At 72.1% G+C, this 57,671-nt stretch carries 46 protein-coding genes and 1 pseudogene (2 of these 47 cut by a window edge); 27 read left to right on the top strand and 20 right to left on the bottom strand.

Translation table 11 applies throughout. The annotated features are described in order from the left end of the window. The 6 genes and pseudogenes from WMF19_RS02565 to WMF19_RS02540 form a co-directional block, all read left to right on the top strand. Positions 1 to 350: the 3' end of an RHS repeat-associated core domain-containing protein gene (locus WMF19_RS02565; RefSeq protein WP_437897637.1), read on the top strand. The gene continues 1,885 nt to the left of window position 1, outside the view; 350 of the gene's 2,235 nt are visible here — the last part of the coding sequence; its start codon lies beyond the left edge, outside the window; the stop codon is at positions 348 to 350. Between the two features lie 83 nt (positions 351 to 433). Beyond that, positions 434 to 2,023: an IS1182 family transposase gene (locus WMF19_RS02560; RefSeq protein ID WP_437894432.1), complete on the top strand. Its 1,590-nt coding sequence runs from the start codon at positions 434 to 436 to the stop codon at positions 2,021 to 2,023. A gap of 505 nt (positions 2,024 to 2,528) precedes the next feature. Further along, positions 2,529 to 2,738, top strand: a complete 210-nt coding sequence (locus WMF19_RS02555) for a hypothetical protein (RefSeq protein ID WP_437897636.1) — start codon at positions 2,529 to 2,531, stop codon at positions 2,736 to 2,738. Positions 2,739 to 3,576: 838 nt separating this feature from the next. Next, positions 3,577 to 3,762, top strand: a pseudogene (locus WMF19_RS02550) (hypothetical protein); the annotation flags it as partial. Between the two features lie 2 nt (positions 3,763 to 3,764). Beyond that, the gene (locus WMF19_RS02545) at positions 3,765 to 4,022 is read left to right on the top strand and encodes a restriction endonuclease fold toxin (protein ID WP_437901588.1); all 258 of its coding nucleotides are present in this window, start codon (positions 3,765 to 3,767) and stop codon (positions 4,020 to 4,022) included. Positions 4,023 to 4,078: 56 nt separating this feature from the next. Then, positions 4,079 to 4,444, top strand: coding sequence for a hypothetical protein (locus WMF19_RS02540; RefSeq protein WP_437897635.1), 366 nt, complete (start codon positions 4,079 to 4,081; stop codon positions 4,442 to 4,444). A gap of 136 nt (positions 4,445 to 4,580) precedes the next feature. On the opposite strand, the gene WMF19_RS02535 is transcribed toward WMF19_RS02540, so the two are convergent. Further along, the gene (locus WMF19_RS02535) at positions 4,581 to 5,975 is read right to left on the bottom strand and encodes a styrene monooxygenase/indole monooxygenase family protein (RefSeq protein WP_437897634.1); all 1,395 of its coding nucleotides are present in this window, start codon (positions 5,973 to 5,975) and stop codon (positions 4,581 to 4,583) included. 641 nt (positions 5,976 to 6,616) lie between these two features. On the opposite strand from WMF19_RS02535, the gene WMF19_RS02530 reads away from it, so the two are divergent. The 4 genes from WMF19_RS02530 to pyrE are packed head-to-tail and all read left to right on the top strand — an operon-like array spanning position 6,617 to position 8,697. Further along, positions 6,617 to 7,045: a bactofilin family protein gene (locus WMF19_RS02530; RefSeq protein ID WP_272097559.1), complete on the top strand. Its 429-nt coding sequence runs from the start codon at positions 6,617 to 6,619 to the stop codon at positions 7,043 to 7,045. 54 nt (positions 7,046 to 7,099) lie between these two features. Continuing rightward, positions 7,100 to 7,414 carry a bactofilin family protein gene (locus WMF19_RS02525; RefSeq protein ID WP_272097558.1) on the top strand — a complete coding sequence of 105 codons (315 nt, stop codon included), beginning with the start codon at positions 7,100 to 7,102 and terminating at the stop codon, positions 7,412 to 7,414. A gap of 3 nt (positions 7,415 to 7,417) precedes the next feature. Beyond that, positions 7,418 to 8,122: a bactofilin family protein gene (locus WMF19_RS02520; RefSeq protein ID WP_437897633.1), complete on the top strand. Its 705-nt coding sequence runs from the start codon at positions 7,418 to 7,420 to the stop codon at positions 8,120 to 8,122. Continuing rightward, positions 8,119 to 8,697 (top strand): orotate phosphoribosyltransferase, encoded by a 579-nt coding sequence (pyrE, locus tag WMF19_RS02515; protein ID WP_437327302.1) that lies wholly within the window; start codon positions 8,119 to 8,121, stop codon positions 8,695 to 8,697. Before WMF19_RS02520 ends, pyrE begins: the two co-directional genes overlap by 4 nt. A 65-nt stretch (positions 8,698 to 8,762) precedes the next feature. On the opposite strand, the gene glyQ is transcribed toward pyrE, so the two are convergent. Continuing rightward, positions 8,763 to 9,710, bottom strand: a complete 948-nt coding sequence (glyQ, locus tag WMF19_RS02510; protein WP_437327301.1) for a glycine--tRNA ligase subunit alpha — start codon at positions 9,708 to 9,710, stop codon at positions 8,763 to 8,765. A 253-nt stretch (positions 9,711 to 9,963) separates the two neighbouring features. On the opposite strand from glyQ, the gene WMF19_RS02505 reads away from it, so the two are divergent. Further along, the gene (locus WMF19_RS02505) at positions 9,964 to 10,536 is read left to right on the top strand and encodes a MarR family winged helix-turn-helix transcriptional regulator (RefSeq protein WP_437897632.1); all 573 of its coding nucleotides are present in this window, start codon (positions 9,964 to 9,966) and stop codon (positions 10,534 to 10,536) included. 61 nt (positions 10,537 to 10,597) lie between these two features. After that, positions 10,598 to 12,427, top strand: coding sequence for a chloride channel protein (locus tag WMF19_RS02500; protein ID WP_437901587.1), 1,830 nt, complete (start codon positions 10,598 to 10,600; stop codon positions 12,425 to 12,427). On the opposite strand, the gene WMF19_RS02495 is transcribed toward WMF19_RS02500, so the two are convergent. Then, positions 12,424 to 13,638: a pyridoxal-phosphate-dependent aminotransferase family protein gene (locus WMF19_RS02495; RefSeq protein ID WP_437897631.1), complete on the bottom strand. Its 1,215-nt coding sequence runs from the start codon at positions 13,636 to 13,638 to the stop codon at positions 12,424 to 12,426. The genes WMF19_RS02500 and WMF19_RS02495 overlap by 4 nt on opposite strands. A gap of 395 nt (positions 13,639 to 14,033) precedes the next feature. Continuing rightward, positions 14,034 to 14,291: a GlsB/YeaQ/YmgE family stress response membrane protein gene (locus WMF19_RS02490; protein WP_437327298.1), complete on the bottom strand. Its 258-nt coding sequence runs from the start codon at positions 14,289 to 14,291 to the stop codon at positions 14,034 to 14,036. 435 nt (positions 14,292 to 14,726) lie between these two features. Here WMF19_RS02490 and WMF19_RS02485 point away from each other — a divergent pair, with 435 nt between their 5' ends. Continuing rightward, a complete protein-coding gene (locus WMF19_RS02485) occupies positions 14,727 to 15,026 on the top strand; it encodes a CsbD family protein (RefSeq protein ID WP_437897630.1) in 300 nt (99 codons plus the stop codon). A 225-nt stretch (positions 15,027 to 15,251) separates the two neighbouring features. Here the strand turns inward: WMF19_RS02485 and WMF19_RS02480 are convergent, their stop codons facing one another. Next, a complete protein-coding gene (locus WMF19_RS02480; protein WP_437327296.1) occupies positions 15,252 to 16,619 on the bottom strand; it encodes a sigma 54-interacting transcriptional regulator in 1,368 nt (455 codons plus the stop codon). Between the two features lie 405 nt (positions 16,620 to 17,024). Between WMF19_RS02480 and WMF19_RS02475 the strand changes: the two genes are divergently transcribed. Genes WMF19_RS02475 through WMF19_RS02465 form a run of 3 tightly spaced genes read left to right on the top strand, consistent with a single transcriptional unit; the run spans position 17,025 to position 20,245 of the window. Beyond that, entirely contained in the window at positions 17,025 to 18,410 is a 1,386-nt protein-coding gene (locus WMF19_RS02475; protein WP_437897629.1) for a cystathionine beta-synthase, read from the top strand. A gap of 34 nt (positions 18,411 to 18,444) precedes the next feature. After that, a complete protein-coding gene (locus tag WMF19_RS02470) occupies positions 18,445 to 18,714 on the top strand; it encodes an acyl carrier protein (protein ID WP_272097548.1) in 270 nt (89 codons plus the stop codon). Positions 18,715 to 18,724: 10 nt separating this feature from the next. After that, positions 18,725 to 20,245 carry an AMP-binding protein gene (locus WMF19_RS02465; RefSeq protein WP_437897628.1) on the top strand — a complete coding sequence of 507 codons (1,521 nt, stop codon included), beginning with the start codon at positions 18,725 to 18,727 and terminating at the stop codon, positions 20,243 to 20,245. Positions 20,246 to 20,294: 49 nt separating this feature from the next. Here the strand turns inward: WMF19_RS02465 and WMF19_RS02460 are convergent, their stop codons facing one another. The 4 genes from WMF19_RS02460 to WMF19_RS02445 all read right to left on the bottom strand — a co-directional run bounded on the left by WMF19_RS02460 (position 20,295) and on the right by WMF19_RS02445 (position 24,703). After that, positions 20,295 to 20,762, bottom strand: coding sequence for a carboxymuconolactone decarboxylase family protein (locus WMF19_RS02460; RefSeq protein ID WP_437897627.1), 468 nt, complete (start codon positions 20,760 to 20,762; stop codon positions 20,295 to 20,297). A gap of 298 nt (positions 20,763 to 21,060) precedes the next feature. Then, complete coding sequence (locus WMF19_RS02455; protein ID WP_373372236.1) at positions 21,061 to 22,599, bottom strand: PLP-dependent aminotransferase family protein; 1,539 nt, start codon at positions 22,597 to 22,599, stop codon at positions 21,061 to 21,063. A gap of 79 nt (positions 22,600 to 22,678) precedes the next feature. Continuing rightward, positions 22,679 to 23,845: a hypothetical protein gene (locus WMF19_RS02450; RefSeq protein ID WP_437897626.1), complete on the bottom strand. Its 1,167-nt coding sequence runs from the start codon at positions 23,843 to 23,845 to the stop codon at positions 22,679 to 22,681. 327 nt (positions 23,846 to 24,172) lie between these two features. Continuing rightward, a complete protein-coding gene (locus WMF19_RS02445; protein WP_272097543.1) occupies positions 24,173 to 24,703 on the bottom strand; it encodes a hypothetical protein in 531 nt (176 codons plus the stop codon). 764 nt (positions 24,704 to 25,467) lie between these two features. Here WMF19_RS02445 and WMF19_RS02440 point away from each other — a divergent pair. Both WMF19_RS02440 and WMF19_RS02435 read left to right on the top strand, forming a co-directional pair. Continuing rightward, positions 25,468 to 29,367 (top strand): serine/threonine-protein kinase, encoded by a 3,900-nt coding sequence (locus tag WMF19_RS02440; RefSeq protein ID WP_437897625.1) that lies wholly within the window; start codon positions 25,468 to 25,470, stop codon positions 29,365 to 29,367. A gap of 1,082 nt (positions 29,368 to 30,449) precedes the next feature. Then, the gene (locus WMF19_RS02435) at positions 30,450 to 31,451 is read left to right on the top strand and encodes a squalene/phytoene synthase family protein (RefSeq protein WP_437897623.1); all 1,002 of its coding nucleotides are present in this window, start codon (positions 30,450 to 30,452) and stop codon (positions 31,449 to 31,451) included. On the opposite strand, the gene WMF19_RS02430 is transcribed toward WMF19_RS02435, so the two are convergent. The 5 genes from WMF19_RS02430 to WMF19_RS02410 form a co-directional block, all read right to left on the bottom strand. After that, positions 31,439 to 31,807, bottom strand: coding sequence for a response regulator (locus WMF19_RS02430; RefSeq protein WP_437327288.1), 369 nt, complete (start codon positions 31,805 to 31,807; stop codon positions 31,439 to 31,441). The two genes, WMF19_RS02435 and WMF19_RS02430, sit on opposite strands and share 13 nt — an antisense overlap. Beyond that, positions 31,804 to 33,948: a HAMP domain-containing sensor histidine kinase gene (locus tag WMF19_RS02425; RefSeq protein ID WP_437897620.1), complete on the bottom strand. Its 2,145-nt coding sequence runs from the start codon at positions 33,946 to 33,948 to the stop codon at positions 31,804 to 31,806. Before WMF19_RS02425 ends, WMF19_RS02430 begins: the two co-directional genes overlap by 4 nt. 286 nt (positions 33,949 to 34,234) lie before the next feature. After that, complete coding sequence (locus WMF19_RS02420; protein WP_437897618.1) at positions 34,235 to 34,945, bottom strand: glycosyltransferase family 2 protein; 711 nt, start codon at positions 34,943 to 34,945, stop codon at positions 34,235 to 34,237. Between the two features lie 95 nt (positions 34,946 to 35,040). Beyond that, entirely contained in the window at positions 35,041 to 35,478 is a 438-nt protein-coding gene (locus WMF19_RS02415; RefSeq protein ID WP_437897616.1) for a rhodanese-like domain-containing protein, read from the bottom strand. 33 nt (positions 35,479 to 35,511) lie between these two features. Then, on the bottom strand, positions 35,512 to 36,735 hold the full coding sequence (locus WMF19_RS02410) for a DUF1015 domain-containing protein (protein ID WP_437327284.1): 1,224 nt from the start codon (positions 36,733 to 36,735) through the stop codon (positions 35,512 to 35,514). Between the two features lie 187 nt (positions 36,736 to 36,922). Here WMF19_RS02410 and WMF19_RS02405 point away from each other — a divergent pair, with 187 nt between their 5' ends. The 4 genes from WMF19_RS02405 to WMF19_RS02390 all read left to right on the top strand — a co-directional run bounded on the left by WMF19_RS02405 (position 36,923) and on the right by WMF19_RS02390 (position 42,128). Further along, a complete protein-coding gene (locus tag WMF19_RS02405; protein WP_437897614.1) occupies positions 36,923 to 37,993 on the top strand; it encodes an AAA family ATPase in 1,071 nt (356 codons plus the stop codon). Continuing rightward, a complete protein-coding gene (locus tag WMF19_RS02400) occupies positions 37,990 to 38,772 on the top strand; it encodes a hypothetical protein (protein ID WP_437897612.1) in 783 nt (260 codons plus the stop codon). The genes WMF19_RS02405 and WMF19_RS02400 overlap by 4 nt, the downstream gene beginning before the upstream one ends. A gap of 202 nt (positions 38,773 to 38,974) precedes the next feature. Next, on the top strand, positions 38,975 to 40,633 hold the full coding sequence (locus tag WMF19_RS02395; RefSeq protein WP_437897610.1) for a helix-turn-helix domain-containing protein: 1,659 nt from the start codon (positions 38,975 to 38,977) through the stop codon (positions 40,631 to 40,633). A 67-nt stretch (positions 40,634 to 40,700) separates the two neighbouring features. Continuing rightward, complete coding sequence (locus WMF19_RS02390) at positions 40,701 to 42,128, top strand: glycosyltransferase family 39 protein (protein WP_437897608.1); 1,428 nt, start codon at positions 40,701 to 40,703, stop codon at positions 42,126 to 42,128. Positions 42,129 to 42,168: 40 nt separating this feature from the next. On the opposite strand, the gene WMF19_RS02385 is transcribed toward WMF19_RS02390, so the two are convergent. Continuing rightward, positions 42,169 to 43,191: an OmpA family protein gene (locus tag WMF19_RS02385; protein ID WP_437897606.1), complete on the bottom strand. Its 1,023-nt coding sequence runs from the start codon at positions 43,189 to 43,191 to the stop codon at positions 42,169 to 42,171. 163 nt (positions 43,192 to 43,354) lie between these two features. Here WMF19_RS02385 and WMF19_RS02380 point away from each other — a divergent pair, with 163 nt between their 5' ends. The 3 genes from WMF19_RS02380 to WMF19_RS02370 all read left to right on the top strand — a co-directional run bounded on the left by WMF19_RS02380 (position 43,355) and on the right by WMF19_RS02370 (position 47,088). After that, entirely contained in the window at positions 43,355 to 44,308 is a 954-nt protein-coding gene (locus tag WMF19_RS02380) for a LysM peptidoglycan-binding domain-containing protein (RefSeq protein ID WP_272097532.1), read from the top strand. Continuing rightward, entirely contained in the window at positions 44,305 to 45,549 is a 1,245-nt protein-coding gene (locus WMF19_RS02375) for a serine/threonine-protein kinase (RefSeq protein ID WP_437897604.1), read from the top strand. Before WMF19_RS02380 ends, WMF19_RS02375 begins: the two co-directional genes overlap by 4 nt. A gap of 93 nt (positions 45,550 to 45,642) precedes the next feature. Further along, entirely contained in the window at positions 45,643 to 47,088 is a 1,446-nt protein-coding gene (locus WMF19_RS02370; RefSeq protein WP_437897602.1) for an Ig-like domain-containing protein, read from the top strand. A gap of 3 nt (positions 47,089 to 47,091) precedes the next feature. Here the strand turns inward: WMF19_RS02370 and ftsH are convergent, their stop codons facing one another. Beyond that, positions 47,092 to 48,951 carry an ATP-dependent zinc metalloprotease FtsH gene (ftsH, locus tag WMF19_RS02365; protein WP_437897600.1) on the bottom strand — a complete coding sequence of 620 codons (1,860 nt, stop codon included), beginning with the start codon at positions 48,949 to 48,951 and terminating at the stop codon, positions 47,092 to 47,094. A 274-nt stretch (positions 48,952 to 49,225) separates the two neighbouring features. On the opposite strand from ftsH, the gene WMF19_RS02360 reads away from it, so the two are divergent. Both WMF19_RS02360 and WMF19_RS02355 read left to right on the top strand, forming a co-directional pair. Then, entirely contained in the window at positions 49,226 to 50,185 is a 960-nt protein-coding gene (locus WMF19_RS02360) for a DUF58 domain-containing protein (protein ID WP_437897598.1), read from the top strand. Beyond that, positions 50,182 to 52,305: a VWA domain-containing protein gene (locus tag WMF19_RS02355; protein ID WP_437897596.1), complete on the top strand. Its 2,124-nt coding sequence runs from the start codon at positions 50,182 to 50,184 to the stop codon at positions 52,303 to 52,305. Before WMF19_RS02360 ends, WMF19_RS02355 begins: the two co-directional genes overlap by 4 nt. Positions 52,306 to 52,417: 112 nt before the next feature. Here the strand turns inward: WMF19_RS02355 and panB are convergent, their stop codons facing one another. The 4 genes from panB to rpoC form a co-directional block, all read right to left on the bottom strand. Further along, complete coding sequence (gene panB, locus WMF19_RS02350) at positions 52,418 to 53,365, bottom strand: 3-methyl-2-oxobutanoate hydroxymethyltransferase (protein WP_272097526.1); 948 nt, start codon at positions 53,363 to 53,365, stop codon at positions 52,418 to 52,420. Between the two features lie 246 nt (positions 53,366 to 53,611). Next, positions 53,612 to 54,241, bottom strand: a complete 630-nt coding sequence (locus WMF19_RS02345; protein WP_437897593.1) for a GNAT family N-acetyltransferase — start codon at positions 54,239 to 54,241, stop codon at positions 53,612 to 53,614. Between the two features lie 21 nt (positions 54,242 to 54,262). Further along, positions 54,263 to 56,503: an HD domain-containing phosphohydrolase gene (locus WMF19_RS02340; protein ID WP_437897591.1), complete on the bottom strand. Its 2,241-nt coding sequence runs from the start codon at positions 56,501 to 56,503 to the stop codon at positions 54,263 to 54,265. Positions 56,504 to 56,899: 396 nt separating this feature from the next. After that, a protein-coding gene (gene rpoC, locus WMF19_RS02335) for a DNA-directed RNA polymerase subunit beta' (protein ID WP_437897589.1) crosses the window boundary here: on the bottom strand, positions 56,900 to 57,671 show its final stretch. 3,512 nt of this gene lie beyond the right edge of the window; 772 of the gene's 4,284 nt are visible here — the last part of the coding sequence; its start codon lies beyond the right edge, outside the window; the stop codon is at positions 56,900 to 56,902.

Genomic DNA, 57,671 nt, shown 5'->3' with positions numbered 1-57,671 from the left:
AGGTCACCGAGGTGTGGCGCGATCCGATCAGCGTGCTCAACCACAGGACCACCGTGGAGTCGCCGTTCAGGCTCCTGGGGCAGTACGCCGACGAGGAGACGGGGCTCTGCTATACGCGCTTCCGCTTCTTCGATCCGGAGATCGGGGGGTGGTGCAGCCCGGATCCGCTGGGCATACGTGGCGGCTCGGGACTATTCCGACTTGACGGTAGTCCAACCAGCAGCATCGATCCCCTCGGCTTAAGCAGCTATACGCCAAGCGATGTCAATGCACTTATTGCCGACAGCAATCCAGAGTTCCCGCTGACTCAGAAAAATGCCGAAAACATCCTAGAGGACCGATCAGTTTGATTTTGTGGTAATCCCGAGCGCTTCGATGGAAGGCTCGACGGTTTCGGCGGGCCATGATCTCGTCCGCGCCTGGAGGTGCACGGATGGAACGATGGTTGCCGCCGGTGGAGCTGTCGCGGCAGGAACAGGCGCTCATGAAACGGTTGACCCGGGTGCGAGCCCTGTTCGGCTTTCTCAGGCTGCACCGGCACGAGCTATTCGACGAGACGTTCCAGGAGCAGTTGGAGAGCATGTACCGGACCACGGGAGCAGGTGAGCCGCCGCATCCGCCGGCGCTGATGTGCATGGTCACGCTGCTCCAAGGCTACGTCGGCGCATCGGATGCCGAGGCGGTGGAGCTGTCGATCGTCGACCTTCGCTGGCAGATGGTGCTCGGCTGCCTGGGGGCGGCCACGCCCGCGTTCGCGCAGGGCGCGCTGCAGGCGTTCCGAGAGCGGATGGTCGAGCATGAGATGGACCGGGTGCTGCTGGAGCGGACCGTGGCGCTCGTTCGGTCGGGCGCGATGACGGCGAGCGAGAAGCGGGCGGTGTCCAAAGCGCTGCGCGTGGCCATCGATAGCCGCCCTTTAGCGGGAGCCGGGCGGGTTGAGGACACGATCAACCTGCTCGGCCATGCAGCACGCAGCATCGTCCGCGTCGTGTCGAAGATCACGGAGCGCCCGCCCGAGGAGATCTGTCGCAAGGCGGGCATCCCGCTGCTTCTGGCTCCCAGCATCAAGGCCGGGCTCGATCTCGATTGGAGCGACCCGAGACAGAAGGCGGCGGCGATTCAGATCCTGGAGCGGCAGGTCTCGTCCCTGCAGCAGTGGGTGGACCGCCATCTGGACGACGTTGTCGAGCAGCCGCTCCGCTTCTATCTGGATGCGGTCACACAGGTTCGGGACCAAGACCTGGAAACGGCTGAGGATGGGACCGTTCGCATCCGTCAAGGTGTTGCAGCTGACCGCCGTGTCTCCATTGAGGACGCCGAGATGCGCCACGGAAGAAAGAGCCGCTCGAAGAGGTTCGATGGCTACAAGGAACATATCGCACGCGACCTGGACCTTCCCGTCATCGTCGCCTGTGCGGTCACGCCAGCGAATCGCCCCGAAGAAGAGGGGGCCGCACCGATCGCCAAGGACATCCAACGTCAGCGGCTGCGCCTCGGCGAGCTCCATATCGATCGCGCCTATGTGAACAGTCCCGTCGTTGACGACGTGATCCGCGACGGTGGCCAGGTGTTCTCGAAGCCTTGGGGACAGCGTGCTCGCAGACCCAACCTGTTCAGCAAGCGCGACTTCAAGATCGACCTGCGCACCAAGACGATCACCTGTCCGGCGGGACAGGTCGAGGTATTCGAGCCGGGCGACACGGTCGAGTTTGATCCTGAGGAGTGCGGCGCGTGCCCCCTCCGAGCTAGGTGCACCCAAGCCGCCTCGGGACGGGGGCGGACCGTGTCCATCGCGGAGGACGAGGCTCTGCAGCGCAAATTCCGGAAGCTGCAGCAGACGGGGGCAGGTCGCGCCGTGCTCCGCCAGCGGGTGGCTGTGGAGCATGCGCTCGCCCACATCGCGGCACGGAAGGGCCACACTGCACGCTACATCGGCGCCAGGAGAAATCTGTTCGACCTCCGGCGCGCAGCAGCGATCCAGAATCTCGAGGCGGCCCAACGCCTGATGCAGCAGGCAGCGTAACCTGCCGTAATTTAATCGTTTTCAATGTGTTCGCCGCTCTAGGGACCGGCCCTACAGGCTCGACCGCAAGGGTTGCTGGCTCTGGCGGTGCAGGAGCTGACGTCACGTTCGAGGATCCGCACGGCAATATTGTTGGGCGCCGAGAGGTGAAGTGCATAGGCGGGAGCTCGCAAGGAGCTTTCAACAAGCAAGTGAGCCATGCTGCAAAAGCTCAAGCCGGCAGCGGCGGAGAAGTATTTGTTCAGGTCAAACATAGCACAAGCCCCGACGACGCAAGCAGAATGGTCGCCCGCTTTCGAGGCTCACGAACCGCAGACGATCTGGCCAAGTACTCCGGCACCAAGCTCGTTATTACAGACACAGACGGGAACACTTTGTACAGTGGACCATTAAGCTGCAACGGTGGACAATGAGCCGTTACGCGTATCTCACATGCGTCGAGTGCAGTGTCGCCCTGTGGCTCGGAAAGGCGATATATAAGGGCGACAGGGTCGATCGATTCCACATGGGCCAGGAGAGCGACCCAGCAAACTCGCTCAACAACAAGCTCAACCGGGTGATATGGAAATTCCTTGCCGACCATGCAGGCCACGCGATTCGCGTAATCGTCGAGGGCGACGCCGATTTTGATAGCATCGGAGACTATCAAGAGATTGGCGGTGACGAGATTGTGAGCATCTCAATTGATGACTATTTAAGCGACTGGACCGGGTGAGGAGAGCATGTACGCGGCCTGCGATTCGCCGACCAGCGACGGCTCCACACCCCCGCCATGCCAAAGAAGTCGCTACTCCTGCACCAGCTTATGAGGCGATCACCTGGTGATGCATGCCGGGAGCTTGGTGACGCATGCTGGGATGTGTTGAGGAGGCATCGGCGCGACGTCCACGCACGGCAGGACCGGACGACCCGTATCGCAGACCGACTCGCTCGGGCGGACACGACGCAGCAGGCTGCGCTACGGATACCGCAGCTCGGGCGCATCGAGATCGCGGCGGACAAGACGTGGCGCAACTTGTTCTATGGCCGCTCGGGCAACCTGATCGGCGACAAGACGCCCGATGGGGCGATCGGCTACGCGCGCGACCGGATGGGGCGGCTGGTCGGCGCCGTGCTGGAGGAGGAGAACGGGCAGCGCATCGAGACGTGGTTCGAGCGCGACGCGTTCGGGCGCGTCGTGTGCGAGCGGCAAGGCGACAGGACGGTGCAGTACGCCTACGATCCGGCCGGCTCGATCACGCGCATGCTCGCGGAGCTCGCGGAGCCCAGCAACTTAGGGCTGCTCGCGGAGGCATCGCGGTCATCAGAGGACTGGATGCAGCCGTCGTGGCAGATCGAGCGCGGCGGCGTTCTGCGCAGGACCGAGACGGCGGCGGCCTACGAGGTCGACGCGCGCGGGCGGCGGACCGCCAAGGTGGAGCTGGCGCGCTACCGCGCGAACCACCCGAACGGCGGGCCTGTGACCGAGCAGGAGCTGACCCGGTACACCTGGGACTGCCGCGACCGGCTGCGCGAGGTGCGCCTGCCGGATGGCACCCGGGTCGTCATGACCTATGACGCCCTCGGACGGCGCGCACGCAAGGAGGTGCTCGGCACCGCCGCGGTCGACCTGCCGCGCGTGGCGGAGTTCGTCTGGGATGGCGATGTGCTGGCGGCCGACGTCGACAGGGAGCGTGCTCACCTATGTCAACGACCACCTCGGCACGCCCAAGGAGCTGCTCGATCCGCGCGGGCTCGTGGCGTGGGCGGCCGCGCACTCGGCCTGGGGCGAGGTCTTGGAGGAGCAGCGCGATCCGCTCAGCGTCCTCAACCACAGGACCACGGTGGGGTCGCCGTTCAGGCTGCTCGAACGGTCCGCCTCGCCGACGACCACGGCAAAAAGCCCGTCTATTGGTTCAAAGAGGAACCGCACCCAGAAGTGCGGAGCTACATCGAAGGCAAGGGCGTCGAAGTACGCGTCGGCCTACCCCCACCGACGCAGGGGAAGTGCTCCTCTTGACACTCAAAGCTCGAACAGGACTGACACGAATCAACAACCGAGCCATCAGGCGCACCATGTCGTATTTTTACTCGGTCCGTGGCTGGCTGGAAGCATCACCCAGCGACTTCCCGAAGATTGTATCCACCATCACCGTCCTTCGCGAGCGGTGGCAGAGCCACGACAAAGAGCGGCTCTACATGAAGGGCTGGTGCTGGAGCGATGAGCCCATCAACTGGACACGGTATCTGTTCTATGGCGCAGATGTCACAGAGGAAGGCCTGACATTGCTCTGCGACACGATCCATGAGATTGCACTCCTGAAGGTCGAAATTTCAGGATATTTCCACGCGCGAGGGGAAGACGGGGAGAACATCATCATTTACAAGGTCGACAATGACGTGTTGACCGAGGAAAGAGTGTCAGCTCAGGGCTCAGCTTGAGAGAGGTGAGCGCTCCACGATTCAGACGAGATCCTTGTTGCAGAGCGCGGGGCGCAAGTCGGGGCCGATCCATTCGACGCGATCCCGCCTCGGCTGGAGCTGCATCGAGAGGGTGGGTGGAGGCGCTCCGCGAGCGCTACGCGAGCGCTCCGCCGGCGTGCACCGGCGCTGTCGGGTGCCCCGGGGGAAGCCCGATGCGCTGCCGCACCTGCGCGACGCCGACGCCCACGCCCCCTGCTGCGAGCGCGAGCGGCCACGGCTTCCCGGTCGTCTGCCGGATGAAGGCGCGCACCCGCCCGACGTCCTCGAGGACCGCCGTCAGCCGCGCCGGATCGTTGAAGTTGTTCACGAAGGCGTTCGCGAGCGCCTGCTGCCCGCTCGTGTTGTCCGCCCGCCCGTCGCTGCCGTATTGCGCCATGAGGAGGTGGGCCATCGGGGGCGACACCCCGGCGAGCAGGATGTTGTTGAACCGGTCGGTGGGCCCGCCGTGCCGCGCGTAGAAGCGATCGAAGGTGCGCGTCATCCATTCGGCGTCGAACGGGCGCTCGCCGTGCTGCACGATGCACTCGACCAGGTTGCGCGCCATCTTGTTGCCGCTGTTGGCGCCCTGGCCGCCGATCGGATCGATCGACATCGCCGTGTCGCCGAGCGGCGTCACGATCCGGCCGGAGGGCAGCCGTCCGACGGGCTTGCGCACCGCGGGGACGACCCGCCCGTTCTGCCATCCGTGTTTGTCCGACAGCTCGGCTCCCCTGAACCACTCGTAGTCCCAGGGGATGAGCTCCTTCACCAGCCCCTTCGCGATCGCGATGATCTCCTCGCCTGACTTCGCGCCCTGGAACCTGTCGAGCGGCCCTCCGGGCACCGCCTCGACGAGACAGTTCCAGCTCGGTCCCACGTCCTTGTGATGGTAGGGCACCCAGAACGCCTCCCCGATGCCCGCGAACAGGTTGAACTTGACCGGCAGCATGGGGATGCCGTCGAACCCGAGCTTCGGGCCGGTCACGCACATCATGACGACGTTGCGCTGCGCCTCCGTGTGGACGCTGCGCGCGGGGTCGCGCTCGAACAGGTTGCACAGATCGCCGCGCCCCGCGGCGACCACGGTGAGGTCGTTCTCCGCGGCGATCGTGTCGAGCCGCGCGATCGTGACGGGCTCGATCACGATCTTGCCGCCCCGCCGCTCGAGCTCGAGCATCCACCGGTGGCTCTGGAGCCGGAGATCGATCGCGAAGAAGTGCTGCTCCAGGCGGCCCGCCAGCGTCAGGAGGCGGTTGCCCGGCGCGGCGCACGCGGTCAGCTGCGCCCCGTGGCCCCGGGGTGCGGCGTCTTCCCAGAAGGCCAGGCCGAGCTCGCGCTCGAACGCGAGCGCCACGTCGAACCGCGCCGCGGTGCCGGTCGGCTTCGACTCGTTGAGCCACTGCTCGGGCGTGCGATCCGAGTAGAGCGTCACCTCGTAGCCGGCCTTCACCAGGCCGTGCGCCGCGAGCAGGCCGGCCTGTCCAGACCCCACGATAGCTATCTTCCGCATGAGGAACCCCCGGGTTGGGTTGGTCTGCGCTCGCCTCACGGGCGACGCGCGCCGAGCCATCCGAGTCGGTTCGCCGCCAGGGCCACAGCGGGCGTCGCGAGCAAGGAAAGCCCAGTCAAGAGAGACCGTATCACCCGAGCCAGCCCCGCAGGAAGCGCCCACCACGCGCGCCCGCGCGCTCCGGCGCCCCGCATCGATTTCCCTTCGCCCTTCCCCCTTCCCCCCTTCCCCTCGCGCCGCGCCTCCCGCCGGAGAGAGCCCTCGGGGGGAGGGGGCGTCGCGCGGGGGGCGAGGGGGAGGGCCCCACGAACCCGAGCGCCGGCCCGCATCGCAGCGACGCCTCATGGACTCGCCAGCTCCGTACAGCAGGCCATTGCCACCAAAAGGCGCGAGTTCGTGGGAGGGCCCCCCTCGCCCCCCGCGCGACGCCCCCTCCCCCCGAGGGCTCCGCTGCAGTCAGTCATGGGGAGGGAGCGCCCCCGCCACCGAGCCCGCCCGCCGGTTGCGAGGCGCAGCCGCTTGGAGTAGCGTCCGCGCCGCCGCGGCCCCGGGCGATCCAGTTCGCCCAGCGCCAGCGGACGAGCCGGGCGTCTGGTGCGCGCCCCGGCTCGCGCGGCTCCCTCCGCGCACAGGAGACGAGAATGGCCCGAGGCTCGACAACGACGCGCAGCGAATCGGACGCTGCCGAATCGCTCATCGGACGGGGCGCCCGCATCCGCGGGCGTGTCCACGGCGACGGCTCGCTCCGGGTCGAGGGGAGCGTCGAGGGGAACATCCAGCTGGCTGGCGACCTGGAGATCGAGGACGGGGCGTCGGTCACCGGGGACGTGGAGGCGAGCTCGCTCGTCGTCTCCGGCCAGCTCACGGGGGACGTGGCGTCGCGCGGCCCCGTCACGATCCGGGCGACCGCGCAGTACGCCGGAAACGTGGGCGGCAGCGAGGTGATCCTCGAGGAAGGCGCGGCGTTCGCCGGCCGCATCGAGGCGGAGTTCGACCTCCCGGCCGAGCTCTCGGAGCGGACGACCGGCGGTCGCGGGCAGGCCCCCCGGCGTGAACCGGCAGGGCGGTAGCGCGCGTTGACGGACGAAGAATCGCGCCGCGAGGGCGCGGCGAGGAGCACGAACGTGGCGGGTACGATCATCGGAAACGGGCTCACGATCGAGGGCGAGATCACCTCCGACGAGGAGGTGATCGTCGCCGGGACGGTGCGCGGAAAGCTCACCGTCGAGGGGCCTCTCACCATCGACGCAGGGGCGCTGGTCGAAGCGGACATCGGGGCGGCGTCGCTCCAGGTGGGCGGCAACGTGACCGGCAACGTCACGGCGGCCGATCGCGTCGATCTCCTCGCCGGCGGGCGCCTCGTCGGCGACGTGAAGGCGTCGCGGCTGACCATCGCGGACGGAGCCTCGTTCAAGGGCAACGTCGACATGGACGTGTAGCCGATGGCCGCCCAGTCCTCGATCGGGCCGACGACGGCCATCCGCGGCAACGTGCAGGGCGACGGGGATCTCGAGATCCTCGGCCGCGTCGAGGGGAGCGTCGTCATGACCGGCGACGTGACCATCGGCGAGGGCGCGCTCATCCAGAGCGACGTCCGCGGGCGGCGCGTCGTCGTCCGCGGCGCCGTCGCCGGGAACATCTCCGGCGACGAGGCCGTGATCCTCGAGCCCGGCGCGCGCGTCGTCGGCGACCTCGGCGCGCCGCAGATCGGCATCCACGCGGGCGCCCTGGTGCGCGGCAACGTCACCACCGGCGCGCCGCTCGCCGCGATCCCCGCCCCCGCCCCGGCGCGGGCCGCCGCCGCTGTACCTGCGCCGCGCGCCGCGGCGGCGCGGCCGGCGCGTGCGCCGGCGGAGCAGCGCGCGCCTGCGCCGCCCGCCCGGCCTGCGCCGCGCGCCGCGCCTGCCCCCGCGCGCCCCGTGCCGGCGCGCCCCGCCCCGGTCGTCGAGGCGAGGCCCGCTCCTGCGCCGGAGCCGCGCCTCGCGCCGGTTCACGACGACGAGGAGGCCGACCTGTCGGCCTCGGCCGCCGGCGAGGGTGACGAGCCCGAGGCGGCCGAGAGCGCCGGCGGGCCGCCGCCGCCCGTGGTCCCCGCGCTCCGGAAGGGCGCCGCGAAGGCCTCGCTGCGCAAGCGGGGCGGCCGGTGAGCGCCGCCGGCGCCTCGGAGCGGGAGCGGCTCGTCGCGCTGCTGCGCGAGCGCTCGTTCGAGCAGAAGCGCGTCGTCCTCGCGTCCGGCCGGGAGAGCGACTTCTTCATCGACTGCAAGCAGTCGGTGCTGACCGCCGAGGGCCACGCCCTCGTCGGCTCGCTCATGTTCGAGGCGCTCGACGCGCTCCCGCGGTGCGAGGCCGTCGCCGGCGTCGAGCTCGGGGGGTGCCCCCTCGCGAGCGCGGTGTCGCTCACGAGCTTCCTGCGCGGCCGCCCCCTCCCCGCGCTCTACGTGCGCAAGGAGGTCAAGGACCACGGCTCGCGGCGCCTCGTCGAGGGCGATCGCGGCCTCGTGCCCGGGATGCCCGTCGCGATCCTCGAGGACGTGATCACGACGGGCGGCTCGACGCTGAAGGCGGTCGAGAAGCTGCGCACCGCGGGCGCCTCGGTGGTCGGCGTGATCGCCCTTGTCGACCGCCTCGAGGGCGGCGCGGAGGCGATCCGCGCGGCGGGGCTGCCGGTCGTCGCCATCTGCACCCGCCACGACTTCATCCCGGACAACCCGCCCGGCTGAGGCCGCGCGACGCGCTGCCCGGCCGAGGCGACGGCGCGCTGCCCGCCGCCTCGGCCTGCTCTGCGCTACTCCGCCGCCTTCGCCTGCTGCTCGCCGAGGAGCGGAAAGCCGAGCGCCTCTCGCTGCGCGACGTACGTCTCGGCGACCGCCTTCGCGAGCGCGCGGACCCGGCCGATGAAGCGCTGCCGCTCGGTGACGCTGATCGCGCCCCGCGCGTCGAGGACGTTGAAGCGGTGTGCCGCCTTCACGACGAAATCGTAGGCCGGGAGCACCAGCGCCTTCTTCGGATCGATCGCCGCCCCCTTCGCCGCCGGATCCGCGCCCCGGTACAGGAGCCGCTTCACCTCGGCCTCGCAGACATCGAACGCCGCGAAGTGCTCGGCGATGTCGGCCTCCTCGAAGTTGTAGGTCGACCACTCCCACTCGGCGCGCTGGTAGATGTCCCCGTAGCGCACGATCTTCCCGCCGCGGTCCGAGTAGACGACGTCGTAGATGCTGTCCTTGTCCTGCAGGTACATCGCGATCCGCTCGAGCCCGTAGGTGAGCTCGCCGGAGACGGGGCGGCAGTCGATCCCGCCGATCTGCTGGAAGTAGGTGAACTGCGAGATCTCGAGCCCGTCGATCCACACCTGCCAGCCGAGCCCCCACGCCCCGAGCGTCGGCGACTCCCAGTCGTCCTCGAGGAACCGGACGTCGTGATCGAGCGGGTTCGTGCCGATCGCCCGCAGCGACTCCAGGTAGAGGTCCTGGATGTCGATCGGGCTCGGCTTGAGGATCACCTGGAACTGGTGAAACTGCTGCATACGGTTCGGGTTCTCCCCGTACCGACCGTCCGCGGGCCGCCGGGAAGGCTCGACGAAGGCCACATTCCAGGGCTCGGGGCCGAGCGCGCGCAGGAACGTCGCCGGGTTGAAGGTGCCGGCGCCGACCTCCGAGTTGTACGGCTGCACGATGAGGCAGCCGCGATCGGCCCAGAACTTCTGCAGGGTGAGAATGAGGTCTTGGAAGGTCATGGGAGGGCCGGTTCTTAGCCTGGATCGCCCGCGCAGGCGACGCCCCGCGTAGCGTCGCCCGCACGGTCCGCCCGGCGCGCTGCCCCCGGGCCGGCGCGCCGCGCGCGGGATACCGCGCCGGCGCCCCGCCGCCATTCCACCGCCGCCGGCGATCACCCCGTCGAGGACGGCCCGCCTCGATCCGCCCGAGCCCCTGGAGGTCCGCAGACTGCTTGCGGTTGACCGGCGAGCGGCGTAGGTTCCCCGCAAATCTATGGGATCCCATGGTTCTTCGACGGCGCGCCGGAAGAGCCCCGCGCGGCCGGCCCCCGGCGGGCCCGACGCGCAGCGGGTCATGGATGCGATCCGCGCGATCGTGCAGCGCCTGCGCGTCTCGTCGCGCGCGTGCGAGCGGCAGCTCGGGCTGAGCAGCGCGCAGCTGTTCGTGCTGCAGCAGCTCGATCAGGCCGCCGCGTCCTCGATCGCCGAGCTCGCGCAGCGCACGCTGACGCACCAGAGCTCGGTGTCGGTCGTGGTGACGCGCCTCGCCGAGCGAGGGCTGGTCACCCGGCGCGCCTCGCCCGAGGACGCGCGCCGGACCGAGATCTCGCTCACCCCTGCCGGCCGCGCTCTGCTCCGCCGCGCGCCCCGCACGGCGCAGGCCGAGCTCGTCGCCGCCGTCGACCGCATGCCCGCCGACGAGCGCTGCGCGCTCGCGCAGAGCCTCACCACCCTCGCCCGGGCGCTCGGCGCCGGCGACGAGGCCCCCCCGCTGTTCTTCGAAGGCGAGGAGACCCCCGCCAAAGCCGAAACCGAAGCCGAAGCGACTCACCGCGAGGAGAGCTGAATTGTCCAGATTGAACGCCCCACCCCCACCAGTCACCGAGAGCATCCCGGTCGCCCCCTCGATGGGCCCGACCCTCGAGGACCTCCGCGTCCCCGCGCCCGGCGCCGCCGTCGATCGGCGGGTCGTCCTCGTCAGCGGCCTCGCGATCGCGCTCGGCGCCGTGGCCTTCCTCGCGGCGGAGCTGCTCACCGCGCTCATCGCCATCATCACGAACCTCGCGTTCTTCGGCCGGCTGTCCGCCGCCCCCGCGTCGCCCGCCGAGCACAACCTCGGCCTCCTCGTGCTCGTCGTGCCGATCGCCGGCGCGCTCGTCGTCGGCGTGATGGCGCGCTACGGCTCCCAGGCGATCCGCGGCCACGGGATCCCGGAGGCGATGGAGCAGGTGCTGTTCAACCAGAGCCGCATCCCGCCGCGGATGACGCTGCTCAAGCCGCTCTCCGCGGCCATCGCCATCGGCACCGGCGGTCCGTTCGGCGCCGAGGGCCCCATCATCGCGACCGGCGGCGCGCTCGGCTCGCTGGTCGGGCAGCTGCTGCGGATCACGGCGGACGAGCGCAAGACGCTGCTCGCCGCGGGCGCGGCGGCGGGCATGTCGGCGACCTTCGGCAGCCCGGTGGCGGCCGTGCTGCTCGCGATCGAGCTCCTCCTCTTCGAGTACCGCCCGCGCTCGGTGATCCCCGTCGCCCTCGCCGCGACCACGGCGACCGCGGCCCGCCTGGCCGCAGGCCACACCGCGCCCGCGTTCGAGATGCCGGCCGTGGCGCCGTCGACCGGCCCCGCGCTCGCCTTCTACATCGTGCTCGGCGCGGCGCTCGGCCTCGCGGCGATGCTCGCGACCCGCGCGATCTACGCGATCGAGGAGGCGTTCGAGCGGCTGCCGCTCCACTGGATGTGGTGGCCGGCGATCGGCGCCGTCGCGATCGGCGTCGTGGGCGCCTTCGCGCCGCGGACGCTGGGGGTCGGGTACAGCAACATCGACGACATCCTGAGCGGTCGCCTGGCGCTCGCCGCGCTCGTGTCGCTCTCGCTGTTCAAGTTCATCTCCTGGTCGATCGCGCTCGGCAGCGGCACCTCGGGCGGGACGCTCGCGCCGCTCTTCACCATCGGCGGCGGGCTCGGCGCGATCCTCGGCCTGGCCGCGGCCGCGCTCCTCCCCGGGCTCGGCGTGGACCCTCGCGTCGCCGGGCTCGTCGGGATGGCGGCGATCTTCGCGGGCGCGTCCCGGGCGCTCCTCGCGTCCGTCGTCTTCGCCTTCGAGACGACCCGGCAGCCCATGGGGCTGCTGCCGCTGCTCGGCGGCTGCAGCGCGGCCTTCCTCGTCTCCAGCCTGCTGATGCGGCACTCCATCATGACGGAGAAGATCGCCCGCCGCGGCGCGCGCGTGACGGTCGAGTACGCGGCCGATCACCTGGCGCAGATCACCGCGGGCGAGGCCGCCTCGCGCCCCGCCGTGACGCTCGCCGCCGAAGATACGGTCGAGACGGCCCGCGCCTTTCTGCTGTCGCAGGCGGCGGGCTCCCGCCACCAGGGCTTCCCGGTCGTGGACGGCCGAGGGGAGCTCGTCGGTGTGGTCACCCAGCGCGACGTGCTCACCGAGCAGGCCGGTACCATCTCGATCCGCCACCTGGTCCGGCGGCCGCCCGCCGTGGTGTTCGAGGACAGCTCCCTGCGCGAAGCCGCCGATCACATGGTCACCGAGGGCGTGGGGAGGCTCCCTGTCGTGTCCAGGCAGGCCCCCCGCAAGGTCCTCGGGATCCTGACGCGCAGCGACCTGCTCGACGCGCATCGGAGCCGGATCGACGCCGGCAAGCGCCGCGAGCAAGCCCTCGTCGCCGCGACGCGGCGCGGAGGTCCGGCCATCCAGGACCGCGCCTCCGTCGGGCAGAGCTAGTCGACGAAGTACTCGCGATCCCCCGCCAGACCCTGCTCGAGCGCGGCCATTCCCTTGGCGACGTCGAGCTTCACGCCCTCTCGCTGGAAGCTCATGCCCATCGCGTAGAGCGTCTTGAACAGGTTGTGCGAGCGGCACTGCTCGCCCATCTGGCCCACACGCACGATGTTGAGGCCGAAGGCGCCCGAGATCTCGACGCGGAAGGCCTTGGTCATGTACTCGCGGATCCGCGCGCTATCGACGCCGGTCGGCAGCTTGATGGCGAGCACGCTGTTGAGGCGCACGTCCTTCGACGCGAACAGCTCGAGCCCCATGGCCTCGATGCCCGCCTGCATGGCCAGAGAGCTCATCTCGTGGCGACGGAACCGCCGCTCGAGCGTCTCCTCGCAGACGAGGCGCAGCGCCTCGTGCAGCGCGAGCACACCCGGTACCGGCGCCGTGTAGTGGTACTGCTGGTAGCCCCAGAACCGCTGCGCGCGCGTGGCGTCGTAGCACCAGTGCGGGCGCGGCAGGGGGCGCTCCTCGACGACCTTCCACGCGTCCTGCGAGAACGCGCAGGCCGAGACGCCCGGGATCGACGACAGCGCCTTCTGCCCGCCGACGATGCCGACGTCGATGCCCCACTCGTCCATGTGCACAGGCATGGCCGTGAGCGTGACCACCGCGTCGACGATCGTGAGGGCGCCCTGCGTCTTCGCGAGCCTGCAGATCTCCGGCATCTCGACCATGCGGACGCCGCAGGACGTCTCGCCGTGCGCCATCGTGACCACGTCGTAGCGCTGCTTCTTCAGCGCCTCCCGCACGTCCGCGAGCGACACGGGCCGCCCCGGCGGCCCCTCGAGGAAGGTGACGTCGGCGCCCACGCCGAGCGCCATCTCGCCGAGGCGCCCGCTGAACGTCCCCACCTTCAGGCAAAGGACCTTCCGCCCGGGCCAGCACAGGTTCGCCACGGCCATCTCCATCGCCGCGGACGCGGGCCCGGCGATGCCGAGGATCTTGTCGCTGCGCGTCTGGAACGCATAGGCCGCCATGTACTTCACGTTCTGGATGACGCGGTCCATGGTGGGGCCGAGGTGATTGATGATGACCCCGTTCGCCTGGGCCACCGCCTGCGGGATGGGCACCGGACCGGCGCCCATGAGCAGCAGCGGCTCGGACGGCAGGATCGCGGCGAGGGGCGTGATCGGCGGGGGCAGGATCGAGAACGACATGGCCAGGACCTTGGGCAAAAGCGCGGAGCCCGCTAGCAAGCCCAAAGCCTCCTGCGGCGTCAAGCGTTACCCGGCGAGCGGGCGCGGCGCCGGCGGAATCGCGGCGCCGGCGCCGGACCGAGCGCGACAGACCGCCGAAGGCCCTGCTCGTCGTACGACCCTGGGGGTGAGCCGTGCGACGAGCAGGGCCCCTCAGCCTGCCGAGCGCGAGGAGAGCGCGCGCCGCCTGCGCCGAGCTCTCGCTCACGGACCGCAGCGCCTCCTCCGCGCCTCCTGCTCGCGGCCCGAGGTGCTCCCGCGCGTTACAGATCGCGGGAGCGGTTCGGGAGCTCCTTCCTCCAGCGCCGTGGGCCGGTATCGGGCGTGGCGCCTCGAGAGGGGATCGCTCGGCCGGCTCATACCACCGTACGGCGCCGCGCGATCGCCTGATAGCCGGCGGTCAGCAGGATGGCGCCGATGAGGGACATGAAGAAGCCGGCCGGCTCACCCTCACGGTACATGAACAGCATGCGGCCGAGCAGCCCGCCGATGAAGGAGCCGACCACGCCGATGATCATCGAGACGACCCACCCGCCCGGCTCACGTCCAGGAACGATGAGGCGCGCCAGAGCACCGACGACGAGGCCAAACAGGAGAAAGAGGATGAATGACATGATGAACCTCCCAGAAAGGAGCGAAGCGCTCCTCGTTGCTATGCAGGCTGTTCAGCAAACGCCGCGCCATGCCGTGGAGTCCCGGCTCTCCACAGACGCGCAGCCGAGCTGAACGCTGCGGACAGAGCGCTCGCGTCACCGCGATCCAGCGCGAAATCCGACCGCAGCGCGGTGCGGCCCCCAGGAGCGCGGGGATCGTCCGGTCGGACCGTGGGACTGCTTGCTTGGCCGCCGCGTGGCGTATTGCCTCAGACGAGCCGAGAGACAGAGCGCGGGCGAGGTAGCCTGCCCCAATCCCCCTTCCACGTCCTCGAAAAGACCGTTTGCCCTGCGATGGCGCACCGGTTGCTACATCCGGAGGTTGCCAATGCCAGGTCAACGGCGGCGGCGCGCCGCAGAGAGGCTCTGCGGAGGCCACGCCACGAGGAGGAAGCAATGAGCAACACGAGCGATCGCAATGAGGGGGCCGCCGAGGAGCTGGGCGGCAGGATCAAGAAGGGCCTCGGTCAGCTGCTCGGCGACGAGCAGATGGAAGCGGAGGGCCGCGCCAAGGAGCTCCGAGGAAAGGTGCAAAAGGAGGAGGCCAAGGCGGAGGAGCGCGCGAAGGGAGCGCTCGAGGAGGCCGCCGGCGCGATCAAGAACCGAGTCGGCAAGCTGGTCGACAATGAGCAGATGGCCGCCGAAGGGAAGGCCAAGGAGCTCAAGGGAGAGAACCGGCAGAAGGCCAATCAGTAAAACCAGCGAGAGGGCGCGCCCTGGCGCTGCCCTCGGGGGTCAGGCGGGGTAGGCCGCCTCCGGCGCCGCGCTACAGACGCGAGCGCGGTCGCCTCCGGCGCCGCGCTACAGACGCGAGCGCGGTCGCCTCCGGCGCCGCGCTACAGACGCGAGCGCGGTCGCCTCCGGCGCCGCGCTACAGGCGAGAGCGCGGCCGCCTCCGGCGCTGCCCCGCGGGCCCGGCGGTCACGCCTCCGTGGCCGAGACGCCGTGCCGCTGGAGGAGCTCGCGCAGGTGGCTGCGGTCCATCCGCGCCGCGCGGGCGGCGCGCGACAGATTGCCGCCGTTCGCGCGCACGAGCGCCGTGAGGAACGTGCGCTCCCAGCGCGCCACGGCGCGCTCCTTCGCCTCGCGGAACGACAGGCTGAGCTCGTCGTCCCGGGGCACCGGGAGCGCGGGAGAGCCGCTCTCCGCCCCCTCGGAGCCCATCACGGCTTCGCGGAACAGCGCGGGATCGATCATGAGCACCGCGCGCTCCACCGCGCCGCGGAGCTCGCGCACGTTGCCCGGCCAGTCCTGCCGCATGAAGGCCTCGAGCAGCTCGCCCGGGGGGCTCTGGTCCTGCCCCTGCGCGAGCTGCCGGTAGAAATGCGCCGTGAGCAGCGCGATGTCGTCGGGGCGCTCGCGCAGCGCGGGGACGCGGAGGCGGACGATGTTGAGCCGGTAGTACAGATCCGACCGGAAATTTCCGCGGTTCACCTCCTGGCGGAGATCGCGGTTGGTCGTCGCGATGACCCGGATATCGAGCTTGGTCGGCTCGATCGTGCCGATGCGCCGGATCTGCCGCTCCTCGAGCACGCGCAGGAGCTTCGGCTGCATGTCGAGGGGGAGCTCGCCCATCTCGTCGAGCAGCACGGTGCCGCCCCGCGCCGCCTCGAAGGCGCCGGCGCGCGCCGCCTGGGCGCCCGTGAACGCCCCCTTCGCGTGCCCGAAGAGCTCGGCCTCGATGAGCGTCGGCGGGATGGATCCGCAGTCGATCACGACGAACGGCCCCCCCGCGCGCGGGCTGCTCTCGTGGATCGCCTCGGCGAGCAGGCCCTTGCCCGTGCCCGTCTCGCCCTCGATCAGCACCGTCGAGTCCGACGCGGCGATCCGCGGCAGCGCCCCGAAGATGCGGCGCATCGCGGCGCTCTGCCCGAGCACCCGGCCGTACCGCTCCTCGTCGCCGAGCGGCTCGCGGATCTCCTCGGCCAGCGGCTCGAAGCGGAGCGTGGACTGCCCGACCCCGAGCGAGGCGCCCGGCAGGAGATAGGCCGCCTCGACGCGGAAGCCGGAGAGGGTCGTGCCGTTCTTGCTGCCGAGATCGCGGAGCAAGAACCCGCGCGGGGTGACCGAGATCACGCAATGGTGCCGCGACACCGCCCGGTCGGTCAGGATGAGCTGGTTGCCAGGCGCCGTGCCGATCACGAACTCCGTCGCGTCCGACGTCTGGGACGCCCCGGCGTCCGGGCCCGCGGTCACCTGAACGCGGAAGCGGCTGAACGCGATCTCCTTGGAGCGGACCTTGAGGAGCGCCGTCTCGGCGCTCGGGTGGATCTTCGGCTCGGACGCCATTTCGCCAGTCTACCACAGGGAGCGCGGCGCGAGATCGCCCGCCGGTCCGCTCGCCCCGACGCGCGCAGCGGCGCCGCGTGGCGCTGGCGTCAGCGCGTCACCGCGTCAGGCCGTCAGCGCCGCGCCCCAGCGGCTCGCCCCGGGAGAGCCATGGCTCGCTGCCGTCAGGGCCTTTGAACCCGTGACGATAACGTGCCGGATAGGGTCAATATCGACCTATCGTAAACACCATTTCTTTTGTGCTCCTTCCCGAAGGATAGGAAGGGTGGCCGGCAACCGAGCCCGGCAGTCACCGCAGGCGCGCTCGCCAGCGCCGCGGCGAGCGCGCCTCTCGCGGCGCCGCCGCGCCCGCGTGCTCCCCTTGTCGCTTGTCGCTTCGGCGCGCGGCGGCTAAGAGGTCTCCCCATGATGCGAGGCGCGCGCAGCGATATCACGAAGGCCGTCGGCGATACGCCGATCGTCAAGCTGAACCGGGTCACGGAGGGGCTGGAGAGCGACATCTATGTGAAGTGCGAGTACCTGAACCCGGGCGGCAGCCACAAGGATCGGGTCGCGCTGAACATGATCCGCGACGCCGAGGCGAACGGGCTCAGGCCCGGCGGGACGATCGTCGAGGCGACCAGCGGCAACACCGGCGCCGCGCTCGCCATGGTCGCGGCCATCCGGGGATACAAGTGCGTCTTCGTCATGCCGGACAAGATGTCGCAGGAGAAGATCGCGACGCTGCGCGCCTATGGCGCCCGCGTCGTGGTCTGTCCCACCGCCGTCGAGCCCGACGACCCGCGCAGCTACTACCAGGTGGCGAAGCGCATCGCCGACGAGACGCCGAACTGCTTCTACGCGAACCAGTACCACAACCCGTCGAACCCCGAGGCCCACGTCCGGTCCACCGGCCCCGAGATCTGGGCGCAGTGCGGCGACGAGCTCGACGTCTTCGTCGCCGGCATGGGGACAGGGGGCACCCTGAGCGGCATTGGCAAGTTCCTCAAAGAGAGGAAGCCGGAGATCAAGATGGTCGGCGTCGATCCGGTCGGCTCGCTCTATTACGATTACGTGAAGACCCAGCGGATCACGAAGCCGTTTGCCTACAAGGTCGAGGGGATCGGCGAGGATTTCTTTCCGAGCACGATGAACCTCAAGATCATCGACGAGATCATCCGGGTCGACGACAAGGAGTGCTTCCTCATGACGCGGGACCTCGTGCGGCTCGAGGGCCTCTTCGTGGGCGGCTCCGGGGGCGCGGCGGTGGCCGGCGCGATCAAGTATGCGCGGCAGAGCGGGAAGAGGGAGAACATCCTCGTCCTCTTGCCCGACGGCGCGTCCAAGTACATCTCGAAGATCTTCAATGACGACTGGATGCGAGAGAACGGCTTCCTCGAGGAGGACAAGGGCCTCGGGACGGTGCGCGACCTGCTCGCCGTCAAGCCCAGCGGGGCGGTGGTCACCGCCGACGCGAACGCGCGGGTCCGCGAGGTCATCGACATGATGAAATCGCACGGGATAAGCCAGCTCCCCGTGACCCAGGACGGCAAGCTGCGCGGGATGGTCCACGAGATCGACCTGCTCCGGCACCTCGTGACGGGGAGCGGCACGCTCGACTCGAGCATCGGCGGGCTCGTCGAGAGCGACTATGCGACAGTGACGCCCGCGACGAAGGTCGAGCTCCTGAAGGGCGTCCTGAGCGACGCGAAGATCGCGCTCGTCGTCGACAAGGAGACGGTGCTCGGCGTCGTGTCCAAGATCGACCTCATCGACTATCTTGCCCGCAAGGCGACGCCGGCCATCGGCTGAGCGCCCGGGCTCCGGCCGGAAAGGGACCACCGCGGTGACCTACGATCTCGACACGGTGCGGCGCGCGCTGCACGACCATATCGCGAAGGAGATCCTGCTGCGCAAGGCGCCGCTCGCCCTGGACGAGGACCTCTTCGCGGGCGGGTCCGGCTTCGACTCGATGTCGCTGACGCGGGTGCTCGTGTTCATCGAGCAGCGCTTCGGCGTGAGGATCCCGGACGAGGAGGTGGACCTCGACGCGGTGTCGACCGTGGACAGCATGGCGCGCTTCGTCGCCGGCCGCATCGCGGCCGCGCAGGGCTAGCGGGGAGCGCGTGGCCGGCACGTTCCGCCTGCGCGCCCAGGACCTGGCCGCGCGCGGCGATGCCATCGCGCTCGCGTCGCGCGGCGGCGCCACGGTGACCTACGCCGAGCTCGCGGCGCGCGCGGCGGCCGTCGGCGCGGCGCTCGCCGGGGCGGGCGTGCGCCCGGGGGACCGGGTGGCGCTGCTCTCGCTGGGCCGGGCGCATGACGAGCCGGTGGCGCTCGCCGGGGTGCTCACGGCCGGCGCCGTGGCGGTCCCGCTCGACGCGACCGCGCCGCCGGCGCGGCTCGGGCGGATCGCGCGTGCCCGCGGGTGCCGGGCGCTCGTGCTCGACGCCGCGGTCGCGGGCCTCGCGGACGGCATCGACGCCGAGCTCGGCGGCGGCCTGCCGCGCGTGGAGCTCGACGCCGAGGGGCGCACGCCGCGCGGGGCGGCGCGCGCCGACACGGGCGGCGACGGCGGGCCCAGCGGCGACGGCGGCTCCGGAGCGCAGGACGTCGCGTGCATCCTGCACACCTCGGGAAGCACGGGCGAGCCGAAGCCGGTCCCCATCACATGGGCCGGGCTCGACGCGTTCACCGCCTTCTGCATCGACCTCATCGGGGTGACGCCGGCGGATCGGGTCCTCCGCGTGGCCGAGCTCGTCTTCGATCTCGCCTGGTTCGACCACCTCGCGACGTTCCGCGCCGGCGCGACGCTCGTGACGATGGCGCGGCGCGACCTCGCCTCGGGCCGCGCGCTCCGCGACGCGGTGAGCGCGCTCGCGCCGACGGTCATCTACGGCGTGCCGTCGATGTTCATGAAGCTCGTCGCGGCGCTCCCCGCGGCGGACGCGGGCGCGCCGTCGCCGGCTTTCGCGCTCTCGCCCTCCGTGCGGGCCATCCTCTTCGCCGGCGAGGTCTTCCCGCCGCGCGAGCTCGCGGCGCTCGCGGCGCGGGCGCCCGGCGCGGCGCTCTACAACCTGTACGGCCCGACCGAGACGAACGTCTGCACGTTCCACCGGGTCGATCGCGCGGCGCTCGACGGGGCGAGCGAGCTCCCGATCGGCGTCGCGTGCCCCTACGCCGCCTGCGCGCTGCTCGCGCTGGACGCGGACGACGAGAGCGGCCGGGTCGTCGAGGGCCCCGGGACGGGCGAGCTCGTGGTCTCGGGACCGACGACCGTGGACGGCGGCCCGTACCGGACCCGCGACCGGGTGGAGCGCAAGGGCGACGGGCTCTTCTACTTCCGCGGCCGCATCGACCGGATGGTGAAGATCCGGGGCTACCGGGTCGAGCCGGGCGAGGTCGAGGCGGCGCTGGCGTCGCACCCCGCCGTGCGCCAGGCCGCGGTGATCGCCGTGGAGGACGCGCGCCTCGGCAAGACGCTGCGCGGCTTCGTCGCCCTCGCAGGGGACGCGGACGACCGCTCGCTCAGGCTGTACCTTGCGGAGCGGCTTCCCCCGTACATGGTCCCTGAGAAGATCGTCGCGATGGATGAGCTGCCGCGGACCTCGACGGGGAAGATCGATTATCGCGCGCTGTCCGGGTGAGCAAACATCACTGCTTCTTCCTCAGGCTCATGCGCGTGCGGGAGCCGGTTCACGCCTGCTCCCGCTTCTCCGACCTGTGGGAGCCAGGCACGGCCCGGGTGGCGAGCACCACGCGGTTCCAGGCGTTGATCGTCACCACGGCCCAGGTGAGATCCATGATCTCCCGCTCCGAGAAGTGCTGGCGTACGGCGTCATAGACGCGATCGGGCACGTGCTCTGCCGCGACGAGCGTCACCGCCTCGACCCACTCGAGGGCGGCCCGCTCGCGCTCGCTGTAACAGGGCGCTTCGCGCCACGCGCTCAGCATGTAGAGCCGCCGCTCGTCCTCACCTGCGGCCCGCGCTTCCTTCCAGTGCAGATCGATGCAATAGGCGCAGCCGTTGATCTGCGAGGCGCGGAGAAACACGAGGGAGATCAGCGTATTCTCCAGCCCGCAGCGCTTGACGTAGGAGCTCAGCCCGAGCATCGCTTGATACGCCTCGGGGGCGACGCTCGCGTAATTCATGCGTGACTGCATGGGTCCATATCCTCCGTGGTTTCCCTCCGCCCGCGCGCGGGCGCCTAGCACGACTGCGGGAGGTCGCCCTGAGAAGCGAACCGCCCAGACGCCGAGGCCGCCAAGAGAAGAGGGGGAGGGCCGTCCCGGCATTCCCTTCTCGTTCCCCTGGTTGCTTGGCGGCCTCGGCGCCTGGGCGGTTTTTCTGCTGATCCGGGGCAACCTCCCGCAGTAGAGCCAGAAGGCACTTTCTAGGCAGCGCGCCGGGCGAGCGCGAGATCCACTTCGTCCCGATCGGCTGGATCCACGTGCGGGGCGCTCAGCGCTGGCGCAGCGCGGCCTTCAGCCGCCGGACGCCCTCGGCGATCTCGTCCTCGGGCAAAGCCGCATAGCCGAGCAGCAGGGCTCCCCGTCCGGCGGAGCGCGCGCGAAGCTCGGACAGCGCGACGCACCGCACGCCGCTCGCCGCCGCGCGCTCGGCCGCAGCGCCGTCCGCGCGCCCGGTAGGCAGCCAGCCGAGGAGGTGCATGCCGGCGGGCGCCGGGCCGACCTCGAGCAGCCCCGACAGCTCTCGCTCCGCCGCCGCGACCAGCGCGGCCTGGCGCCGCTCGTACAGCACGCGCATGCGGCGCACGTGGCGCGCGAAGTGGCCCTCGATCATAAAATCGGCCACGACCGCCTGCTCCAGCGAGGGCGACGAAACGTCGGCCAGCGCCTTGGCCGCGACGAACGCGTCGACCAGCCCCTCCGGCACCACGAGGTAGCCGAGCCGCAGCGACGGCGAGAGCACCTTGCTGAATGTCCCCGCGTAGATCACCCGCGCGCCCGGCGACAGGCCCTGAAGGGCGGCGAGCGGCCGGCCCGCGTAGCGGAACTCGCTGTCGTAGTCGTCCTCGAAAACCCAGCCGCTCGACGACCTCGCCCAGTCGAGGAGCGCGCGCCGGCGCTCGAGGCTCATCGTCACGCCCAGTGGGAACTGGTGCGCCGGCGTCACGACGGCGAGCCGCGCCGAGCTCGATCGCCGGACGGCCGTCGCCACGTCGAGCCCCTCCCTGTCCACCGGGACCGGCACCGGCGTCGCCCCGGCCGCGATCAGGGCGCTGCGCGCCGCGGTGTAGCCCGGATCCTCGACCCAGACCGGATCGCCGGGATCGAGCAGCACCTCGGCAACGAGCGAGATCGCCTGCTGGGCGCCGCTGACCACGATGACCTCGTCCGGCGTGCACCGCACGCCCCTCGCGGTGACGAGGTAGTCGGTGATCGCGCGGCGCAGCGGCGCGTACCCCTGCGGCTCGCAGCGCGTCAGGAGCGCCTGCCACGAGCGGTCCCAGCGCCGGCTCATCAGCCGGCCCCAGGCGGCGGCAGGGAAGGCGTCGAACGCGGGCACGCCCACCTGGAACGCCCAGCCGGCAGGACCGCGCGGCGCGGTCGCGCGCAGGAACGGCGACGCCGCGCCCGCCACGAGCGCGCCGCGCCGCGAGAGGGAAGCGCCATCCAGCGAGGGCGCTGGCTGCGGCTCGGAGCTCGGCCGGGCGAGCAGGACGCGCTCCGGCGGCGCGTCGGCGACGTACGTCCCGGAGCCGATCCGGCCGCGCAGGTACCCCTCCGAGAGGAGCTGCGCGTACGCGCCGAGCACCGTGTTGCGCGACAGGCTGAGCTGCGCCGCGAGCGCCCGGGTCGACGGCAGCTTGCTCCCGGACCGCAGCCGTCCGGCGACAATCGCCCCGCGCACCGCCTCGTAAACCTGCCGGTGGAGCGGGGCGCTCGACGCCGGATCGAGCACCACAGCCGCCACCGCGCCCGCGGGCGGAGAGGTCCGCCGCGGCCGCTTCGCCGAGGTCTTCCGCGTCAACGACAGGCTCTCCGACGCCTCGGAGGAGGGTCGGGGGAGGGCTCGCCGGGCGGCCCGCGCCGCCCACCCCTCCCGCCGGGGCGCGTCAGTGCGCCCCCACCTTCGCGCCCGCGCTCGCGTGCGCCGACGCCGACGCCTTGAAGCTCGGCTTGGGGATCGAGATCTTCGGCGCCTTGATCTGTACGTTCACGCTGGGCGGCGTCACGCGGATGCTCGGCGCCTTCACGTTGACGTTGGCCTTCGCGTTGGCCCTGGCAGCGGCGCCGGCCCCCGCGTGGACGTGGACCTTCGGGTCGATGTCGGCCTTCGCCTTCAGGTCGGCGTTCGCGAGCGCGTGGACGTGTGCATCCCAGTCGGTCTTCACGCGCACCTTCACGCGCGGGGCGCGCGCGTGGACGGCGAACGCCACCCCGGGCCGGTAGCCGCACAGGCCCACGGCCGCGTGGCCCGCCTTCCGCACCGCGATGGTCAGCTTCAGCGGATCGGCGGCGAGCGCGAGCTTGCCGGTCAGGTACGCCCCCGCGGCCACCCCTGCGGCCGCGGTCGCGGCCACGTCCGCTGTCGCGACCGCCGGGGCGAGGACGACCACCTGCGGCGCCTCGGCCACCACGCCGAGCGTGATCTTGCGCTCGCCGATATCGATGGGCTTCAGGTCGGCGTCGAGCACATAGACGCGGACCTCGCCGGTCACCTCGTCGACAAGGAGCTCGAGGCGGTCGTCACCCACGATCTCGACGCGCCCGCCGTGCGGGCCGAGCTTGCCCTCCGGCAGCCCGAGCTCCGCCGACGCCTTCGCGTTGGCGTAGAGCTCGGCGGTGCCGCCGGCGGGGACGTGCAGCGTCCCGTTCCACGGCTTGCCGGCGACGTTGAGCGTGTAGCCGATCTCGGTGAGATCTGCCTCGAGCTTGGGGCCGGCGGCGACAAGAAGGCCGGTCTTCGCATCGAGCGTGAGCGGCACGGTCTTCTCCCCGGACGCGTCCTTCCACACCAGCGTGCCGCTGACGTCCTCGCGGATCGGCTTGCCGTCCGGACCCGTGACCGCGGCCTTGACGTTCCCGTCGGCAGCGACGTTGAAGGCGGCCTTGCCGCTCTCGTGCTCCTCGACATAGGCGCCTTCGCCCATCGCCGACTCGGCGGTGGCGGTCACCTCGACCGTCGCGCTCGCCTCAGCCGGCTGCTCGCCCTTGCCGCAAGCAGCCGCGGCGGCGATCAGCAGCAGGGCGAGCACTCCGGAAACCTTGGTGATCTTCATGAAATCCTCCTCTGTGCCAGCGAACCCTCGGCGCGAGCCGCGACTTCGCTTGAGCCGAGACGCCGAGGCTTGAACCTCCCCGGACGCGCCGGCTCCGGAGCCCATCATACGCCGAGATGCCCTGAAAGGCGCGGACGAGCACGAATATCAACAGGAATCAAAAGATCCAGAAAAACAGAGGTAGGACAATGGCACTCACGGCCGCCAAGCGGCCGTGTCGCGCCTACCGGCGATTCGTTCAGGAAGAGAGCCGTGCGTCCGCGTTGCGCGCGATGATCGATGATCGATCGCGCATGATGGGTGGCCGCCCGCTCCTCGGCGCCGCGTTCAGGGGCTCTCGGCGCCCGGAGCTCCGCCCTCGTCCGCTGCCACGATCTGCGGGCATTTGCGCGCCACCGCCTCACACTCCGGAGGGACCGCCTCGAGCGAGCTCAGCTCGGAGTCGCACGTGAGCGCCCGGACCCGCTGCGTCTGGGCGAGCAAGCAGACTTCGTACTCGGCCACCGTGGCGGAGCAGCCGGCGCGGTGCTCGGTCGGAGGCATGCAATCCGCTGCGTGGTCGTCCTGCTCGTCAGCCTCCTCGTCGGCCGCGGAGAGGCACTCGTCCTTCACCGTGCCGCACGGCTGCCCGACGGCGGGCGACGCGACGAGGCCCAGGTACTCACAGGCATCTTCCTTGGAGAGCTTCACCCTCGCCGCGAGCGAATCGCAGGCGGATTGGACGTCATCGGCCGTCAGATCCCTGAGCTGCTTGGAGCTCACGGCGCTGTCCGTCGGGGCGGAATCTGCACCTTCGCCGCCGCACGCAGCGAGGAACAGGACGGTCAACAAGGCCCCGAGATGAGTCGAATGCTTCATTCGTTGGTTCCCTTTCTAAGTGCGGCCGCCAGCGCGGGCCGTGGGCGCACCGGGAGCAAACCGTGTACCGCGAGCTCAGCTGTGCACGATTGGCTCGCACAGCGCGATCGAACCTCGGTGAAACGGGACAACGACATCGGAGATGTCGAATCCACGAAGCGGGGAAAGCCGACGATCCCCGGCGGACCTCTGGCCGCGAGAGACCGAGACGTCCCCGCCCGAGCGCCGCGCGGCGAGGCTCGCCTCGACATCGCGCCTCGACACGCGGCGACGACCGCGGCGGCAGAGCGCGCCTCCGCAGAGTCCCGGGTTCACCGCGTCTCGCGCGGCGCTAACGTCCAGAGAGGCGCCCGCGCGCCGGCGCTCCCTGCGTGCACGCGCCGCGCGACGCGACGACCGCACGGCGGGTGCACGCAGGGAGCGCCGGCGCGCGGGCGCCTCAGGACGCGCCGCGCCGCCGCCCCGGCGCGAGCCTCGATAGCCACGCTCCGCTGCCTCGTGTGTAGTCGCCTGTCGGTGCGACAGCCCCGCCGCGCGGCGTTCGTGCGATGAGCTGGCCTCCACACAGACCTGTTGTACGGTCGGCCGCGCCGTGACATCATCGCGCGCCGTCGGGTGGATGTACTCAGCTCCAGCGTGGATGTCGGGAAACCGCTTTTGACCTACCACCTGGGGCGAATCCAGGCCCAGGCCAAGGGTGCGTCGGTCCCTCGATGATCACGACGCCGAGCTCGGGACAGGCCAGGCACCCTCCGGATGTCCCGGTGTCCATCGGGCCGTGGCGGGTGCTCGCGCAGCTCGGCCGCGGCGGGATGGGGGTCGTTTACCGCGCCCAGCACAGCATCACGGGCGCGCTCGCGGCGCTGAAGACCGTCAGCGTGGGCGACGAGAGCCTCGTCTCCAGCATCCGCCGCGAGATCCACGCGCTCCGGGGCGTCGAGCACCCGGGCGTCGTGCGGGTGCTCGACGAGGGGGTCCAGGGCGGGATCCCGTGGTACGCGATGGAGCTGATCGAGGGGCGCACGCTCCGGGATCACAACCAGGAGCGCTGGCGCGCCCGCGGGAGCGTGAGCAGCGAGCCGACCGTGAGCGTCTCCGCGCCCATGAACGCGCAGGCCAGCACCGCGACGGCGGAGATCGCGCCCGCCTCGATCATCCCGCGCTCGTACCAGCCGTTCGCGCCGCGCCCGTTCCACCGCGCGGCGGGCGGCGCGCTCCGCCAGGCGCTGACGCTCCTCCGCGCGATCTGCCGGCCGCTCGCGTACGTCCACGGCCGGGGCCTCGTCCACCGCGATCTCAAGCCGGACAACGTGTTCATCCGCCCGGACGGCACGCCGGTGCTCTTCGACTTCGGCCTCGCTTTCCAGTTCGAGGGGCACACCGGGCGCGACGTGCTCCAGGCGGGCGGCAGGCTGATGGGCAGCCCCGATTACATGTCCCCCGAGCAGATCCGCGGAGACCTCGTCGACGCGCGCGCGGATCTCTACGCGCTCGGCTGCATGATCTACGAGGCCGTGACCGGGGGCGTCCCGTTCCTCGGCGACTCGAGCTCCGTCGTGCTGTCCATGCACCTCTACGCCGAGCCGCTCCCGGCCTCCGAGCTCGTCGCCGACGTGCCTCCCGCGCTCGACGCCCTCATCGCGCGGCTCCTGAAGAAGCGCCCCGAGGACCGGCTCGGCTACGCCGACGAGGTCGCGACCGCCCTCGCCGAGCTCGGCGCGGCCGACACGCCGCCCCCCGGCGGGGAGCGCGCGCGCGTGCGCTTGCCGAACGCGCAGCCGTACCTGTACCGGCCGCGCCTCGCCGGGCGCGGGGAGGCGCTGCAGAAGGTCACCGAGGCGCTCGAGCGCGCCCACGAGCGGCGCCAGGGCAGCCTCCTCGTCGTCGGCGGCGAGAGCGGCGTGGGCAAGACGCGCCTCGCCGTCGAGGCGGCGCACCAGGCGGCGCTCATCCGCATGGCCGTGGTCACGGGCGCGTGCGCGGCCGTGTCCGCCGAGGTCGAGCGCGAGGGCGCGGTCAAGGCCGCGCCGCTGCACCCGTTCCGCCCGCTCCTGCTCGCGGTGGCCGACCGGTGCAGCGAGCTCGGCCCCACGGGCTACGACGCGCTGCTCGGCCCGCGCGGCAGGGTCCTCGCGCCGCACGAGCCGTCGCTCGCCCAGCTCCGCGGCCACGACCGCTACCCGGAGCCCCCCGAGCTGCCGCCGGACGCGGCACGCTACCGGCTGCGGACCGCGCTCGCCGACACGCTCGCCGCGTTCGCCGCGACGCGGCCCGTCCTGCTCGTGCTCGACGACCTCCAGTGGGCCGACGAGAACTCGCGCGCCGTCCTCGAGCACCTCGACGCGGACTACTTCGCGGCCCATCCCGTGGTCCTCCTGTGCGCGTACCGGACCGAGGAGACGTCGCCCGCGCTCTCCTCGCTCCTCGGCGCCCCCTGGGCCTCGCGGCTCGAGCTCGGGCGGCTCGATCGCGCATCGGTCGGGCGGATGGTGCGCGACATGCTCGCCCTGGACGAGCCGCCCGAGGCGTTCGTGCAGTACCTCTTCGAGCAGTCCGAGGGGAACCCGTTCTTCATCGCGGAGTACCTCCGCGCCGCGATCCAGGAGCGGGTGATCTACCGGGACGAGGCCTACGCGTGGCGGATCCGCGCGGGCGCCGAGGGCGCCGCCGCGGAGCGGCTCGCCCGCGCCGCGCGCGGGAGCCAGCCGCCCGCGCCGCTGCCGCTGCCGGGCTCGCTGCGCGAGCTCGTGGCGCGCCGGCTGTCGGGGCTGAGCCGGGAGGCGCTCGCGCTCGCGCGGCTCGCCTCGGTGCTGGGCCGCGAGCTCGAGGAGCGCCTGCTGCTCGGCGCCGCCGGCCTCGCCGAGGTCGACGCCATGGACGCGCTCGCGGAGCTCGCCCGTCGCCACGTGCTCGAGGAGACCGAGCCGGGGCGGCTCGGCTTCGTGCACGACAAGCTGCGGGAGATCGTCTACGCGGGCACCCCCGAGCCGGAGCGGCGGGCCCTGCACGCCGCCGCGGCGCGCGCGATCGAGCGGCGCCACCGCGACGCGCCGGGCCTCGCGCTGTCGTACCCGCTCCTCGCCCACCACTACGGAATCGCCGGCGCCGTCCAGAAGACGCTGGAGTACCTCGACAAGGCGGGCGCCCAGGCCCTCGCGACGGGCGCCTCCGGCGACGCGGTGGATTTCTACAAGAGGGCGCTCGACCTCGACGGCGCGCACCCTCCGGAGGAGCGCGCGCCGCCGCTCCGGCGTGCGCGCTGGGAGCGGCGGCTCGGCCAGGCGCACTACAACCTCGGCGATCTGCTCGGCGCGGAGCGGCACTGCGCGGCGGCGCTGGAGCTGCTCTCCCAGGACGAGGCCGCGTGGCTCCGCGCGGGCGAGCGCGCGACGAGCGGCCGCGGGGGCCTCGGGGAGCGGCTCCGCCCGGCGGTGGCCTCGCTGAAGCAGCTCGGCCTGCAGCTCGCGCACGTCGCTGGCCTGCCGGCCCCGGTCGCGCGCGACGCGGCCGAGCGCGAGCGCCTCGCCGAGGCGTCGCTCGCGGCGGAGAAGCTGTCGGAGACGTACCTGTTCCGCAACGAGCCGACGCTCGCCTTCCTGGCCGCGCTGGCGGCGACCAACGCCGCGGCGCGGCTCGGCCCGTCGCTCGCGCTCGCGCGCGGGTACGCGACCCTGAGCGTCGCGTTCGGGTATGTCCCGTGGAAGGCCGTCGTCGACGCGTACGCCGCGCGCGCGACGGCGGTCGCCGCGGCGCTCGACGACCCGCAAGGCGTCGCGTTCGTCTCGTGCCTGCGCGGGCTGACGGCGCTCGGCGAGGGCCGGTGCCGCGACGCGCGGGCGCTGCTCACCCAGGCCGAGCGGCTGGCCGAGGCGCTGCACGACCGCCGCCGCAAGGAGGAGTGCATCACGCTGCTCGCCGGCGTGGCGTACTCCGAGGGCCGCTGGAGGGAGGCGCTCGACCTGTACGGCGCGCTCGTGATCGCGTCGCGCGAGAGCGACAACGCGCAGGGCCACATCTGGGCGGAGAGCGGCCGCGCGCAGTGCCGGCTGCTGCTCGGCGACGGCGAGGGCGCGATCGCCATCTTCGACGCGCTGTCGGCCGAGGTGCAGCGGCTCGGCGACCGCACGCAGCAGATCACGCACGGCCAGGTCGCGCTGGGGCACCTGCTCCGCGGCGCGAACGCCGAGGCGCGCGCGGCCGCCGAGCGGACGCTCCCCATGCTCCGCGAGGGGCAGCCGGCGGGCTACCACTGCCTGTACGGCTATGCGGCGACGTGCGAGGTGCTGCTCGCGCTGCTCGAGGAAGCCCCTGGCTCGGCGGAGAGGCGCGAGCTCTCGCGCACCTCCGCGGAGGCGTGCCGCGCGCTCGGCCGGTACGCGCGCATCTTCCCCCTCGGCCGCTCGACCTCGCTCCGCCTGAGCGGCCTCGCCGCGTGGCTCGCCGGCGGCCGCGCGCGCGCGAGGCAGCTCTGGGCCGCGGCGATCGACGACGCCCAGCAGCGCGGCCTGCCCGTCGAGGAGGCGCGCGCCCGCTTCGAGCTCGCGCGGCACCTCCCGCGCCGCGATCGGGAGCGCGAGCGCCAGATCGCGCGCGCCGCCGCGGTCTTCGCCGCGCTCGATCTCCCGCACTGGCGCGACCGTGTGGCCAGGCTGCGCGAGCGCTAGGCCTCGCGTCTCCGACGAAGAGCACAAAAAGCAGAGCGCCCATTCGACGGCGGGGGGGAAGCCGTCACGGCCGCTCTGTCCTGCAGCTTTAGCAGGACACGGGCCAGGGCCCGACCTTGCTCGATTCACGGGGTTAACCTTAAGGATGCTCCTGAAGTCTTTCGAACCTGAGATCCTCGTTTGCATGTCTGGTAGCCCGGCCGCCCACCGGCGGGCGGCCATCGTGCGCCAGCGGCGCAACGGCGGCGGTGAGCGGCGTCACCGCGCCAGGAGCGCGCTTCGGGGAGCACCGACTCGATCGCCCACGTCCACCGCGTGATGGATCGGTGGGCGTGGTTCCCGAGGGCCCCTCGTCCGGTCCATCCCCTCTGTCTGGAGCGGACGCGCCTCGGGCGCACCGAGCGCGGATGACCGCTTTGGGCCGTGGTCACAACCACAGATTTGGGCCGTTCACCGCAGCACGCACGGCGCGATAACAACCGCTGAATCCCCCCTGTCACGAGCGCGTCTAGCATCGCGTCCGATCGCGAGTCGGAGCGTTTCCGTCGCGCCGTTCACCGCGGCAGACCGAGCAGCAGAGAGAGAGGCTCGCCCCAGGCGCTCACGCGCCGTCACGTGGGCACAGGCGCCATCCGCCAGGAACTCCGGGATAACCCATGTGCCTAGAACGCCTGCCGTACCGCCGAGACGGAGCGAGGAGGGGCCGAGATGTCAGGCCATCACTGATGCTATCCGTTGGACAATGTACCGACCCAGGGTATACACCGACGATCATTGACGGCGTGTTCCCAACATACCGGCAAAACACACAAGGAATCCATGCATTATCTCCGGCGCCCGTGCCCTGGACGACGAATTTCCGCGTCGACTGGGGGACGATAAGGCCTCATAAAGGAAGGCGAACGGGCGTCACCGCGCATCTCTCGGAGGATCGGAAAGTTCTACACGGTAGAGAGCCACCATCCATCACCGACGCAGGCGCCCAAAGCAAACAGTGCGGGCCACGTCCATAATCGCCAGTGACCGCGCGAAGCCAGGGCGACACCGGCGACAAGCACGTTCAACGTGCGGCACTCGACATCGTGAAACCTATTCAACACATCTCCTCTCGACTACCCTACCTGCCCGCTGCTGCACCGGCATCGGAGCAGACTCCCTACCAGCCGATCTCGGCGATCGTCGGCTCATCGCACTATCGCGCCCTGTCGGACGACGCGTTGAAAGACGAGGACAACGCCGCATGGGTGCTCGGCCTCGCGCCCGACGTGAAGCGGGCGTGGCTCGACCGCATCCGCTGGATACGGATCGTCGATCGCCTCGCCGAGAACGAGCGCATCGAGCCGCACGCGCGGCGGTTCAGCCGCTTCATGGTGGCGTGGAGGCGCGTCCGTTCCTGCGGCTTCGTCGATCCGTGCTGCCCCTTCGCCCGCGAGCTCTCGGCCATCCACGCGCTGTGGCTCCGCGGCCCCGCGCCCGATCGTCCCGACCCGGACGACATGCAACCGCGCGCGCTCGCCGCCTGGGACGCCTACCTGCTCGCCCTCGCCGACTACCACGCTCCCAGCCTGCTCATCCGCACCCTGAAGGAGCACGACACGATGCTGGTGCGGCTGTCAGGCCATATCTTCCAGCTGGTTCCGTTCCTGACGAAGGAGCACTGGGACGCGGCCGGGGAGTTCGGCCGGCTCGATCAGTTCTTCAACAACCTGAGGGACATGCAGGAGGACGCCGATCGCGGCATCTGCTACCTGCCCGAGGAGGAGCTCGCGCGCCATGGGGTCACGCGCGCTCAGGTGATCTCCGGACGGTGCGTCGATACGCCGGGATACCAGGCCCTGATGCGGTACTGGCTCGATGAGGTCATGCCAGCGCTCTACGCGCGCGCCGCGCCGTTCATCGAGGCGCGCGGCCTCCACCCCTCGCTCCAGATCATGAGGGAGTGGAGCCTGCGCCGTTATGCCCGCATCACACGGGTGTTCCGCGCGACCGGCTTCGATCACCGACGCTTCCCCGCGCGGTACTGGGCCGAGGTGCGGCGCGACCTCGCCGAGCGGCGGCAGCTCCTCCGCGCTCACCCCGTGTAGCGCCTCACCGTCGAGAGGAGCGCGTCCGGCTCGAACGGCTTGCCGAGCCACGCGTCGGCGCCGACCTCGGCCGCCCGTCGGTGCGCGTCCGCCGCGGCGGTGAGCACGACGATGGGCGCCTGACGCCCGTGCCGGACCTCGAGCTCACGCGCGAACTCCGGGCCGTTCATCACCGGCATCTTCATGTCGAGCAGGATGAGGTCCGGCAGGTCGTGCTCCAGCTTGGCCAGCGCCTCGCGACCGTTGCACGCGATCTTGACCCGGTACCCGTCCTCCTGGAGCACGAGGGCGACGAGCGCCACGAGATCCGCGTCGTCCTCCACGAGGAGCACCGTCTTTGCGTGTCTGTCGCTCATCGTCGATCGGCCGCGGGGGCCTCGCTGCTGAGTGGAAGGGTGAAATAAAACGTGCTGCCGCTGTCCTCCTCGCTCTCGAACCAGATACGGCCACCGTGACGGGTGATCATGTCCTTCGCAAGGAACAGCCCTATTCCCATGCCGCCGTAGTCGTGTCGGGTGTCCGTGTGCGCGCGGAAGAAGCGCTCGAAGATCCGCTCCTGCTTGTGGGCGGGGATGCCGACGCCCCGGTCGCGCACGGACACGACCGCCTCGTAGCGCGGCGCCGCGCCGTGGCGCTGCGAGAAGAGCGCGGCGTCGCAGGAGGACGGCGGCGACGACGCCGGCGCGCGCTCGGCGACGGCGACGCGCACGTCGACGTCGCCGCCGTCGGGCGAGTACTTCACCGCGTTGTCGAGGAGGCTCGCGAGCACCTGGCGCAGCCGCTCCGGATCGGCGCGCACGACGGGCGGCCGCTCGGCGTCGAGCGACATCCGCACCCGGTGCCGGCTCGCCGACTTCGCGACGCGGTCGACCGTCTCCTGCACGAGCTCCTTCAGATCGACGTCCTCTTCGGAGACCTGGAGCACGTCGAGCGTGACCTGCGAGATGGCCAGGAGATCGTCGACGATGCGGTTGATCCTGTCCGCGCCGCGGTCGATGGCCTCCAGCATCTTGCGGCGCGGCGCCGGCAGATCGTTCGTGTTGCGCAGGAGCGCGAGCGCGTATCCCTTCATGATCGCGACCGGCGTCTTGAGCTCGTGCGCGCCGACCCGGATGAACTGATCTTTGACGAGATCGAGCTCCATGAGCTCCGTCACGTCGCGGGCGACCGCGACCGCGCCGAGGACCGCGCCGCCCTCGCTGCGGATCGGCGCCGCGCTGGTCCGCAGGAAGACGTCGCGGCCCGCGCGGCCGTCCGCGAGCACCTGCTCTTCCTGCACGATGGTCTCGCCGGCGAGCGCCCGCACCATGGGCAGCTCGTCGCGCGTGAAGGCGCGACCGTCGCTGTGGCGCACCCGGCCGAGGTCCATCACCTCCTCGACCATCCTGCCGGCCTGCTCCGAGCGGCCCGAGAGGCCGAGCAGCCTGAGCCCCGAGGCGTTGATCATCGTCAGCCGGCCCTGGCGGTCGCACGCGAACACCCCCTCGACGAGGTTGTCCAGCACGGCCCCGAGCTGCGCCGCGCGCTGCGCCGCGTCCTGCAGCAGGCGCTCGCGCTCCGCCAGGTAGCTCCGCGTGCGCCGGGACGACGCCTCCAGGCGATCGACCATCGCGTTGACGCCGCCCGCCAGCGCGCCGATCTCGTCATTGAAATAGACCGGGATCCGCTCCAGCCGGTCGACCTCGCCGCGCTGGACGATCTTCTGGATGACCGCGGCGACCTGCTGGAGCGGGCCCGCGAGGGCGCCGGCGAGGAAGCCCGCGCAGACGGGCGCCCAGGTGACCGCGACCATCGAGAAGATCGCCAGCGTGAGCTTCAGGCCGGGCTTGGCCGGCCCCGCCGTCTCGCCGAGCACCATCGCCGCCATCCAGCTCGTCGGCGCGATGGCGAGGCAGGCGCCGAGGATCACGAGGCGGACGGCGAGCGAGTATCCCTTGCCGGGCATGGAGAGGCCGTGCTCGCGCGCGATGAGCGAGATCACGCCGGCGGCGGGGGCGAGCAGGCGGCCGAGGATGCTGTAGGCGAGCGGCAGCGCGGCCGCGAACAGCGCCAGCGCGAACAGGGCCAGCGCGACGCCGCGCTGGACGCCGAGCGGGCTCTGGTCCGGCGCGATGAAGTAGAGCGCCACGGTGACCGGCAGGTACAGGAGCCCCCACGACACGGCCCAGACCGTCGCGAACGCGAGCGGGGTGTCGTAGGCGGCGCTCGCCGCGGCGAGGACGACCTCCTCCGGGGGCACCGCGCCGCCGCTGCTCGAGTCCTCGAGGCCGGCGCCGCTCTGGAGGCGATGGACCACGGCGTACTGCCGCAGCCGCTCGATCGGGCGCAGCATGTGGACGAGCAGCGCAATCAGGCCCCCCGTCTTGACGAGGTACATGAACCCGATGAGCCCGAGCAACCGCGCCTGGACCGCCGAGTCCACGACGCCGAGGAGGCGCAGGTGAGCGACCGGGACAAGCAGGCTGTACGGCAGCTCGATGCCGAACGCATAGGCCACGACCCGAGGCGTGAACGACGGAGTCCGCGACCTCCCCGGATTCCAGATTCTAGCCCAGGCGGCTCGGCTGATGGCCACGTCCGTCACCCCCCTTGTTGAAGCATGGCTGCGGGGTTCGCGCCTCTCGGGCCCCTCCGCGCCAAGTCGATGAGTCAGGTCGCCAGGCAGCTTTGCTATGAAAACCAATGAGCGAGTTGTCGACCGTTTTACGCAGTGGCACGTGTCGATTCGATCGACTCCGACTCACACGTTCCGTCCGCGCCCGGGCGCTCTGCGGTTTTCCTGATCAGCTCAGGGACTGCCTTATGGCGTTCCTGGCGATCAGGAAAAGAATGGTGAACACGTGGCGCGCGCGCAGGCCGCTCGCCTCGCCGCGGTAGACGGGACGCACGCTGACCTCGCAGACGCGGAGCCGGCGAGCCGCGAGGGCGGCGAGCAGATCGTTCGGATACCCGTAGCGGGGCCAGAGGCCGTCGAGGTCGAGCGCGTCGATCGCGCGGGCCGAGATGGCGGTGTACCCGCACTGGCTGTCGGAGAGGGCGTCGAGCCGCGCTGCACGGCGGGTGAGCGCGGCGAGCGCCGCCGTCGCGGCGAGCCGCTGGAGAGGCATGACGCGCCACACGTCGGGGTGGCGCAGCCGATCGCCCTTCACGTAATCGGCTTCGCCCGAGGCGATCGGGGCGACGACACGCGGGAGATCGCGCGGATCCATCTGCCCGTCGCCGGCCATGACCGCGACGGCCGAGGCGCCGAGGGCGCGCGCGCGCCGGTAGCCAGCGACGATCGCCGCGCCGACGCCGCGGCACTCCGGGTGGACGAGCACCTCGAGGCGCTCGTCACCGACCCCGCGCGCGATCTCGGCCGTGCCATCTCGACTGGCATCGTCCACGACGATCACGTGGTCGACAAAGGCGGGGACCGACCCCGCCGCCTCGGAGATCCATCGCGCCTCGTCCCGCGCGGGGATGACCACTGCGACGCGCGCACCGTGGAGCACGCGGATTCCTAGCGGAGCGAGCGGCCTCCGGCAACGCGCTCGGCGCTGCGACGGCGCGCTCGGCGCCGCGGCGCGGGCCGTGCGCGCCGGACGTATTACTTGCCAGCGCTCTTGCGGAGCTCGGCGTACGAGCCGCCGGGCGTTGTCGTCTCGACGGGCAGCCCGGCCGGCCGCCACCCCGGCTCGGTGATCGCGCCGAACGCGTCGCGCGGCCCATCGAAGCCGGCGCGTTGCTCGATGACGGCCGTGTAGCCTGCCGACACCATGGCCTCGGCCGCGCGCATCGAGCGCTGTCCGGACTTGCAGCCAACGATGATCTTCGCGTCCCTGGGATACAGGGCGCGGACCACATCGAGGAAGTCGGGGTTCTGCTTCATTCCGCCGGCGCCGGCGTGCATGAGCGGCACGTTGTGCGCGCCGCTCGGGTGCCCGGCCGCATATTCGGGCTCGCTCCGGACGTCGAGGTAGAGATACCCCTCCTCGTCGATGAGCTTCTTGGCCTGCTGGGGGGATATACGCTTGATGTCCGCCATGGGGCGCAGTCTAGCCCCGGCGCGGCGCGCTCGTCAGAACGTATGAATGAAGAGCCCGCTGCGGAGCTTCGGCTCGAACCACGTGCTCTTCGGCGGCATGAGCAGCCCTGCGTCGCTCACCGCGAAGAGCTCGTCGATCTGCGTCGGATACAGGTGGATCGCCATCGTGAACGCGCCCGAGTCGACGCGTCGCTCGAGCTCGGCGACGCCGCGGATGCCGCCGACGAAATCGACGTGCTTGTCGCGGCGGGGGTCGCTGACGCCGAAGATCGGGCCGAGGATCTGGTCCTGGCAGATGGAGCAGTCGAGCGAGGCCACCGGGTCCTTCGCGTCGAACGACCCCGGGCGGACCCTGGCGGTGTACCAGCGACCGCCGAGGTAGAGCCCGAAGGTCCGCGGGCCGGCAGGGGTCGCGGCCGCGCCGTCCCTCGCCGGCGCGATGTCGAGCCGCTCGCCGAGGGCCGCGAGCAGCGCCTCCGCGCTGCGGCCGGCGAGGTCCCGGACGACGCGGTTGTACGGCATGATGTTCATCTGGTCGTGCGGGAAGACCACGGCCAGGAAGACGTCGTGCTCTCCGCCGTCGCCGCGCAGCTTCCTGTGGACGCGCGCCGCCGCGGCGCTGCGGTGGTGGCCATCGGCGACGTAGAGCGTGGGGATCGCCTGGAAGCGCTCCTCGATGTCGGCTGTCGCCGCGCGGCCGAGGACCCAGAGCTTGTGCTCGACGCCGTCCGCGGTCGTGAAATCGTAGATGGGCGGCGACTGCAAGGCCTCCGCGACGGCGCGGTCGATGCCCGCGTCGGCGCGGTACGTGAGGAACACCGGCTCGTCGTGGGCGCCGAGCTCCTCGATGTGGCGGGTGCGGTCGTCCTCCTTGTCGGGGCGCGTCTTCTCGTGCTTCTTGATGATGTCCTGCTCGTACTCGGCGACCGCGGCGCAGCCGACGACGCCGATCTGCCGGTGATCACCCATCCTCTGGGCGTAGAGGTAGAGGTGCGGCTCCGGGTCCTGCGCGAGGTCGCCGCTCGCGATGAGATCGGCGAGGTTCTGCGCGCCGCGGGCGTAGACGGCGTCGTCGTGCTCGTCCGTCCCCTCGGGCAGATCGATCTCGGGGCGGGAGACGCGGAGGAAGCTGTGCAGGCCTCCCGCCGCGAGGACGCGCGCCTCGGCGGTCGAGATGACGTCGTACGGCGGGCTCGCGACGCGAGCCGCCTGGGCCTGGGGGGGTCGGTAAGCGCGGAAAGGTCGGACGGTGGCCACGGAGAGCGCCTAGCCCAGCGGCCTGGGCGCGTCGAGGCGGCTCGCGCGGCGGGAGCTGCGGCAGGCGGGGCGGGCAGACCGCGCGCCGAGGCAGCAGCCCATGCACGGGGCCGTGGCACACTTTGGAAACGCCGCGCGGGTGCGGTCTTTTCTGTCAGCCGCTGCCCGGCGAGCGTAAGACTTGGGCGTGATCACCTCGGTGAGGATCGAGAATCTGCGCGGCATCCGCGCGGGATCCATCGAACAGATGACGCCCCTCGTCGTGCTGGTCGGACCGAACAGCTCGGGGAAGAGCACCGTCCTGGATGCATTGCTCATCGGGGCAGGGCAGAAGCCTGCGTCGAGCGCGGGTTACGCCGTACGACGCAGGGCCGGCCTGCGGCACGGCGCGCGCTGGCTGCTCTGGCGGGGCGCACAGGAGAGCCACGCGACCATCGTGGTACAAACAGCGGCGGGAAGAGCCTATGGCCGCACGATCGTGTGGTCGGAGCAGGCTCTGGGCGAGAGCCTGCGTCGGCAGCTCTCAGAGAAGGGCGCCGAACACCCCTTCAGCACCATCGAGGTCGGCGCCAAGCCGGACTCTTCCCTCATTTCCTGGGACTTCCCGCCCTTGAAGCAGGAGCCTACCTCCTGGGATCACGCGGGCGGGGTCGCTTTGGTCGCGGCTGACAACACGTACGTCTCCACGGAGTCGCGGGACGAGCAGTCCCCCCTCGACGTCTGGATGGTCGACACGCGCTTCGGGCACGCCCTGTCCGAGCTGTACTCGCGCATCGCGGAGCGCGGCCGCAGGCAGGCCGTTCGGGATCTCGTCGCGGCGATCGTCCCCGGGCTCGAGGTCATCGAGATCCTGACGGAGCACAACGACCCGAGGCTCCACCTCACGTTCGCCGATTCGAGCGTGCCGGTCGCGCTCGCGGGCGATGGCGTCCAGGCGCTCGTCCGCCTCAGCCTCGAGCTCGCCTCCCGCCCGGGCGGGACCGTGCTCCTCGAGGAGCCCGAAGCGCACCAGCACCCTGCCGCGATCTGGGCCAGCGCGCAGGGCATCGTGGAGGGCGTCCGGCGCGGGCTTCAGATCATCCTCTCCACACACAGCCTCGAGCTGCTCGACGCGCTTCTGAGCGCGCTGAAGGATGACGAGCTCGGCCTGCTATCGCTCTATCGGCTCAGGCTCGTGAACGGCGAGCTGAGGCAGAGCCGGCTCGAAGGGGGCGAGGTGCGCCTCTCGCGCGATGCCATCGGAGACGACCCGCGATGAGCGCCCCCGTCGAGTCGGTCGTCCTCTGCGAGGGCTACCATGACCGGGCGTTCTGGGCCGGCTGGCTCGTGGAGCGCCTAGGTTGGACGGACGCGCGCCCGCGCCGCGAGAACGGGACCTACGACATCGCCCGGGATCCATTCGGCAAACCTGTGACCCGTGGGGATTTCGCTTACCGCACGCCTTCCGGTCGTTTTCTGCGCGTCCGTCCATGCCACGGCGACAGTCAAGTGCTCGCTGTCATGAAGACCCGGCTCCGCGAGCGGACGACAAACGGCCTCCGGCGGCTCGCCGTCAACCTCGACGTCGATACCGACGCAGCGGAGACGAACGGCGCACCGCAACGTGAGGCGGCGCTCAAGTCTGCGATCGAGCGCATCGTTGCGCAGGAAGACCCAAGCTGGTCGCGCACCCCGGACGGCGACCTGTGCCTCGACGGCGGAGCGACGCTCGTGTCGTTGGTCCTCTGGTCCGCGAGCGATCCCCCAACCCCGGAGCTGCCGCCGCAGCAGACCCTGGAACGCCTCGTCTGCGCTGCGCTACGTGCCGCCTACCCCGACCGCGCTGCCGCCGTGGGTGTGTGGCTCGCGTCCCGCCGCGACCCACCTCCGGCGACCCCGAAGGAGCACGCCTGGTCTCACATGGCCGGCTGGTACGCCGCCCACAACTGCGACGACTTCTTTCAAGCGGTGTGGCGAGCGCCAGCCGTCGCCGCTGAGCTCGAAACCCGCCTCCGCGCCTCGGGAGCCCTGCAGGCCGCCGCGGCGCTGGACAGCTGATCCCGCCTTCTTCGGGCCGATCTGCCAGAGTTTCCGCTCGACGTGCGGCTGGCTCGCGCGCCGGCGCAGAGCCCCGGCGACGGCGACGCTGATGGCCGCGCGCGGCGCGTGCTAGGAGGGACACGCGCCGCGAGCCGCTCGCATCCGCTCGCCGCCGCACCATCCCGCCCGCGCACCACCGCGCGCCGCACGAAGAGGAACCTTGTCCAGCTCCGGTGAGTCCTACCCTCCGCCGCGCTATTCGACCCTCCCGCCCGGCTCGGCGGACGACGATCTCCCCCTGCCGGGCGAGATCACCTCGTTCTCCAGCTCGCGATCCCGGCGCGTGATCGCCGTGGGGGGCGGCCGCGGGGGCGTGGGCAAGGCGACGCTCGCGGTCAACCTGGGGGTGTACTTCGCGCAGCTCGGGCGCGACGTGATCATCATCGACACCGACGCCTACAGCCCGGGGCTGCACGCCGCGCTGGGGATCGAGGCGCCGCCGCTCGTCACGCGCGAGGACATCGAGGAGGGCAAGGCCGAGCCGATCGCGACCACGGTGCCCGGGCTCCGGCTCGTCCCGACCGCGTACGACCCGATGACGGCCACGCCGCACCGGCCGAGCCGCGCCGCCTACTGGATGAAGATGATCCAGGAGCTCGACGTCGACTACGTGATCGTCAGCCTCGGCGCGGCGACCGGCTCCTCGACGCTCGACCTCTTCCTGCACGCCGACGTCGGCATCTGCGCCACCACGCCCGAGCCGCTCGCGGTCGAGCACTCCTACCGCTTCTGCCGCGCGCTCTACCAGCGCACCTTGCGCCGGGCGCTCATGAAGGAGCGCTTCAAGATCCGGCTCGTGGAGAAGGTGGCCGCGTCGCTCCCGCCGCTCGCGACGCCGCGCGACTTCATCATGGAGGTGAAGCGGTTCGACGAGGGGGTCGCGTCGCTCGCGGCCGCGCAGCTGCCGCGGGTGAAGCCCCACCTCGTGGTCAGCCAGACCCGGCACCGCTCGGACCTGGAGCTCGGCCCCGCGATGAGCGCCGTCTCGGAGCGCTTCCTCGGCATCTCCCTCGACTACCTCGGGCACATCGAGCACGACGACGCGGTGTGGCTGACCGCGCGCCGGCGCCAGCCGCTCCTCATCGACAGCCCGACGTCGAAGAGCGCGCGCAACCTCGAGCGCGTGGCCCGGCGCATCCTCGCGCTGCTCGCCGCGCGCGACTCCCGCCCGGCCGAGGCGCACGCGCGCGCCCTCGCCGCCGCATCGAAGAGCGCCGCGCCGCTGACGCTCTACGATGCGCTCGGCCTCGCGCGGACGGCCGCCGACGACGAGATCCGGCGCGCCTACAAGCGCCAGCGCGACACCTACCGGGAGGGGAGCCTGCCCGTCGTCAGCGTGCTGAGCCCCGCGGTGCTCCAGAAGGAGCAGGCGCGCATCGAGGAGGCGCACGACACCCTCCTCGATCCGGTGCGCCGCCGCGCGTACGATCTCTCGACCTACCCGGACGATCCGCGCACGCAGCTCGGCCCGGTGCGAGCCGAGAACGCCGCCGCCGTGGCCGAGCTCGCCATGCTCCAGGCCGAGCTCGCGCGCGAGATCAACGCCGAGACGCAGTTCAGCGGCGCGCTGCTCCGCAAGGTGCGCGAGTCGCAGGGGGTCGAGCTCACCGACATCTCCCAGCGGACCAAGATCTCGCTCGCGCACCTCCAGGCGATCGAGAACGAGGCGATAGGCGACCTGCCAGCGACCGTCTACGTACAGGGATTCGTTCAGGAAATTGCCAAGTACCTGCGGCTCGATCCGGCGCAGGTGGCGAAGACCTACATGCGTCGCCTGCGCGAGATCTCCGCGGGTTCGCGCGCCAGGCCGCATGGCTGAGGCGGAGCGCGCCAGCGACGGGGCGGCGCGACTCGGACGTGGGCGCGGCGGGCGCGGCGGGCGCGGCATGTCAGAGCGCGCCGGCGGGGATCTCGCGTTCTCGGCGCTCGCGTTCGCGCTCGCGCTGCTGCCGCGGCTCTACGTGGCGATCGCGTGGGCGCGCGAGCCCGTGTGGGACGGCCATTACTACGATTTCGGCGCGCGCCGTATCGCCACCGGGCTCGGCTACTCGGACGATCTCATCGTCGGGGGCCAGGCGGTCTGGCATCCGTGGTGCCATTATCCGGTCGGCTACAGCGGGTTTCTCGCCCTCGTTTACAAGCTGTTCGGCGCCGGGCCGCACGTGGCCACCGTGGCGAACGCGGTGACCGGCGCGCTGATCGTCGTCGTGGTCCACCGCCTCGCCCGGTACGCGACAACGCCGGCGCGCGCCCGCGTCGCGGCGCTCCTCGCGGCGCTCTCGCCGGGGCTCATCCTCTATGCGGCGCTCCTCATGACGGAGCCGCTCGCGGCGCTCGGCCTGGTGACGGCGCCCTGGCTGCTCGCGCGCGACGCCGCGCGGGGTCGCCCGGCCCGCGGCGCGGTCCTCGCGGGCGTGGCGCTCGGGCTCTCGGCGCTGGTGCGGCCCCAGAGCCTGCTCTGCGCGCCGGCCCTGGCGCTGCTCTCGTGGCGGGGCGCGGGCGGGGCGTCCGCCGCGTGGAGGCGCGGCGCGCTCACCGCGGCGCTCTCGGCCGCGACGGCCCTCGCCGTGGTGGCGCCGTGGACGATCCGCAACTGCCGCGTGATGGACGGCTGCGCGCTCGTCTCGACGAACGGCGGCTGGAACCTCGCCATCGGCGCGTTCCCGCGCGCGACGGGCCGCTTCGAGACGCTGCGCGCGGGCGACGGCTGCCCGATCGCCCGCGGCCAGGTGGCGCAGGACCGCTGCTGGATGGCCGCCGGGCTTCAGTGGATCAAGGATGATCCAGGTCGCTGGCTGGCCCTAATCCCGAGGAAGCTGGGCTTCACCTTCGATCACGAGTCGTTCCCGATCGGCTATCTCGGCGAGGCGGACCCTGGGGCGTGGCCCGAGGAGCGGCGCGCGGCGGGGCGCCGCGTGCTCACGGCGTCGCACCTCGGCCTGCTGTCCGCCGCGGCGCTCGGCGTCGTGGCGATGCCGCGGTGGAGGCCGCGGCGAGAGCTCGCCGCGCAGCTCCTCGCGCTCGCGGCGGTGCTCGGGCTGGTCGCGCTCGGGGTGTTTGGCGACGGGCACGCGTTCTGGCCGCTCGCGGTGGCGATCCCGCTGATCGCCGCGCTGCCGCTGCCGGGCCGGCCCGCGAACGGGGGCGTCGTCGGCTACCTCGCGTTCGCGGTCGCGTCGGTGGCGCTGACGCACGCCGTGTTCTTCGGCGAGGACCGGTATCACATGGTCGTGACGCCGGCGCTGTGCATCCTCGCGGCGTGCGCGCTGCGGCGTGGCGAGGCGGCGGCTGCGGGGCAGGCGGGCGATCGGTGATGTGACGCAGGCGGCGCCCGGAGGTGCTGGAGGCGACCCGTCAGGGCTTTGGCGCCGCCCCGCTCGGGCCGCCTGCTTTTTCCTTCTCCAACGCTTCCTGGTCCATCACCAGGCCGATCTCGATCCGCCGGTTCTTCGCCCGCCCCTCCGCGGTGGCGTTCGTCGCCGCCGGCGCGAACTCACCGTATCCAGCCGCGGACAGGCTCCCGGGCGCCATGCCCTCCGCGATCAGCGCCTGGACCACCGCCACAGCGCGGGCCGCCGACAGCTCCCAGCTCGACGGGAGGCGCGCGCCCTTCGCCTTCTTGCTCTTCGCGTCGCCGCCGTCGTCGGTGTGCCCGGCGACCTGGAACCTGTGCTCCGGCATCGTCCGCAGCACCGCGGCGATCTCGGCCAGCACCGCGCGCCCCTCGCGCCGGATCTCGGCCTTCCCCGCGGCGAAGAGCGTATCGCTCGGCACCTCGATCACGAGCTGCCCGGCGCGGAGCCCGACACGGACCTTCCCCGCGGCGACGGCGCCCTTGAGCCGGTCCACGGCGTCGCGGATCCCGGCCGCCCGCGCCTCCGCTGCGGCCTGCTTCCGGCGCAGATCGTCGAGCTTGGCCCGCGTCTCCGCGAGCTCCGCCGACAGGCTGCCCCGCTCCCCGGCGAGCTGCCCCACGCTCTGCCCGGCGCTCCGGAGCCGCGCCGAGAGCTCCTCGTTCATGGCGACGAGCTCGTCGAGCCGCCGCGCGAGCCCCGCCTCGGCCGTCGTCGCCTCGGACAGCCTGAGATCGCGCGCCCGGAGGTCGTCCGCCAGGCGCGCCAGCTCCTCCTCGATGGCGGCGACCTGCGCGGACCGCTGCGCGGACTCGGCGCGGGCGCTCTGGGCCTCGGCCCGCGCCTTGTCACCCGCCTCGCGCTCTCTCCGGATCTCCGCGCGTGCCTCGTCGTACAGCGTCTGCCGGACGAGGCAGCCCGGCGTCGCCAGCCCCAGCAGGCCGGCCGTGAGGAGCCGCGCCGCCGCAGGCGAGCGCCGCGAGAGCCACGTCGGGATCCTGCCGGCCGTCGTCGTGTCGTTCATGCGTCGCGCGCACTCTGGCACGAAACGACAGGCGCGACGAAATCGTGGCGAACGTTCCCCGCGCGCCGCCGCGCGAGCGGTCGCGCGCCGTCGCGAGCCGTCCCACAGCGCGCGAACCCCTGGTACCCTCGGCGGCGTGATGCCTCGGCGAGCTTGGTTTTCCGTGGGCGCCCTCGCGGCGACGACGCTGGTCGGCAGCGCCGCGGCGGCGTTCCCGCACGTCGTCCGCGAGGGCGAGACCCTCGCGCAGATCGCGGAGCGCACTTACGGGCGCGTGCAGATGGAGCAGGTGCTCGTCGCCGCCAACGCGCTCGACGCGGGCGCCGGCGTGCCGATCATGCCCGGCCTGCGGCTGGAGGTGCCCGCGCTCGGCCACCACCGCGTCACCGCGGGCGAGACCTGGGCGATCCTCGCGGAGCGGCTGCTCGGCACCGCCGACCGGAGCGACGTCCTCGCGCTCTCGAACGACACGTGGCCCTGGCTCGAGCCGACCGACGGGCAGGAGATCATCGTGCCGTACAACCTGCGGTACGTCGTCGGCCAGCACGACACCCTGCTCACCATCGCCTATCGCTTCCTGGGCAAGCGGGACCAGGCGTGGATGCTCGACAAGTACAACCACCTCAAGCAGGACCCGCTGCGCCGCGGCATGGTGATCCTCGTCCCGCTCACCGATCTGCCGCTCACGGCCGAGGGCAAGGCCGAGGCCGCGAGCTCCGGCGCGCTCGTGCGCTCCGAGGGGGCCGGCCGCGCGCGCGACGCCCAGCGCCGGGTCGACGCCGAGCTGCCGCAGCTCGCCGGCGACGTGCGGAGCGGCCGCTACATCGACGCGGTGGCGCGGGCGAGCCGCCTGCTCGGCTACGGCGATCTCGCCCGGGTGCAGATCGCCACGGTGCAGCGGCACCTGCTCGAGGCCTACGTCGCGCTCGACGCCACCGGGCTCGCCGAGACCGCGTGCGCCGCGTGGCGCGAGGCCGATCCCGCCGCGCGGCTCGATCCCATCGAGCTCAGCCCGAAGATCGTGCGCGCCTGCACCTCGTCGACGGAGCTGCACCTCAGGGCGCCTTCGCCGGATCCCGCGCCGCCGATCCCGGCGGACGCGGGCGGTGGGCGGTGACCTCGCAGCAGCCCGCGCCCGATCGCCTGCCCGCCGGGCACGGCGTCGCGTCGCGGTACACCGTGGAGTCCGTCATCGGCGAGGGGGCCTCCGGCGTCGTCTACCGCGCCACCCGCGACGAGGACGGCCAGCCCGTCGCGCTGAAGGTGATCCACAGGCACCTCTCGGGAACGCCGCAGATCTTCAGGCGCTATCACCGGGAGGCCGCGATCCTGGAGCGCGTCGAGGGCCCTCACGTCGTCAGGATGCTCGACTTCATCGAGGAGGGCGGGCTCCTCGTGATCGCGCTGGAGCACATCGACGGCAGCTCGCTCGAGGAGCTCCTGCGGGACCACGCGCCGATCGAGATCGACGTGGCGATCGAGGTCGCCCTGCAGATCTGCGCCGCGCTCGAGACCGCGCACGCGGCGGGCGTGGTGCACCGCGATCTCAAGCCGGCCAACGTGCTCATCGAGCGCCCCGACGCGCCGCCGGGCGAGCACGCCGCCGCGCCGTCACCTCTCGCGGGCCGCGTCCGCGTTGTCGATTTCGGGCTCGCGAAGGTGGTGCACGGCGAGCAGCAGACGACCGGGCTCACCGAGAAGGACATGATCTTCGGGACGCCGGAGTACATGGCGCCGGAGCAGGTGCGCGGGGAGGACGTCGACCCGCGCAGCGACATCTACGCGCTCGGCTGCATCCTCTACGAGATGGCGGTCGGCGCCGTGCCGTTCAGCAAGCGGACGCCCATCGCCGTGATGACGGCGCAGATCGCCGAGCAGCCGCTGCCGCCGCGCGCCAGCGAGCGCTCCGGGCTCATCTCGGCCGGCCTGGAGGCCGTCATCCTGAGGGCCCTCGCCAAGAGCCCTTCCGAGCGGCACCCGAGCGCCAGGGCGTTCGCCGACGCCCTGCGCGCCTGCCGCGAAGAACGGCGCGTCGTGCACCACACCCCCGCGAGCCTCGCGGACGCCGTCTCGATCACCGATCTCGCGCTCGAGCGGACAGGCCTGGATTACGCCGCGCCCCTCCAGGACGGCGCTTCCGCCTCGGGCGTTGGCCACGTCGGCCAGCCTGTTACGCGTTTGGAGAGCGCGGGGAGCAGGGCGCTCCCCGAACGCGCGGCCGCGGTGGTCCGCGAGACGCCCGCTATCGCTGCACCGACGGCGGGCGGCACCTCGCGTGAGCTCATCCTCTGGATCGTGGTGGCCATTCTCTGTGCGGCCGCCGGCATCGTGGTCGGCACGCTGTTCGGGGCGCGCTAGAGCGCCGCCGAAGCGCAGCTGGGCCGCGCCTGGCGCGCCGCCATCGGGGGTGCGGCTATGGCGTGGAGCGCGAGGATCGTGGTAATCGTTCTCATGCGTTCCTTGCTGTCCGGCGGCGCTGCCCTCGCGGCTCTCCGCTCTGCTCGGCCCCGGCGGCGGCGCGCTCTCCCCTGCGTCGCCGCCGCGCTCGCCCTCTTCGCCCCCGCGGCCGCGTCGGCCTACGACTCGCTCGCCGTGCCGTGCGCGGACGATCCGCTCCATTGCGCGCGGGGGCCGCTCACGTTCCAGCGCAAAGACGCCATCCCGCTCGAGCTCGACTTCGATACAGGCTGGGTCCCGCCGGGCTCACCCCTGCAAGTCAGCCTCGAGGCGGCGGTCTACGCCAACACCCAGGTCTCGTTGAGCGGAGCGCTCGAGGCGTCGTGGCCAGAGGCGCTCACGCTCAAGGCGCCAGGCGCCCCGGACGGAGGCGCGTTCAGCTGCGATTACGGACTCGATGTCAGCGCACAGGGACGCATCAGCATTTCCTTCGTGGGCCAGGACGTCGACTGGACGGGCGATATCCCCTATGTGCCCCAGATCGATCTCCAGGTGCACGCCCGCGAGCAGTTCGACGCGTGGGGCTGGGCGCCGGGCATCACGCTGGAGAGCTCCACCGAGCTGCAGCGCATTGCGTCGGTGTCGCTCGGCGACGTCATCGGCGGCTCGATCCCCGGAATCGACGGGAGGTTCGAGCTCGACGTCGCGATGGACGTCGCGGCCCGCTACACCACCCATCGCGTGGCCATCGAGACGCTCGATCAGGCCACGGTGAGCGGAGGCGACATCACCCCCGAGGGCGGAGCCTCCTCCGTTGACTACCTGGGAGGCCCGTCGGTCGAGCTCAACGTTCGTCCGGAGGGCTCGGTGCGGTACGACGGCACGCTCCACCTCGTCCCCGCGTTCAGCGTCAGCCTGCTGGGCCGCTCCTGGTCGATCCCGCTCGCCGACATCCCGCTCGCCTTCCCGCTCACCGAGCGAGAGTGGGTCTTCGAGAGCGAGCGCGTCCATGTGCCGCTCCCGGACCTCGCGCTGGACAAGCAGGAGATCGATTTCGGCGCCGTGGAGGTGGGGCAGGCCAACGTGGAGCTCGTCCGGCTGTCGAACGCGGGGGAGGCGCTGCTCGATGCCGTCGTGACGACCGACGACCCGGAGAGCTTCGAGCTCGCGGACGCGGCGCTCGGGATCGACCCCGAAACGGCGGTCGACTTCGCGATCCGCTTCGCGCCGAAGGCGAGCGGCGAGCTCGCGGCGACCGTCCTCATCGAGTCCAACGACCCCGACCGACCCGTGCAGAGGATCGCGGTGCGAGGGATCGGCGTCGGCGAGCCCGAGGCCCCGGCAGGCAGCGGCGAGCTCGCGGAGGAGGACGGCGGCTGCGCCTGCCGCGCGGCCGGCGGCGCGCCGCGCGGGGGCGCCAGCGGCGGGGCCTGGGCGGCCGCCGGCCTGTCGCTGGCCGCACTCGCGGGCGGCCTCAGGCGCCGGCGGCGCGCGGGCTGAGGCTCACGCCGCGCTCGGCGGGCCCACGGCGATCTTCCGGCGCGTCGACACGGCCGCGATCTCCGCCAGATCCTCGCCGCGCAGCGTCTCCTTGAGCACGAGCGCATCCGCGACCGCCTCGAGGCCCTCGCGGCGATCGACGAGCAGCTGCTTGGCCTTCAGGTACATCTCGCCGAGCCGCTCCCTCACCTCCTCGTCGACCTCGCGGGCGGTCTCCTCGCTGCACGTGCGCTCCTCCTGGATCACGCCGAGCATCGGCGCGCCGACGGTGCGCGCGAGCGCGGCCAGCCCGAGGCGCCGGCTCATCCCGAGGCGGGTCACCATCTCGCGGACGAGCGCCGTGGCGCGCCCGAGATCGTCGTGCGCGCCGCTCGACACCTGCCCGAGCGCGATCTCCTCCGCCGCCCTGCCGCCGAGCATCACCGTGACGCGCGACTCGATCTCCTGCTCGGTGGCCAGCTGACGCTCGTCGCGGGGCACCTGGATCGTCACGCCGAGCGCGCCGATCGTGCGGGCCACGATGGACACCCGCTCCACCGGATCCGCTGCTGGCAGCGCGAGCGCGACGAGGGCGTGCCCGGCCTCGTGGTAGGCCACGCGCCGCCGCTCCTCCGCGGTCATGATCTGCCCGCGCCGCCGGAGCCCGAGCTGCGAGCGATCGAGCGCCTCGTCGAAATCGGCCTGCCCGATCTCCCTGGCGCCGCGCCGCGCCCCGGCCAGCGCGGCCTCGTTGACGATCTTCGCGAGATCGGCGCCGACCATGCCCGACGTGCGGCGCGCCACGAGCCCGAGATCGACGTCCTTCGCGAGCGGCACCCGCCGCGCGTGGACGGCGAGGATCGCCTCGCGGCCCCGCAGATCGGGCCGATCCACGATGACCTGACGATCGAAGCGCCCGGGCCGCAGGAGGGCCGGATCGAGCACCTCGGGGCGGTTGGTGGCCGCCATCAGGATCACGGTGGTGCGCGCGTCGAAGCCGTCGAGCTCGGCGAGGAGCTGGTGGAGCGTCTGCTCTCGCTCGTCGTGGGTCGCGAGGGCGCCGAGGCCGCCTCGGGTCCTGCCCACGGCGTCGATCTCGTCGATGAACACGATGCTGGGCGCGCTCTTGCGCGCCTCCTCGAAGAGCTCGCGGACCCGCGCGGCCCCGAGCCCCACGAACATCTCGACGAACTCGCTCGCGTTCAGCGAGAAGAACGGCACGTTCGCCTCGCCCGCCACCGCCCGCGCGAGGAGCGTCTTGCCGGTGCCGGGCGGACCGATGAGCAGGAGGCCACGCGGGATCCGCCCGCCCAGCGAGCGGTACCTCGAGGGCTCCTTGAGGAAGTCGACGACCTCGACGAGCTCGTCCTTGGCCTCATCGACGCCGGCGACGTCGGAGAAGCGCACCGGATCCTGCTTGGAGCGATCGTAGATCTTCGCCTTGCTGCGCAGGAACCCGAGCGGCCCGCCGGCCCCCTGCCCCGCCCGCCGCAGCATCATGAAGAACGCCGCGTTGATGAGGAAGAGCGGCAACAGCCAGATCGCCACCTGCATCCACACCGACGTCTGGGGGTTCTTCGCCTCGATGTGGACCTGCTGGTCGAGCAGCGCCCTCACGATCGGCTCGTTCTCGACGCCGGGCAGCCGCGTCACGCGGACCTGCTCCTCCGGTCGCTGCGGGCTGGCGCGGCGGACCAGCTCGATCTCGTCGGGCTTCACGATCGCCGAGGAGATCTCCCCGCGCCGCACCTCGGCGACCGCCTCGTCGTACGGCACGAGCGGGCGCCCTCGTGACCTGACGATCCCGGAGAGGACCAGGATCCCGACCGCGATCAGCAGGTACCCGAGCCACGCGCGCGACGCCGGCCTCTTCTCGTCAGCCATTCCACGGAGCTGATGTGCGGCGGGCATCGCCTCGGCAAGCCCTCGCCCCCGGAAGAACGGGAAAGCCCACGAGAAAGCCGCGCGAGGGAGGGAGCCCAGGAGCGTCCCCGAGCGCCGCTCAGCGCCCCCGGCGCGCGGCTGCCGCGCGTCCGATGCGCGGCAGCCGCGCGTCCGCCCGCGGCGCCGACGCGCCGTTGCCGCGCGTTCACCCGCGGCGCCGGCGCACGGCTGGCGCGAGGTGATCGCCCCGTGGATCCAGGCTAAGAAGCGGACCGTGCCGCTCGCCTCCGACCGCGCCTCGCTCGCCGCGTTCCCCATCGACTGGGGCGGGCTCGCCCCGCTCCGCCTCAAGTCGCGCGCCGTCGCCGAGGGCGTCTACGCCGGGATGCACCGGAGCGTCCGCAAGGGCGCGGGCGTCGAGTTCGGCGGCCAGCGGCCCTATGTGCCCGGCGACGATCTCCGCTTCTTCGATCGCCGCGCCCTGCTCCGCCACGATCGCCTCATGGTGCGCGAGTTCGAGACCGAGACCGATCGCGCCCTGTGGCTGTGCGTCGACGCGACCGCGTCGATGTCCTACCGCGGCCGGCGCGCGCCCGGCGCCAAGCTGGCCTACGCGGCGCTCATCGCCGCGGCCATGGCCCGCGTCGCGCTCGCGACCGGCGACCCCGTGGGGCTCGCCTGGCTCGGCGGCGCCGGCACCCACGGCCTGCCCGCGATGGCGGGGCGCGAGGCGTTCGAGCGGATCGTCGGCGCCCTCGAGGCCACCTCCGCCGCCCAGGACTGGAGCGGCGACGCCGGCGCCGTCGAGCGCGCGCTCGCGCCCATCGCGAAGAAGGCCCGCCGCGGCGCCGTCGTCCTGCTCATCTCGGATCTCATCGATCTTGCTCATGAATCCGGCGCGGCCCCGTCGGGCGCCGACCGCGCGCTCTCCGCGTTCACGTCGCTGAGCACCGGCGGCCGCACGCTGATCGCCCTCCAGGTGCTCGATCCCAGCGAGGCGGCGCTCGACTTCGAGGGCAACGTGCGCCTCCGCGCCCTCGAGGGCGGAGCGGTCGTGGAGGCCGACGCGGGGGCGGTCCGCGCGCAGTACCAGGCGCGCCTCGCCGCCCTGGCCGAGGCCTGGTCGCGGGCGCTCGCGTCGCGCGGCGGCCGCCTGCTCCGCGCGACGAGCGCCGATCCTCCGACCGACGTCGTCCGCGCGCTCGTGCAGGCGATCGCCGAGGTGCGCCGATGAGCTTCGTCACGCTCGGCGCGCTGCTGGTCGCGCTGCTCGTCGGCGCGCCGATCGCCGCGCACCTCCTGCGCCGCCGCCGCGCCGAGGAGCGGCCGTTCCCGCCGGCGCGCCTGGTCCCGCCCACGCCGCCGACGGCGCGGCGCCGGAGCCTCCTCGAGGACCGCGCCCTCTTCGCCACGCGGGCCGTCTCGGTGCTCGCGCTCGCGGTGCTCGGCGCCACGCCGCTCCTGCGCTGCTCGCACCTGTCGCTCAGCCGCAGGGCCGGCGCGTCGGTCGCGCTCGCCATCGTCATCGACGACTCGCTCAGCATGCGGGCGCGCACGGACGGCGCCGAGGGCGACGGGCGGTCGAGCCAGGCGTCCTCGCGGTTCGAGCGCGCGCTCACGGCCGCGCGCGAGCTCGCCAGCGGCCTCGCTCCCGGGGACGCCGCGGCGCTCGTCCTCGCAGGCGCCCCGGCCCGCGTCGCCCTCGCGTCGACCACCAACCTCGCCGCCGTCAGCGAGGCGCTCGCCGCGGCGGCGCCGTCGGATCGCGCCACCGACATCGACGGCGCCCTCGCGCTCGCCCGCGATCTGCTCCGGGGGCTGCCTCAGAGCGACAAGCGCATCGTGCTCCTCAGCGACCTCGCGGACGGCACGCCCGGCGCCCCGCCCATCTCGGGCACCCCCGACATCGCCACGTGGGTGCCGCTCCAGGAGCTCGAGGCGACGGGCCAGGACTGCGGGATCGTGCGCGCCGATCGATCCGGCCAGAAGGCGCGCGTCCGCGTCGTCTGCACCGCCGCGTCGACCGCGGCGCGCGGGCCCGACATCGCCGTCGCGCAGCGAGACGGCGGCGCGGGCGCGCCGCCCGCCGCCGCGGGCTCCGCCGCCACAGGCGCCTCCGCCGCGGCGGGGCGATCCCTCGAGGTGCGCGCCGGCGACGCCGTGCTCGGCAAGGTCGCGCTCGATCCGGCCCTGCGCGCCGAGGAGCTCTCGATCGACCTCCCGGCCGGAGCGCCCGAGATCCTGATCGCCGCGCTCACCGGCGGCGACGCGATCGCCGAGGACGACCGCGCCCCGATCATCTCCGCCGGCGGCCCGCTCTCGATCGCGGTCGTTGTCGACCCCGCGACCACGCACGTCGAGACAGGCGGCCCGCCGCCGCTCGAGCAGGCCCTCTCGGCGCTCGACCTGGACGCGCAGATCAGGCCGCTGCCCTCGGTCCCGGAGCACGCGGACGAGCTCGCCGCGCACGCCGGGCTCATCGTCGACGACGCGCCCGGCTTCACGCCGGAGGTGCGCCGCTCGCTCGCCGCGTGGGTCGAGCGCGGCGGCGTCGCGCTGCTGACGCTCGGCCAGCGCGCGGCCGCGGCGCCGCTCGGCGCCGGGTTCGAGCCGCTGGTCCCCGGCGTCGTCCGCTGGTCGGCCTCCCCGGTGCCCGGCGTGGATCCGGCGACGGCGGGCTGGCTCGGCCCGTCCGCGCCCGGCCTCGCCGACGTCGCCCCGCGCGGCCGGGCGACGCTGGGCGCGGAGGCCTCCGAGAGCGCCGAGGTGCTCGCGCGGTGGGCGGACGGCGCCCCGTTCCTCGTGCGCCGCCCGCTCGGGCGCGGCGTGGTGCTGTTCATGACGCTGCCCCTCAGCACGGAGGAGAGCGACGTCGCGCTGCGGCCCGCGTTCCTGTCGCTGCTCGACGGCTTCGTCGGCGCCGCGCGCGCCCGCGGCGGCGCGCGGCGCCTCGCCGCGGGCGAGGTGTGGACGTTCGACGGCTACCACGACGTCAAGGTCGAGCGCGTGCGGGTAGATCGCGACGGGGCCCCGCAGGGCTCGCGGTCACGCGAGGCGCTCCCCGTCGCCGAGGTCGAGCGGCGCCTGCGCGTGTCTCCGCCGCTCGCCGGCCTCTACGAGCTCACCCTCGACGGAGAGCGCTCGACGCGCGTCGTGTCCGTCCCGGAGCGCGAGATCGACCTCCGCCCGCGGCGCGTCGCCGAGAGCGCCCGCGCGGCGGAGCTGGGCGGCATGGCCGCGTCGATCGACGGGTCGCCCTACGTCGCGCTGCTGCTGCTCGGATTGCTCGCGGTCGAGCTCCTGCTGCGCTCCATCGCAGGGCGGCAGGAGCCGACGGAAGGCCGGGCCAGCTGAGGCCGGCCGCCGCGGGCGCGCTCGCCCGCGCGGAGCGCGCGCCTACCGGCGCGGAGCAGCCGGCGTCGAGTCGAGTCGAGTCAACCCACCGCACCGCGCCGCGCCGCCGCGCTCAGTGCGTCTGCCAGTGCGGGGGGATCTCGTCCGCCGGCGCGAACTCGGGCTTGGCCGGCGCGGCGGGCACGGTGGCGGCCCGGCGAGGCCCGTTCGGCTTGAAGCTGTGCTCTGCAGCGGGGAACGTGCGCGACTGCACCTCGTCCACGTAGGCGCGCGTCGCCTCCACGATCTGATCGCCGACCTCGGCGAAGCGCTTCGCGAACTTCGGCGTCAGCTCGCGGAACATCCCGAGCAGGTCGTAACAGACGAGCACCTGCCCGTCGCAGCCGGCCCCGGCGCCGATGCCGATCGTCGGGACGGAGACCGCGGCCGTCACCTCCTGCGCCAGATCCGGCGGGATGGCCTCGAGCACGATCGCGTAGGCGCCCGCCTCGTCGAGGATGCGCGCGTCGGCGATGAGGCGCTCGGCCGCCTCGTCGCCCTTGCCCTGCACCTTGAAGCCGCCCATCGCGTGCACCGACTGCGGCGTGAGCCCGAGGTGACCCATCACCGGGATGCCCGCGGCGACGATCCGGCGCACGTGCTCGGCGATCTCCTCGCCTCCCTCGAGCTTGATGCTCTCGAAGCTGCCCTCCTTCATCATGCGCCCGGCGTTCTCGAGCGCGTGCATCGGGGAGAGCTGGAAGCTCATGAACGGCATGTCGCCCACGACGTGGGCCCGCCGCGCGCCGCGCGCCACCGCGCGCCCGTGGTAACAGATCTCCTCGACCGTCACGGGGAGCGTCGTCGTGTGCCCCTGCACGACCATCCCCAGCGAGTCGCCGACGAGCAGCAGATCGGCGCCGCCCTCGTCGAGCAGCCGCGCCATCGTGAAGTCGTAGGCCGTCACCATCGCGATCGGCGAGACCCCTTTGCGGGACCGGATCTCGGGGACCGTGACCTTCGTCGAGCGCTGCGCTGGCCTGCGTGCGCTGCCGCCACCGTTGCCTTGCGGACCGTACATGTGCCTCCGGGTCGCGGCCGCACTCGCGGTCCACGCCTCGGGACAAGCTAGGGCGGTGCCCGCTGCGGGGCAAGACGCGGCGCGCGGCCGTCGCGGGCGGGCAAGCAGCAATCTTCAGCGTTCTCGCCTGGTTACCGACCGGTAGCCGGCCGCCGGCGGCGTGCGGCCCGGCCGCCGGCGGCGTGCGGCCCGGACGCCGCGCAGCGGGCCCTGCAGCGCGGCGGCGCGATCGCGGGAGCGGCCGGATCAACCGTGGCGCGGGCCGGCGCCGCGGACGGGGTGCGCCGTCCCCGTCGTCCGCGAGCCGCCCGGAGGCGCGGACCTCGGGTTGGTCAGCGCGGTCAGGACGTGATCGCGCCAGGCGCCATCGATGAACAGGTAATCGCGCGCGTACCCCTCGACGGCGAAGCCGAGGCGCCGGAGCAGCCGGCCGCTGCGCTCGTTGTGCGGCAGGTAGTTCGCCATCACCCGGTGGAAGCCCATCGTGTCGAACATGTACGCGATCCCCGCCTCGATCGCCTCGAACATCAGGCCCGAGCCCACGGCGCGCTGGTCGAGCGAGTAGCCGAGCGTCGCGGCCTGGAAGGCGCCGCGGACGAACTGCGTGAAGTTGCAGACCCCGATCACCTCGCCGCCGGGCGCGCCGCGCCACTGCAGCGCGAGCCGGAGCGCGCGATCCGCGGCGAAGTCCTCGTGGTCGCGGAGGAGGCGCTCGCGCCAGAACGCCTCGGTGTAGAAGCCCTCGGGGCGCGGCGGATCCCACCGCGCCAGGTGGTCGCGGTTGCGCTCGAAATAGGCGAGGTAGCGGCCAGCGAGCTCGACGGAAGGGATGAAGAGGCGCAGCCGCGGGGTCTCGATGCAGACGGGGCTCTTCAAGGGGCCTCCAGCGCGACGCGCCTAGGACAGGGTCCCTTCGTCGAGGCGGCGCATCCCTTCGAGCAGCAGCGCCTCCGGTGACGCCGTGATGCTGCGGGTGCTGGGCGAGAAGCTCGGGTCGAGGCGGAAGTCGCCCTCCCGGAGCGTGAGCATCCGGTAGAACGCGTCCTCGCCCTGCGCGCCGGCCCAGAGCGCATGGACGACCTGCCCGTCGGCGAAGTGGATCTCGCCGGCCATGGAGTTCGCCTGGATCTTGAGCGCGCACGTCTTCCGGCCGTGCCAGAGGATCTGGATCATGTCCGGCAGGCCCATCTCGGCGAGCGAGCCGGACACGCCGCGGGGCACGGCGGTCGTGGAGCGCCGCTCGATGAGCTGGCGGAGCTTGGCGGCCATGACGTCGGTCGACGCCGGCTTCGAGACGAAGTCGTCGACGCCGAGATCGAAGGCGCGCTGAGCGGTCTGCCGGTCCGTCTTCGCGGTGAGGATGACCCACGTCTTGTCGCGGCCGAAGCCGAGCTTCAGGGCGTCGGCGCGGAGCGCGAGGCCGGCGTCGGGCTCCTCGAGGTCGATCTCGCTGACGACCACCTCGATGTCCTTCGTCTCGAGCTCGCGGCGCGCCTGCGCCACGTTGCGCGCGATCGAGACCTCGAAGCCCTGCTCGAGCAGGCGCAGCTCGAGCACCGTCGTCTCCTCGGGATCCGGGTCGACGATGAGCGCCTGGTGCCGATCGGAGAGCAGCTTCGCGCGCATGTCGTCGCCGGTCATGACCTGGCGGAAGAGATCGACGATGTTCGGATCGAAGATGGTGGCGCGGTACTGGGCCAGCACGTCGCAGGCCTCCGGCGGGCGGAGCGCCTTGCGGTACGGGTTGCGCGGGTTCTGCGTGAGATCGGCGTAGGTGTCCGCGACCGCGAGGATGCGCGCGCCGAGCGGGATCTCCTTGCCCGACAGGCCGTCGGGGAAGCCGCTGCCGTCGTAGCGCTCGTACATCATGCTGATCGCCGAGACGACCTCCTGCGGCAGCCCCACCGACTCCATGAGGTGCGCCGGGAGATCGACGCTCTTCGTCGCGGCGAGCCGGTGCCCCTCGTACTCGGCGACGTTGAGCGCCGTGAGGTGGTACGGGCCGTTCTTGCCGAGGTCGTGCAGGTAGGCCGAGGCCACGTAGCTCGCGACCGTCGTCGGCGGCAGGCCGATGCGCTCGCAGAGCTTGCGCACGATGCGAGCGACCGTGGAGGAGTGGCCCCGGAGGTCCTGCCGCGCGTTCTCGAGCAGGCTCACGAGGACGTTGAGCGTCTCGACGTACGCGTGGGTCGTGGTCGGGTGCGCCGGCGGCGGGGGCGGCGCCACGGCGACCGGCGCGGAGATCGGGGCGGGAGCGACCTGCTGCTGCGGAGGCGGCGAAGGAGGCACAGGCGTGGGCGGCGGGCCGGCCGGGGCCACCCGGGGCGGCGCAGAGGGCGCCCGCATCACCGCGGGCACCTGCGGCGCCGTGACGAGCGCCGCCGGCACCGGCGCCGCCTGCGTGGGCGCCGCAGCGTGCGCCGGCTGCACGTGCATCGCCTGCGGGTGCATCGGCGCCGCCTGCGTGGGCGCCACGTGCGCCGGCGGCATGTGCATCGTCTGCCCGTGCGCCGGCAGCGGGACCGCCGCGGGCACGTGCGTCATCGACGCGCGCTCATGCGTGATCGAGGCGCGCTCGTGTGTCATCGACGCGCGCTCGAAGGGGTTATTGCTGTTGGTGTAGAGGATCTCGTCGAACGAGTTGACCGGGCGCAGCAGCGAGCTGAACGCGGTCGTGTCGCCCCGGTAGTGGTACGCGATGGCCGCGCGGACCGCCGCCGGCCTGGCGACGATGGCGCGTACGTCCCGCACGCCCGCGGCGAGCCGGATCTCGTGCAGCGCGACGTCGTTGTCGGGATCCGCAGTCGCGACCGACAGCGTCGTGTTCCGATCGTCGAGCAGGACCGGGAAGACGCCGTGCAACGTCGCGGTGATCGCCGAGACCTTGGCGAGCACGCGGGGCTCGATGATCGCCTTCGAGAGCTTCTCGGTCGAGACGAAGCGGGTGTTGTGGACGGTCGCGATGAACTTCAGGAGCTCGGCCTCGTTGACGATGTCGAGCTCGATGATGGCGTCCTCGATACGGCCGCGCGTACGCATCGCGTACTCCACCGCACGACGGTGATCGTCCGGGGTGATGCGCCCCTCGAGGACGAGGCGATCGGCAATCCGCTGGTTCAATCCTTGAACGGAAGCCATCGAAACCCTGATTCTACCCAGAAATTGGAGGTGGCGCGCCCAAGAACCCTCGCGGAACGGGAGCACGCGGGGAGAGCTGGCCAGCCGCTAGCGGCGTATACAGCCATGGGGTGCGCTCGAGGAATGAGAGCAGAGCTCGGCGCGGCGCGCGAGCCCCGTGAGCGTTCCAGCCGACGCCGGTTGGCTGGCGATGCCCGCTCGACCCGATACGCTGCGACGTGGAAGTGAAGACTGACCCCGGGTAGGCGCGCACGCCACGTCCCGCGCGGCTCGTCAGGTCGGTGAGCCTGGGGCGAAGCGGAAGACGCCCCCCGAAACGCCGCAAACGCGCTTCGGGAGACGGGCGGCGCGCCCGGGGTCGGGGTTGGATCCCGCCCTGGGCGCGCCGGCAGGAGATCACTCCTCGTTCACGGCCGTGAGCGTCTCCTCGGGACGCGGCCGCGGGGCGACGTACGGCGCTTGCGCCACCGGCTCGCCCTCGACCACGACCTGGAGGCGCTTGTAGGCGGGCAGCCCCGTCCCGGCCGGGATCAGGCGGCCCATGATGACGTTCTCCTTGAGACCGCGGAGATCGTCCGTCTTGCCGTTGATCGCGGCCTCGGTGAGCACCTTGGTCGTCTCCTGGAACGACGAGGCGCTGATGAACGACTCGGTCGACAGGCTGGCCTTGGTGATGCCGAGGAGGAGCGCCTCGGCGATGGCGGGCTTGCCGCCGCGCTCGAGCACCGTCTCGTTCTCCTTCTCGAAGATGTGCTTCTCGACCTGCTCGTCGACGAGGAAGTTCGTATCGCCGACCTCGCGCACGCGGACCCGCCGGAGCATCTGCCGGACGATGACCTCGATGTGCTTGTCGTTGATGCCGACGCCCTGGAGCCGGTAGACCTGCTGGATCTCGTTCACGAGCCAGGCCGACAGCTCCTTCTCGCCCTTCACCCGGAGGATGTCGTGCGGGTTCGGCGGGCCGTCCTGGAGCGGGTCGCCCGCGCGCACCCGGTCGCCCGGCTGCACCTGGATGTGCTTGCCCTTCGGGATCAGGTACTCGCGCGCCTGATCGCCGAGCGCGTGCCCGTCCGGCGAGTACGGCGTGATGATGACCTTCCGCTTGCCCTTCGTGTCCTTGCCGAACGTGACCTCGCCGTCGATCTCGCTGATGATCGCGTGATCCTTC

The sequence above is a fragment of the Sorangium sp. So ce124 genome (assembly GCF_051525235.1).
In the GTDB taxonomy this organism is placed as follows: domain Bacteria; phylum Myxococcota_A; class Polyangia; order Polyangiales; family Polyangiaceae; genus Sorangium; species Sorangium atrum.
The sequence above is the reverse complement of the archived record's forward strand: the minus strand, read 5'-3'. Positions and strand labels throughout refer to the sequence as shown.

Excerpts from the sequence above, each read along its gene's own strand:
- WMF19_RS02555 (WP_437897636.1), top strand. The coding sequence starts at position 2,529 with ATGGGCCAGGAGAGCGACCCAGCAAACTCGCTCAACAACAAGCTCAAC.
- WMF19_RS02500 (WP_437901587.1), top strand. The coding sequence starts at position 10,598 with ATGGGCCCGACCCTCGAGGACCTCCGCGTCCCCGCGCCCGGCGCCGCC.
- WMF19_RS02495 (WP_437897631.1), bottom strand. The coding sequence starts at position 13,638 with ATGTCGTTCTCGATCCTGCCCCCGCCGATCACGCCCCTCGCCGCGATC.
- WMF19_RS02355 (WP_437897596.1), top strand. The coding sequence starts at position 50,182 with ATGAGCTTCGTCACGCTCGGCGCGCTGCTGGTCGCGCTGCTCGTCGGC.
- WMF19_RS02430 (WP_437327288.1), bottom strand. The coding sequence starts at position 31,807 with ATGAGCGACAGACACGCAAAGACGGTGCTCCTCGTGGAGGACGACGCG.
- WMF19_RS02530 (WP_272097559.1), top strand. The coding sequence starts at position 6,617 with ATGGCCCGAGGCTCGACAACGACGCGCAGCGAATCGGACGCTGCCGAA.
- panB (WP_272097526.1), bottom strand. The coding sequence starts at position 53,365 with ATGTACGGTCCGCAAGGCAACGGTGGCGGCAGCGCACGCAGGCCAGCG.
- WMF19_RS02480 (WP_437327296.1), bottom strand. The coding sequence starts at position 16,619 with ATGGCGTCCGAGCCGAAGATCCACCCGAGCGCCGAGACGGCGCTCCTC.
- WMF19_RS02415 (WP_437897616.1), bottom strand. The coding sequence starts at position 35,478 with ATGGCGGACATCAAGCGTATATCCCCCCAGCAGGCCAAGAAGCTCATC.
- WMF19_RS02400 (WP_437897612.1), top strand. The coding sequence starts at position 37,990 with ATGAGCGCCCCCGTCGAGTCGGTCGTCCTCTGCGAGGGCTACCATGAC.
- WMF19_RS02450 (WP_437897626.1), bottom strand. The coding sequence starts at position 23,845 with ATGAAGATCACCAAGGTTTCCGGAGTGCTCGCCCTGCTGCTGATCGCC.
- WMF19_RS02340 (WP_437897591.1), bottom strand. The coding sequence starts at position 56,503 with ATGGCTTCCGTTCAAGGATTGAACCAGCGGATTGCCGATCGCCTCGTC.
- WMF19_RS02445 (WP_272097543.1), bottom strand. The coding sequence starts at position 24,703 with ATGAAGCATTCGACTCATCTCGGGGCCTTGTTGACCGTCCTGTTCCTC.
- WMF19_RS02370 (WP_437897602.1), top strand. The coding sequence starts at position 45,643 with ATGCGTTCCTTGCTGTCCGGCGGCGCTGCCCTCGCGGCTCTCCGCTCT.
- glyQ (WP_437327301.1), bottom strand. The coding sequence starts at position 9,710 with ATGACCTTCCAAGACCTCATTCTCACCCTGCAGAAGTTCTGGGCCGAT.
- WMF19_RS02505 (WP_437897632.1), top strand. The coding sequence starts at position 9,964 with ATGGGATCCCATGGTTCTTCGACGGCGCGCCGGAAGAGCCCCGCGCGG.
- WMF19_RS02520 (WP_437897633.1), top strand. The coding sequence starts at position 7,418 with ATGGCCGCCCAGTCCTCGATCGGGCCGACGACGGCCATCCGCGGCAAC.
- WMF19_RS02390 (WP_437897608.1), top strand. The coding sequence starts at position 40,701 with ATGTCAGAGCGCGCCGGCGGGGATCTCGCGTTCTCGGCGCTCGCGTTC.
- ftsH (WP_437897600.1), bottom strand. The coding sequence starts at position 48,951 with ATGGCTGACGAGAAGAGGCCGGCGTCGCGCGCGTGGCTCGGGTACCTG.
- WMF19_RS02485 (WP_437897630.1), top strand. The coding sequence starts at position 14,727 with ATGAGCAACACGAGCGATCGCAATGAGGGGGCCGCCGAGGAGCTGGGC.
- WMF19_RS02540 (WP_437897635.1), top strand. The coding sequence starts at position 4,079 with ATGTCGTATTTTTACTCGGTCCGTGGCTGGCTGGAAGCATCACCCAGC.
- WMF19_RS02560 (WP_437894432.1), top strand. The coding sequence starts at position 434 with ATGGAACGATGGTTGCCGCCGGTGGAGCTGTCGCGGCAGGAACAGGCG.
- WMF19_RS02490 (WP_437327298.1), bottom strand. The coding sequence starts at position 14,291 with ATGTCATTCATCCTCTTTCTCCTGTTTGGCCTCGTCGTCGGTGCTCTG.
- WMF19_RS02475 (WP_437897629.1), top strand. The coding sequence starts at position 17,025 with ATGATGCGAGGCGCGCGCAGCGATATCACGAAGGCCGTCGGCGATACG.
- WMF19_RS02535 (WP_437897634.1), bottom strand. The coding sequence starts at position 5,975 with ATGCGGAAGATAGCTATCGTGGGGTCTGGACAGGCCGGCCTGCTCGCG.
- WMF19_RS02385 (WP_437897606.1), bottom strand. The coding sequence starts at position 43,191 with ATGAACGACACGACGACGGCCGGCAGGATCCCGACGTGGCTCTCGCGG.
- WMF19_RS02460 (WP_437897627.1), bottom strand. The coding sequence starts at position 20,762 with ATGCAGTCACGCATGAATTACGCGAGCGTCGCCCCCGAGGCGTATCAA.